This window comes from Aeromonas sp. DNRA1, from assembly GCF_963888745.1.
Classification (GTDB): domain Bacteria; phylum Pseudomonadota; class Gammaproteobacteria; order Enterobacterales; family Aeromonadaceae; genus Aeromonas; species Aeromonas hydrophila.
Genome location: NZ_CAWPKQ010000001.1, coordinates 797,409 through 855,079 on the forward strand (window position 1 = coordinate 797,409; position 57,671 = coordinate 855,079).

39 protein-coding genes and 1 tRNA gene (1 of these 40 only partly in view) are annotated in these 57,671 nt (G+C 61.9%); 28 read left to right on the forward strand and 12 right to left on the reverse strand.

Translation table 11 applies throughout. The annotated features are described in order from the left end of the window. On the reverse strand, positions 1-97 hold the 5' portion of the coding sequence (locus AACQ43_RS03635; protein WP_168965987.1) for an HD domain-containing phosphohydrolase. It extends 995 nt beyond the left edge of the window; only the first 97 of its 1,092 coding nucleotides appear in the window; it begins with the start codon at positions 95-97; its stop codon lies off the left edge, out of view. A 270-nt stretch (positions 98-367) separates the two neighbouring features. Here AACQ43_RS03635 and rimO point away from each other — a divergent pair, with 270 nt between their 5' ends. Then, a complete protein-coding gene (rimO, locus tag AACQ43_RS03640) occupies positions 368-1,696 on the forward strand; it encodes a 30S ribosomal protein S12 methylthiotransferase RimO (RefSeq protein WP_011705268.1) in 1,329 nt (442 codons plus the stop codon). A 100-nt stretch (positions 1,697-1,796) separates the two neighbouring features. Here the strand turns inward: rimO and AACQ43_RS03645 are convergent, their stop codons facing one another. The 4 genes from AACQ43_RS03645 to rtxH form a co-directional block, all read right to left on the reverse strand. Further along, positions 1,797-2,291, reverse strand: a complete 495-nt coding sequence (locus AACQ43_RS03645; RefSeq protein ID WP_076361217.1) for a GNAT family N-acetyltransferase — start codon at positions 2,289-2,291, stop codon at positions 1,797-1,799. Between the two features lie 339 nt (positions 2,292-2,630). Next, the gene (gene rtxA, locus AACQ43_RS03650; RefSeq protein ID WP_168965991.1) at positions 2,631-16,703 is read right to left on the reverse strand and encodes an MARTX multifunctional-autoprocessing repeats-in-toxin holotoxin RtxA; all 14,073 of its coding nucleotides are present in this window, start codon (positions 16,701-16,703) and stop codon (positions 2,631-2,633) included. A 17-nt stretch (positions 16,704-16,720) separates the two neighbouring features. Further along, a complete protein-coding gene (gene rtxC / locus AACQ43_RS03655; protein WP_168965993.1) occupies positions 16,721-17,182 on the reverse strand; it encodes an RTX toxin-activating lysine-acyltransferase RtxC in 462 nt (153 codons plus the stop codon). Between the two features lie 20 nt (positions 17,183-17,202). Next, on the reverse strand, positions 17,203-17,601 hold the full coding sequence (gene rtxH / locus AACQ43_RS03660) for a protein RtxH (protein WP_076361215.1): 399 nt from the start codon (positions 17,599-17,601) through the stop codon (positions 17,203-17,205). Positions 17,602-17,963: 362 nt separating this feature from the next. Here rtxH and AACQ43_RS03665 point away from each other — a divergent pair, with 362 nt between their 5' ends. The 5 genes from AACQ43_RS03665 to AACQ43_RS03685 all read left to right on the forward strand — a co-directional run bounded on the left by AACQ43_RS03665 (position 17,964) and on the right by AACQ43_RS03685 (position 25,731). Continuing rightward, positions 17,964-19,997 (forward strand): peptidase domain-containing ABC transporter, encoded by a 2,034-nt coding sequence (locus tag AACQ43_RS03665; RefSeq protein WP_339354002.1) that lies wholly within the window; start codon positions 17,964-17,966, stop codon positions 19,995-19,997. Continuing rightward, the gene (locus AACQ43_RS03670) at positions 19,994-21,358 is read left to right on the forward strand and encodes an HlyD family type I secretion periplasmic adaptor subunit (RefSeq protein WP_077096041.1); all 1,365 of its coding nucleotides are present in this window, start codon (positions 19,994-19,996) and stop codon (positions 21,356-21,358) included. Before AACQ43_RS03665 ends, AACQ43_RS03670 begins: the two co-directional genes overlap by 4 nt. 2 nt (positions 21,359-21,360) lie before the next feature. Next, complete coding sequence (locus AACQ43_RS03675) at positions 21,361-23,538, forward strand: type I secretion system permease/ATPase (protein ID WP_168965997.1); 2,178 nt, start codon at positions 21,361-21,363, stop codon at positions 23,536-23,538. A 136-nt stretch (positions 23,539-23,674) separates the two neighbouring features. Beyond that, positions 23,675-24,349 carry a response regulator gene (locus AACQ43_RS03680; protein WP_168965999.1) on the forward strand — a complete coding sequence of 225 codons (675 nt, stop codon included), beginning with the start codon at positions 23,675-23,677 and terminating at the stop codon, positions 24,347-24,349. Beyond that, the gene (locus AACQ43_RS03685) at positions 24,349-25,731 is read left to right on the forward strand and encodes an ATP-binding protein (RefSeq protein WP_168966001.1); all 1,383 of its coding nucleotides are present in this window, start codon (positions 24,349-24,351) and stop codon (positions 25,729-25,731) included. The genes AACQ43_RS03680 and AACQ43_RS03685 overlap by 1 nt, the downstream gene beginning before the upstream one ends. A 298-nt stretch (positions 25,732-26,029) precedes the next feature. Here AACQ43_RS03685 and glk read toward each other — a convergent pair whose 3' ends face one another. After that, positions 26,030-26,998, reverse strand: a complete 969-nt coding sequence (gene glk / locus AACQ43_RS03690; protein WP_168966003.1) for a glucokinase — start codon at positions 26,996-26,998, stop codon at positions 26,030-26,032. Positions 26,999-27,347: 349 nt separating this feature from the next. On the opposite strand from glk, the gene AACQ43_RS03695 reads away from it, so the two are divergent. Together AACQ43_RS03695 and pyk are read left to right on the forward strand one after the other, a co-directional pair. Further along, positions 27,348-28,202: a MurR/RpiR family transcriptional regulator gene (locus tag AACQ43_RS03695; protein ID WP_005298732.1), complete on the forward strand. Its 855-nt coding sequence runs from the start codon at positions 27,348-27,350 to the stop codon at positions 28,200-28,202. Between the two features lie 163 nt (positions 28,203-28,365). Beyond that, the gene (gene pyk / locus AACQ43_RS03700; RefSeq protein ID WP_168966005.1) at positions 28,366-29,805 is read left to right on the forward strand and encodes a pyruvate kinase; all 1,440 of its coding nucleotides are present in this window, start codon (positions 28,366-28,368) and stop codon (positions 29,803-29,805) included. 65 nt (positions 29,806-29,870) lie between these two features. Here the strand turns inward: pyk and AACQ43_RS03705 are convergent, their stop codons facing one another. The 4 genes from AACQ43_RS03705 to AACQ43_RS03720 form a co-directional block, all read right to left on the reverse strand. Beyond that, positions 29,871-30,917: an efflux RND transporter periplasmic adaptor subunit gene (locus AACQ43_RS03705; protein WP_168966007.1), complete on the reverse strand. Its 1,047-nt coding sequence runs from the start codon at positions 30,915-30,917 to the stop codon at positions 29,871-29,873. A 15-nt stretch (positions 30,918-30,932) separates the two neighbouring features. Continuing rightward, positions 30,933-33,995 (reverse strand): efflux RND transporter permease subunit, encoded by a 3,063-nt coding sequence (locus AACQ43_RS03710; protein ID WP_168966009.1) that lies wholly within the window; start codon positions 33,993-33,995, stop codon positions 30,933-30,935. Positions 33,996-34,165: 170 nt separating this feature from the next. After that, on the reverse strand, positions 34,166-36,490 hold the full coding sequence (locus AACQ43_RS03715) for an acyl-CoA dehydrogenase (protein WP_168966011.1): 2,325 nt from the start codon (positions 36,488-36,490) through the stop codon (positions 34,166-34,168). Positions 36,491-36,538: 48 nt separating this feature from the next. Then, the gene (locus AACQ43_RS03720; RefSeq protein ID WP_168966013.1) at positions 36,539-37,192 is read right to left on the reverse strand and encodes a TetR/AcrR family transcriptional regulator; all 654 of its coding nucleotides are present in this window, start codon (positions 37,190-37,192) and stop codon (positions 36,539-36,541) included. Positions 37,193-37,672: 480 nt separating this feature from the next. Here AACQ43_RS03720 and AACQ43_RS03725 point away from each other — a divergent pair, with 480 nt between their 5' ends. Then, positions 37,673-38,413, forward strand: coding sequence for a phosphatase (locus AACQ43_RS03725; protein WP_168966015.1), 741 nt, complete (start codon positions 37,673-37,675; stop codon positions 38,411-38,413). Positions 38,414-38,498: 85 nt separating this feature from the next. Continuing rightward, positions 38,499-38,574 (forward strand) — tRNA-Thr (locus AACQ43_RS03730). A gap of 116 nt (positions 38,575-38,690) precedes the next feature. On the opposite strand, the gene AACQ43_RS03735 is transcribed toward AACQ43_RS03730, so the two are convergent. Next, entirely contained in the window at positions 38,691-40,979 is a 2,289-nt protein-coding gene (locus AACQ43_RS03735; RefSeq protein WP_168966017.1) for an FdhF/YdeP family oxidoreductase, read from the reverse strand. Next, entirely contained in the window at positions 40,966-41,772 is an 807-nt protein-coding gene (fdhD, locus tag AACQ43_RS03740) for a formate dehydrogenase accessory sulfurtransferase FdhD (protein ID WP_168966019.1), read from the reverse strand. Before fdhD ends, AACQ43_RS03735 begins: the two co-directional genes overlap by 14 nt. Positions 41,773-41,920: 148 nt before the next feature. On the opposite strand from fdhD, the gene AACQ43_RS03745 reads away from it, so the two are divergent. The 18 genes from AACQ43_RS03745 (at position 41,921) to AACQ43_RS22180 (ending at position 57,353) form a co-directional block, all read left to right on the forward strand. Then, a complete protein-coding gene (locus AACQ43_RS03745) occupies positions 41,921-42,835 on the forward strand; it encodes a LysR family transcriptional regulator (protein ID WP_211162448.1) in 915 nt (304 codons plus the stop codon). Between the two features lie 414 nt (positions 42,836-43,249). Beyond that, on the forward strand, positions 43,250-43,822 hold the full coding sequence (locus tag AACQ43_RS03750; RefSeq protein WP_024946438.1) for a TetR/AcrR family transcriptional regulator: 573 nt from the start codon (positions 43,250-43,252) through the stop codon (positions 43,820-43,822). Positions 43,823-43,843: 21 nt separating this feature from the next. Then, positions 43,844-44,653 (forward strand): winged helix-turn-helix domain-containing protein, encoded by an 810-nt coding sequence (locus tag AACQ43_RS03755; RefSeq protein ID WP_076361202.1) that lies wholly within the window; start codon positions 43,844-43,846, stop codon positions 44,651-44,653. Further along, complete coding sequence (locus tag AACQ43_RS03760; protein WP_168966023.1) at positions 44,653-45,168, forward strand: FidL-like protein; 516 nt, start codon at positions 44,653-44,655, stop codon at positions 45,166-45,168. Before AACQ43_RS03755 ends, AACQ43_RS03760 begins: the two co-directional genes overlap by 1 nt. A gap of 722 nt (positions 45,169-45,890) precedes the next feature. After that, the gene (locus AACQ43_RS03765) at positions 45,891-46,169 is read left to right on the forward strand and encodes a BMC domain-containing protein (RefSeq protein ID WP_010634659.1); all 279 of its coding nucleotides are present in this window, start codon (positions 45,891-45,893) and stop codon (positions 46,167-46,169) included. A 16-nt stretch (positions 46,170-46,185) separates the two neighbouring features. Next, entirely contained in the window at positions 46,186-46,470 is a 285-nt protein-coding gene (locus AACQ43_RS03770; protein WP_011705244.1) for a BMC domain-containing protein, read from the forward strand. 11 nt (positions 46,471-46,481) lie between these two features. Then, a complete protein-coding gene (locus AACQ43_RS03775; RefSeq protein WP_017408466.1) occupies positions 46,482-46,763 on the forward strand; it encodes a BMC domain-containing protein in 282 nt (93 codons plus the stop codon). Between the two features lie 53 nt (positions 46,764-46,816). Beyond that, positions 46,817-48,403, forward strand: a complete 1,587-nt coding sequence (locus tag AACQ43_RS03780; RefSeq protein WP_168966025.1) for an acetaldehyde dehydrogenase (acetylating) — start codon at positions 46,817-46,819, stop codon at positions 48,401-48,403. 26 nt (positions 48,404-48,429) lie between these two features. Next, the gene (locus AACQ43_RS03785; RefSeq protein ID WP_010634663.1) at positions 48,430-48,687 is read left to right on the forward strand and encodes a EutN/CcmL family microcompartment protein; all 258 of its coding nucleotides are present in this window, start codon (positions 48,430-48,432) and stop codon (positions 48,685-48,687) included. A 15-nt stretch (positions 48,688-48,702) separates the two neighbouring features. Then, a complete protein-coding gene (locus tag AACQ43_RS03790; protein ID WP_168966027.1) occupies positions 48,703-49,857 on the forward strand; it encodes a 1-propanol dehydrogenase PduQ in 1,155 nt (384 codons plus the stop codon). 25 nt (positions 49,858-49,882) lie between these two features. Next, a complete protein-coding gene (gene cutC, locus AACQ43_RS03795) occupies positions 49,883-53,269 on the forward strand; it encodes a choline trimethylamine-lyase (protein ID WP_168966029.1) in 3,387 nt (1,128 codons plus the stop codon). Between the two features lie 113 nt (positions 53,270-53,382). Further along, on the forward strand, positions 53,383-54,330 hold the full coding sequence (gene cutD, locus AACQ43_RS03800; protein WP_049048312.1) for a choline TMA-lyase-activating enzyme: 948 nt from the start codon (positions 53,383-53,385) through the stop codon (positions 54,328-54,330). 12 nt (positions 54,331-54,342) lie between these two features. Further along, positions 54,343-54,786, forward strand: coding sequence for a BMC domain-containing protein (locus tag AACQ43_RS22175; protein WP_076361197.1), 444 nt, complete (start codon positions 54,343-54,345; stop codon positions 54,784-54,786). Then, positions 54,783-55,403 (forward strand): phosphate propanoyltransferase, encoded by a 621-nt coding sequence (locus tag AACQ43_RS03810; RefSeq protein WP_017408473.1) that lies wholly within the window; start codon positions 54,783-54,785, stop codon positions 55,401-55,403. Before AACQ43_RS22175 ends, AACQ43_RS03810 begins: the two co-directional genes overlap by 4 nt. Positions 55,404-55,414: 11 nt before the next feature. Continuing rightward, positions 55,415-56,107: a hypothetical protein gene (locus AACQ43_RS03815; protein WP_168966031.1), complete on the forward strand. Its 693-nt coding sequence runs from the start codon at positions 55,415-55,417 to the stop codon at positions 56,105-56,107. A 19-nt stretch (positions 56,108-56,126) separates the two neighbouring features. Beyond that, positions 56,127-56,540: a DMT family transporter gene (locus AACQ43_RS03820; RefSeq protein WP_076361195.1), complete on the forward strand. Its 414-nt coding sequence runs from the start codon at positions 56,127-56,129 to the stop codon at positions 56,538-56,540. Positions 56,541-56,556: 16 nt separating this feature from the next. Further along, positions 56,557-56,886, forward strand: a complete 330-nt coding sequence (locus tag AACQ43_RS03825) for a DMT family transporter (RefSeq protein ID WP_010634671.1) — start codon at positions 56,557-56,559, stop codon at positions 56,884-56,886. Between the two features lie 227 nt (positions 56,887-57,113). Further along, positions 57,114-57,353: a phage integrase central domain-containing protein gene (locus tag AACQ43_RS22180; RefSeq protein ID WP_374700832.1), complete on the forward strand. Its 240-nt coding sequence runs from the start codon at positions 57,114-57,116 to the stop codon at positions 57,351-57,353. The last annotated feature ends 318 nt before the right edge of the window (positions 57,354-57,671 follow it).

Consider the following 57,671-nt stretch of genomic DNA (forward strand, 5'->3'; position numbering starts at 1 on the left):
GGTCATAAATTGCGATGGCCACCCGGCTCAACTTGTCAAACCGCTGCCTGAGCGTAGCGTGCACGTTCTGCATTCTCTCGCCAAATGAGCTGTCCATCCCGTCTTTCCTTCCAGTCTGCCTGCAGGGAGTATAGTGACCCCCGTCTTCCCGCTCTCGCAAAATTGAGTTGAAACTCAACAGCCAGCGAACTGACGGAGCAAGGGTGCCGTCATCGGCCCGTATCGGCTCAAAACGGGCCTGCCTTGGCACAATCCTGCCTCGCCGGAGATATTGTTCGATTCCGCCGTGCCGGCTGTATAGTTTTTGGTTAGCCATTCCGGTAAAATCCGCGCCCTAAAACTAGAGCCACCTAAGAGTGATTGAGCGATGTCCAACACAAAACAGGCCCCCAAAGTAGGATTCGTCTCCTTGGGTTGCCCCAAAAATCTGGTCGATTCCGAGCGCATCCTGACCCAGCTGCGTACCGAAGGGTACGACGTGGTGCCCAGCTATGACGATGCGGAAGTGGTGGTGGTCAACACCTGCGGCTTCATCGACAGCGCGGTACAGGAGTCCCTGGAAGCCATTGGCGAGGCCCTGGCCGAGAACGGCAAGGTGATCGTCACCGGCTGCCTCGGTGCCAAAGAGAACCAGATCCGCGAGATCCACCCCAAGGTGCTCGAGATCACCGGTCCCCACGCCTATGAAGAGGTGCTGGGCCACGTCCACAAATACGTCGAGAAGCCGACCCACAACCCCTTCACCAGCCTGGTGCCGGCTCAGGGCGTCAAGCTGACCCCCCGTCACTACGCCTATCTGAAGATTTCCGAAGGCTGCAATCACCGCTGCACCTTCTGCATCATCCCCTCCATGCGCGGGGATCTGGTGAGCCGTCCCATCGGCGAAGTGCTGGCCGAGGCCAAGCGCCTGAAAGAGGCCGGTGTAAAAGAGATCCTGGTGATCTCCCAGGACACCTCCGCCTACGGTGTCGACGTCAAGCACCGCACCGGTTTCTACGACGGCATGCCGGTCAAAACCAGCATGGTGGCCCTGTGCGAAGAGCTGGCCAAGCTCGGCATGTGGGTGCGCCTGCACTACGTCTACCCGTACCCGCACGTGGATGACGTCATCCCGCTGATGCGCGACGGCAAGGTACTGCCCTACCTCGACATCCCGCTGCAACACGCCAGCCCGCGCATCCTCAAGCTGATGAAGCGCCCGGGCACGGTCGAGCGCACCCTGGAGCGGATCCAGAAGTGGCGCGAGATCTGCCCCGAGATCACCCTGCGCTCCACCTTCATCGTCGGCTTCCCCGGCGAAACCGAAGAAGAGTTCCAGATGCTGCTGGACTTCATCGACAAGGCGGAGCTGGATCGGGTCGGCTGCTTCAAATACAGCCCGGTCGAAGGTGCCAAGGCCAACGAGCTGCCGGATCCGGTACCGGAAGAGGTGCAGGAAGAGCGCTTCCAGCGCTTCATGGAGCTGCAACAGCAGGTTTCCATCCGCAAGCTCGCCCGCAAGGTCGGCAAGGAGATGCTGGTGCTGATCGACGAGGTGGACGAAGAGGGTGCCACCGGCCGCTCCGCCGCCGATGCCCCCGAAATCGACGGTCTGGTCTACCTGAACGGTGAAACCGGCCTCAAGCCCGGCGACATGGTCAAGGTCCGCATCGATGAAGCGGACGAGTACGACCTGTGGGCCAGTCTCATCGACTGACCCGCGACAAGCGCCAACAAAAAAGCCAGTCAGTGACCCTGACTGGCTTTTTTATTGATTGCGCGAACTGACTATACAGGCAGAACAGCAGTATCAAGCATCACTGGACCACCTTTTCTGACGAGGACGGGACGCCGGTATCAGCCACCATCACCAGCACATGAAGGCCTTTATAATGGACCTCCTCAAGGGCCTTGAAACCATGACGGCAATAAACGCCACCGGTCAGGTTCTCGGTTTGCAAGTACAGCTTGCTGATCCCCGCCCTGCGAGCACGGCTTAGGATCTCTGTTACCAGCAAGGAGGCGACCCCCTGCCCGCGCGCTTGTTCAACCACATAGACCCCACCCAACCAATGCTCGTACTCGGGAAACATCGCCATTTCGCGGATCTTCAGCTCGGCAGCCCCTACCCACTCACCGGCCTGGCGGGCCAGTACCATCAGCGGAGCTCGATCAACCTGGGTAGCCGCCATGACCTTGGCCAGCACCTGGTCTTGAGTACAACGACCACTGTCGCGGCACCACTCGTCAAAATACCATGCGGCAACCACGCCTGCGGCAGAGGGCGCATCCGCCAGTAACAACAACTCCATAAAATCCTCTTTTGCGTATGACCCCTGACTGGCTGGGGAAGGATGAACAGGGCGAGATAACGCCTCGAGTCAGGCTTGCGAGCGACGGCCTTGCGGTTCATCGCCTGGGCCCGCTCACCAAAACCAGGTTACCGAATGGATATCATAACCAGCCGGGGAGTGGAAGCTGGCCATGCCGGGAAAGACAAGTGCTGGCAGAATGCTGGCGCTGGTTGTGCGAGGGAGCCAGGAGGCGCGTTCCCGTCATCAGGCAGGGGATGCGACTCCCCCCCCCTCTTGCCATAAAAAAACCTGCTCCGAAGAGCAGGTTTTTACCTTATGGGAGGGAAGTCAGGTTGCTCAGGCAACCCGGCCCTTGCCCTGGATCACATCACCCCAGGCCGACTGCACCAGGCTGTTGGCCTGGCTGTCGAGCCGGTTGAGCAGGCCCATGTCGCCCGCTTCGGGGGCGAAGCTGCTCATGGCCTGGATCAGGTTGTCCACCGCCTGATGGGAGAGCGCGCTGTAACTGCGCTCGCCGTCAGCCTGCTGCTCGCCAAGCCCGATCACCAGCTGGGCCCGGTTGTCGGCGAAGTAGTTGCTGAAGGTGGCACTGCCCAGCTGCTCGAACTTGCCCTGCTCGCTGGTGCCGTCGGTGTGACGGTTGACCAGCAGTTGCAGATCGTAGCCGCTGCGCTTGAACCAGAGATCCCGCCAGCTGACATCGTTGAAGACGATGAAGTCCTCCTTGCCGATGTCCTGCACCAGGTTCTCTATCACGGCGCCACTGAACACGAAGCTGTCGACGCCGGTGCCACCGCTGAACTGGTTCTGATAACCCCCCAGCACCAGCAGGTCATCGCCGGCGCCGCCATTGAGCTGGCTGAACTTGGCGACCTGATCGGCGATCAACCGATCCCGGCCGTCACCACCCCGAATGGTGGCGTGATAGCCCATCAGCTTGACCTGGTTGTTGCCATGTTCGGCCAGCAGGCGGTTGTGATTACCAAACACCATGGCAAAGTCGTCGCCCTCGCCGAGCCGGATCTGGTTGTGATGACCTATGGTCACCGTGAAGTCCTGATCCGCGCCGGCATCGATCTGGTTGTAGTTGCCGGAGGTCACCAGATAATCCTGGCCGGCCCCCCCTTCCACTATGCCCTCTTCCCCGAAGATGAAGGCCTGATCGTTGCCCTCCCCCATGAAGGCGCGGTTGACACGACCGGCCAGCACGGCGACATCGTCACCCTGCCCGCCGAACATCATGTTCTCCCGGCCCATCATGATCCCGGTGTCCTGACCGGCACCGCCGGTGAAGATGTTGGAGGTGCCGGTGGCGTAGAAGACATCGTCCCCGCGGCCACCCCAGAAGTTGTTGTTGTCGCCGAGATAGGCCCCCAGATCCTTGCCATCTCCCCCCCAGTTGAAGTTGTAGTTGCCAAGGGAGACATGCATGTCGCCATCCCCCTGCAGGTGACCACTGTTGCGCAGGAAGTCGAAGGTCTGCTCCTTCATGTTGAGCAGGTCCGCCGTCAGGTTCTGCTTGAGGTTGCTGGCCAGCGCCACCACCTCCGCCTGCTTGTCCCGGTTGAACAGGGTGGCAAACAGGTTGGGCAGACTCAGCGCATTGAAGCCGAAGGCCCTCTCCTCGGTGGCGGCCGGCAGCACCGCCGGCTTGGCGTCGTTCTCCTGCTGCACCGTCACGGTACCGGACTTGGCCTCCTCGGGAGCCTCATCCTGCAGACCGTGGCTGCGGGCAAAGCTGCTGAGAGCATCCTCCCCCAGATCCAGCCCGGCCTTGAGCTGATCGAGCCACTTGGCCGGATCGGTCAGGCTCTTGAGCTGATCGCCACCAAACTCGGCGATGACGCCCAGCATCTCCTGCAACAGGGCCGGCGCATCGATGGCCGCCCCATCGCGGGCCACCAGCTGGCCACGGGCGTTGTAATCCACGCCGAAGATGTCCGCCAGCGTGGTATCGGCCCCCACCCCAGCCAGGCGCCCCAGCAACCGGTTCTGCAGCTGGCGCGGCAGATCGGTCGGGGTGAAGGTAAAGGTGGTTTTCGCCTGCCCGCTTGCGGTGAACTCCTGGGTCATCAGCCCGAACAGGGAGCCCAGGTTGGTGTCCAGGATGGCCTGGATGTTGTCACCGAACACGAAGTTCCAGTTGCCCGTGGTGACCTGGATGTCCGCCCCCTGACCGGCCACGGCAAAGTTGAAGACCAGCTTCTCGTTGGCCTGGCGCAGCTTGTCCGCCCGGCTCAACGGTCCCTGTTCGCCCTGACCGCCGCCCGAGATCCGCTTGTTGAACTCCTTGTTGAGGGTTGCCTCCAGATCGCTCTTGAGCCCGCGGCTGCTGCGCTCATGGTCGCTGTCCAGACGCGTGAGCGAACCGTATTCGACGCTGCTGGTCTGATCCAGACCGGCCATGTCGGCCACGAACTTGTTGGCACCGGCCAGGGTCCACTGCTCCCACTGGCTGGCCACCCAATCCGGCTTGGCACCGTCACCGGCGATCTGCTGCAGGGCACCGGCAATACGGGCCGCCCCGCCAAACGGGTTGACCAGCGGCGGAGTGGGGATGGATTTTTCCAGCATCACGATGAGATCGTTGCTGCGCCCCAGGTTGAAGCTGACGTTGCGTTGTCCCACAAACAGCTGGGCCCCTTCCAGCGCCCGGTAGCCGGCGATGTCGACGCTGTGTTTGCTGTCGCCATCCCCGATGTGCACCATGACGTTGTTGTCGCCGAAGGCCAGCGACTTCATGCCGCCCGTGCCCACTTTGACCCCCAGGTTGGTGGTCCCCCAGTTGAGGGCGGTGAACTCGCCATCCCCCACGTTGACCTGGATGTTGCCGGAGTAGCTGACCGCATTGTCGGCCTGGCTCGAGGCCGTTTCCGGCTGGCGCTGTTTTTCGGGGGCGACGAAGGTCTCGTCGTTGTCGGCAATGGCGCCCCGGGCACGGCTTTCACCCTCGCCCTGGCCCACTTTCGCCAGATCGATATCCCCTTCTGCCACGCCGCCGCGTACCCGCTCGGTGTGCACCACAGGTTCGCCGGCGTCATCCAGGGTCAGCACCACCTTGTTGGCTGCTACCTTGCGGGCCCAGACATCCGCCTCATCGCGGGTATGCTTGCGCCCGCCCTGATCGACCGCCACCTCGCTGCTGCGGGCCGATACCTGGGTACGGATCCCCTCGCCATCCAGCGCCTGAATAAAGCGGCGGGCAAAACCGGTCTGCAGGTCGTCACTCACCAGAGAGCAACCTACCAGACTGATGTGGCTCGGCTTGGTGGTTACGCCAGCCTCTTGCTGCAGGCGATCGCCCAGGCGGCGCAGATGCCCGGCCAGTTCGTCGGCGCTGTAGCCGCTGAGACGACTGTTGTTCTGCCCGTCCGCATCGCGGCCATGGCCGACCACCTGCCAGCGGATATTGCCGGCCAGTTGCGCAGGGTCGCCATACACCACCCGATAGTTGCCATCCGCATCCAGCTGTACCACCAGACTGCGGTCGGGGTGCTTGCCGGCCAGGCTGGCCGCGGCCTTGGCGGCCACCGGATCATCTTCGGTCTGGATGATGATCTGGCTGGTGAAGCGGGTCTCGCCCCCTTCGCTGCCTAGCGCCACCTCAGGTCGCAGCCACTGTTCGACCCGCTGATTGCGAACCGGCTGATCCGCACCATCCAGCGCCGCCGCCGGCGTCCACTTCCTGGCGACATCTGCGTACTCGACCCGCTGACTGACATCGTCCGCCTGCAGGTGGAAGCGATTGTCCGCATCCACTTTCAGGGCCGGCAGCCCCAGGCGATGGGTGATGCCGGGTACGAAACCTTCGATCCCCTTGTGGGACGCCAGGTGCGCACTGCCGTAGATGGCGACGAATTTCTCACCAGCTGGCAGCTTGCCCAGTACGTCAACGGCGACATTGTTGGCAGCCCCGGCCCGGTACATCAGGCCATGCTCGGTCCCGCCGATGACGGGTCTGGCGGTACTGCCATCATCCAGCGCCACGATCCGCAGCCCCCGCTCCCGGGCCCGCTCGAACAGGGAGGGCTCCAGATGCTTGCTCTTGAGCATGGTCGCCAGCTCGGGAGACATTTCCCCCCCCGCCAGATAACGGTCGATCAGCGGCTGCGCCAGCTCACCACGCAGATGCTCCAGGCCGATGACGGTCACGCCCTGGGCCTTGAGTGCATCCATCTGCTCATTGACGAACCGCAGGCCGTTGACGTCGCTGCCATGGGTTTCACCAATGAGCAGGCCATTACGGTTATCCAGCAGGCGTGCCAGTTGTCCGGCCAGCGTGCTATCCCCATCCAGCTGCGCGTTCAGCGTCCGCAGGGCGTCGCCACCATAGCGGGCATCCCAGGCAGCCACATCGGTCTGTTTGCTGCTGTGATAGATGTTCTCGATCTGCTCGATACGGCGAGACTCCAGCTCACCGAGATAACGGCGGTCACCGAACTTGTCCAGCATGATGTGCTCGGCAGAGAGCTCCGAACCGGGTGCAGCCTGCTTGGCAGTCTCCTTGATGAAGTAGACCGCCATCTGGGCGGACTGCTCCCCCGTCAGGTCCTGCAGCTCCTGATAGGAGTAACCCAGATGAAGCACCTTGCGGGTGTCGTCCAGCACGGCCCGGCTCAGCAACCCTTTCCCCTGGGCCTCGGTCAACCACTTCTTCAGGTCACCATGGTGTTCGCCCAGCGCGATGTGGAAGCGGGCATCAAACGGCAAATCCGCCGGCACGGCCCCCTCATATCCAGCTTTGGCCGCTAGATAGGGGTCTTGCGTTGCCCAGCGCAACACCATCTGGGTGAGACCCGGATGTTGGCCCTGCACCTCTTCGGCGGCCTTGCCGATGACAATGGCAGCCAGGTCCGGGCGGGTCTTGGCCAGCGCCGTTACCTCGGCTTGCAGCGAGGCCAGCTCACCGCGATAGAGATTGCCGTTAAGCTGACTCTGCAGCTTGCTCAGCGCCGGGTTTCTGCCAGAACCTTCGTGCTTGACCAGGTAGTCGTCGATCAGATTGTTCAACCGCAATGCGGCATCTACCTTGGCCTGCCCACTGGCACCGTGCAGCGTGGCGAGCTGATCCAGGATCTGCTGATAAGATTCGCCAATGGGTTTGGCAAAAACCTGGGCGGCTTTTTTCAGCTCATCCGGGCTGTAGACATCGGCAAACAGCTTGGCTGTGTGCTCCGTCACCACCGTTTTGCCCGGCAGCTCCGCCATCGGACTCTCGTCAAATACCGGCAACTGCAGGATCTCCTGCAAGGTGACCTTGTTGGCCAGATCCTTGGACGGCTTGAAGCGGGCGAGCTCGGCGCCGTTCATCTCGCTGACCCTAAAGAACAGCGGCTTGCCGTCCGGCCCCGACTCGAGGTGGTAGCCGTTGGCCATGTCCAGCCCCTCTTTGCCGAAGAAGCGGGTCATGTAACGACTGAACTTCTCGGCAGAGGAGAATTCGACGATACCGGCATTGGGATCGTAGAAGCCGTAGATCCGGCCAGACTCCCCCTGCTTGGCCCAGGCCGCCATGGCGTGGCCCGGTGCATCCAGCTCCAGCAACACGGGAGCATCACTGCCCTTGGCGGTCAGCTTGGTGAGCACGGTGTCGAGGGAGATGGCATTCTTGCCCTCCCACTTCTCCTTGACGATGTCGTACTTGATGCTGCGCAGGCTGTCGTAGTTGTAGGCGGCCGGCGTGTTGGTATGGATCTCAGCCAGGCTGCCCACCAGCTTGCGGGCATTCTCCAGCTCGGTTGCCGAGTAGCGATCCGGGTTGTTGATGACCGCCGCCGCGGAGTAGAGCTTCTCCATCATGCGCCGCGCCAGATCGGGCTGCCCCTCGCTCTCCAGCTGCTTGGCGACCAGCACCAGCTTGGAGAGGGGATCGCAACGACCACCGAAGCCGTCATCCGCCAGATTGAGCAGCAACAGCTGGGGAGCCAGATGTTCTCTGGCATGCGGATCCGTGCCACCTTGTGAGGCCACGTCGCGGAACAGACGGTTGGACTGCTCAATCCTGGGCTTGATGGTGCTCTTGAGCGCCCGGTTTTCGATCTCCCAGGCCAGCGCCCCCTGCTGCTGTGGCGTCAGGCTCGGCTGGACGAACAGGTCCACTAGCTGGGTCATACTCATGTCGGGCTGGAAGCCCTCGACCACCTTGCCGGCCAACCCTTGCTGATACCCGGCCAAGAAGGCCTTGGTGGTACGGATGTCTCTGGTCGCCCCGTTGCTGCCCACCTGTGGAGCGAGCGCCTCCTGATAGCGCTTGAGATCGCGCCTGATGGCCTCGATGCCCTTGAGTGGCGCCTCAATGTCTGCAGCCGGCGGCGTGCGGTTGAACAAGTCACCCACGATCTGCTCGGCGTACTGGCTCATCAGGCGGTTGCTGGCCAGATGGCCATAGAAGGTCTGCTCGCCACTGACCTGATAACCGGCCACCGCCAGCTTGGCCCGCAGTTTTTCCCCTTCGCTGCCGAGCCCTTCGTTGTCGGTCAACAGCATGATGGGCGTGCTCTTGGGCAGGCCGTCGAGGTTTTTCTCCACCGAGAAACGACCGTTGATCGCCTTGGCGATCGCCCCCACCAGACCACCCGGGTTGGGCAGCTCGTGGGCCGTGATAGCCTTGCTCATGCTGGGCATGGGGCGATCGAGCAGCAGCCCGCCCACCGGCTTGCCCTGCTCGGCGGCATAACGGGCCAGATCGGCGGCAATGGGGCCGCCCATGGAGTAGCCGTGGATCAGGATCTTGCCAGGCGCCACCCCACGCTCTTCCACCAGATAGCGGAACATGGTGCGGGCATCCTGGTAGACCCCCTGCTCACTGGGTCCGCCATCGCTGGCCCCATAACCACGCAAGTTGACCGCCAGCATGTCGACACCCTGCTTCTGATAGTGGCTGCGAACCGTATCGGCCTGCTCCTCGGCGGAAGAACCCGACCCGTGCAGGAACAGCACCACCTCGGGCTTGCCATCCTGCGGCGTCCCTGGCCGCTCGACCCCCTTGTGCAGGTAACCGGACAGACGGCCGGCATCCCCTTGCAGGGTCACCTGCTCGGCCTCGCCCTTGCTCACCGCATGGTCGAGCAGTTGGCGGGTGATGTCGCCCACCTGGCGCCGCTCATCGCGGGTACCGTAGAGGTTGTCATTGAGGAAGCGGGTCAGCGGATTGAGTGGCTGCTTGTCCAACGGGGCCGTATCGGCATTCGCCACGCCCGGGCTCTGGTCTCCCGGTTTGTGGCCGCCCAGGGCCTGCAGTCCGCTCGCCTCCTCCGCTTGATGCTCGGCGGTGAGCTGGCTCCATGCCTCGGCATGGTTGGCCATTACCCACTCGGCCTTGTGATTGGCAGAGGCCACCTTCTTGGCATTCTTGACCGGCGGCAACCCCTGGCGCTCCCGATATGCCTGATACCAGCTGTCGAAGTCCGCGCTCTGCTCGACCAGATTGTTGACCGCCGCCACTATGGTACGGCGGCTGACCGGGTCGAACTGGTCGAGGGTCTTCACCTCCACCCTGGCGGTCGATTCCGACTTCGGCACAAACTGGCTCAGCTCGTTCGGCACCTGGCGGAACTCGAACAGGATGGCCGGCTCGGGGTGCTTGCTGTCCCCCGTGGTCGCATTGTTGATGCCATGCCCGGCTACCTCGCCACCAAATTTGAAGTAGTCATAGATGTTCTGTGCCAGCGCCGGTGAATAGGCCGACTTGAGGGTCGCCAGGATCTGCTCGGACACCAGCTTGCGGTCATGGGCACTGAGCAGGGCCAACATGGCCACCGGCTTGGTTCTTGGCAAGATTTCCCAGGCATTCTTGACCTTGGGATCGGTCAACCCCTGGGCGTTGGGCGTGATCCCCTCGGCCAGCGGATCCCAGTCATTGATGTGAATGCCGTATTCCCGGGCCAGATCGGCCGTCTTGCCGTAGATGGAGGTGAGGTAGGCAAACACATTCTGTGCGGTGGCCGCATCCTCCCACTGCACATTGGCCGTGTTGGACAGCAACAGCTCCTTCAGCTCGGGGTGATACCAGGGAGCGGACTCCAGCAGCCGGATCTCTTGGGAAGAGCCGCTACCAAATTCCTTGGCGCTGACAGCCACGGTCGCCTGCTGGCCGCTCGGCGTCATGCCGATGGTCTGCCCCTGACCGTCACGGGCGGCGCCATTGCCGGCCGCAATCACGTGGTTGGCATTGGAGATGACCAGGGTGAAACGGCCATCCTCGCTCACGAGATCGGACAGTCTGGTGTGATTGGTCTGGCTGATGTGCTGGGTGAACTCTCTGGCAAGCCAGAGCATGGCCTCCTTGCGTGCTTCCACCGCCTGCTGGTCCTGCATCTCGCTTGGATAGGTCACCAGCTCGATGGTATGGGTCTGCCACTGGTTGATCCCTTTGACATCGCTGATCCCGGCGGGATTGGTGTAGCCCCCCTGGTTCATGTCCTTGGTCAGCATGAACAGCGGGTTGCCTGCCGCATCGTGCACATAGCCAAACTTCTGTGCTGAGTTCTTCGGCAGCGCCACCACCAACCCAGTCAGCTCGTTCTCAATGCCGATGGAAGAGCCGTCGAAGTGACTGCTGAACTCCGGCACGGCCTTGCTGCCCGTGCGGGGGCCATGCAGACCGGTGAGATCCACGGCCGCCGTGGCCAGTACCTCATGCTGCTGCACCGGTTTGGTCGCCGTGGCTGTCGCCTGCACCTCCTCCTGTACCGTTGGGGTCGGCGTTGGAGTCGGGGCCACCGGTGGTGTCGCCGGCTGACGGATCCCGGCATTGATCTGCAGCCGGTTGACCGCCGCCAGCGCCCCGTCGAGGGCGGACTGCTCCTGCTCGCTCAGCCCGGTGGCGGTGTCGATGGCCGAGGGTTGGACCTCATCAGGAGCCAACACGGTGCCGACGGCGGGCACATCCAGCTCGCCGGCCTGCGGCAGGGGCTGTGCGGTGGCCGAGGGCTGGCCGGGCTGGGCACCCTGGCGGTTCGGCTTGTCGCCGCTTTGCTTGAGGCTTGCCGCATTCTGTTTGGCCTGGTTGGCCTGCAAACCGGCCTGGCTGGCCGCCTGCTCGCCAGCGAGCTGCGCCTGGCTGGCACTCGCTTCGCCCTGCTGCTGTCGCGATGCTGCCTCCCCCTGGCGAGCCAGCGCGTCGAGACGGCGCTGTTCTGCCTGCTCAGCCCTGTGCTGACCCGCAGTCTCGGCGTCACCCTGCAGCTGTTCACTGCGCTGCTGACCCGTCTTGGACTTGGCCAGCGCGCTATCGACCTGCTGATACTGCGCCTCATGGCGAGATCTGGCCTCTTCGATCGCCGTGCCAGCCGTGTTGCCGGCATCGTCCAGATCTTCCTGGACCGTGCTCAGCAGACGATCGGCAAAGCCGGTGCGCCAGTGCTGGCCGGACGGCTCGCTCGCCGCGTCGGACGCTCTGACCTGCTCGAAGCGGCGCGCCAGCGTATCGAGCTGCGCCGTCATGTCGCGGGCTTCCGCCTCGATGGCGGCACGCTGCTGCTGGCCATTCTCCGCCAGCTTCTGCTGGTCGGTAGCCTCCAGCTGGGACTGGCTCCCGGCGATGGCGGCCAGCTGCTGCGCCTTCTCCTGCTCGAGCCGCTGTTTGTCGGCATCGGCACTCGCCTGATCGGCTCTCGCCCGGGCAGCGTTGTCGTCTTGCGCCAGCTGGGCGCTGACCTGGCCTATCTCGGCCTTGCCAGAGGCGGTGGCCTCCACGTTGTCGAGCAGGTAGCCAAGGCCGTTGCTCTCACCGGTACCGCGGAACGCCAGGGTATTGGTACCCTCTCTGGCCGTCAGCGTCAGCGCCTTGCTCTGCCAGCTGCTGGCATCCCCTTCGCTGGCAAACACCCTCTCGCCATTCCACAACACCTCGATGCCGTGTTGCAGGGAAATATTGGCCCGGCGGGCAAAATCAAATGTCAGGTTGACGGTCTCGCCCGCCTTGAGGCCGGCAAGATCCTGGGAAATCTGGGTATTGCGGTCAGTCGACAGTTCGCTGACCCGGGCACCGTGCCCGTCGGCAGCCAGCCCGTAGGTGGCGGCGGAAAAATCGGCCTCGATGCCGGCGCCGGCATGCTGCCAGCCGTGAGCACCCTGTTCGAAATCGCCGTTGACGATGAGGTTCTCACCCCCTCGGGCCAGCCCTTGCTCATCGAGCTGCAGCGCCTTGTCCATGGCCTGCTCGTCGCGCTCGCCGGCCTGGCTCACCTTGCCGGTCAGACTGCCGGCCAGGGAGGATTTCACCTCGTCAATCTCGTCCAGCCCAAAGCCGCTCAGTCCCTGCACCTCGCCCAGGCTGGCCGCGTGCGGGGTCTTGATCGGGCCCTCTTCATCCCCCTGCACCAGATAGTTGATGGCCTGGTTGCCTGCGCTGCCGAGCAGGGTCTGCTTGATATTGTCAAACAGGGTGCCGAGCTTGTTGCTGCTGGTATTGCTGCTGGCGATGGCCAGGCTGTAGAAATCGCCATTGCCGATCTTGATGGCCACGTTGTGGCGGGCATAGGCCGCCGTGATGTCCAGTCCGTCACCGATCTGGACGTTGGCATTGCCCTTGCCCTTCATGACCGCAACGTTGAGGCCGTTCCCCACCTTGGTGTTGAGGTTGTAGTCACCCCACGCCAGGTTGACGGTGGTGCCATCACCCACCTTGACGTTGTTGTTGAACTTGCCGTAGGCGGCCGTCACGCTCAGACCGTCCCCTACCGTGGTGGTCTGGTTGACCTCCCCCTTGGCGAGGGTGACCTGGATGCCGTCCCCCACCCGGGTGACGATGTTGGCCTTGCCAAGCAGCGCCTGATAGCCATCGCCGTCACCGACCTGGGTCACTATGTTCTCATCACCCTTGGCCAGCACGACCTGACGGCCATCTCCCACCTTGGTGATGACGTTGGCCCTGCCCCAGGCGCCGGTGTAGCCGTCGCCGTTGCCGACCTGGGTGACCAGGTTGGCCTCCCCTTGCAGCACGGCCACTTCACGGCCATCCCCCACCTTGGTCAGCACGTTGGCACGGCCCTTGGCAAAACTGTAACGATCGCCGTTGCCGACCTGGGTCAGCAGGTTGACGTCGCCCCAGGCGCCCTGTACTACCAGCCCGTCACCCACCTTGGTGATGAGGTTGGCGCGCCCTTTGGCCAGGCCGATGGTGCTGCCGGCCCCGACGTGGGTCATCACGTTGCCCACCTCGGAGATGAGCAGGCCCACCGTGGTACCGTCACCGATCTTGGTCAGCAGGTTGCCCTTGCCCCACAGCACGCCGGCAGTGGTGCCATTACCCACGTGGGTCAGCACGTTGGCATCGGCCTTGGCGATGGCGCCGAGGAAATCATCCCCCACCTTGGTGATGATGTTTGCCTTGCCCAGCGCCAGCACACCGGTCAGACCGCTGCCGACATGGGTCACTATGTTGGCCTTTCCGAACAGGGCTGCCAGCGTGGTGCCGTTGCCCACCTTGGTCATCACGTTCAGCTCGCCGGCAAACAACCCCAGGCTGGTGCCGTTGCCGATGTGGCTGTAGACGTTGGCCTTGCCGATCATCAGCGCGGCTGTCAGGCCATCCCCCACCTTGGTGAACAGGTTGGCCTGCCCCAGCATGGCGGCGAAGGTCTCGCCAGCACCGACGTGGGTGAAGACGTTGGCATTGCCCACCATGGCGGCCAGCGTCATGCCATTGCCCACCTTGGTCGCCAGGTTGCCCTGGGCCAGCATCAGCGCCACGGTCAGGCCGTCACCGATATGGGTGAAGACGTTGGCCTTGGCCACCATCAGCGCCAGTGCATTGCCATCGCCGACCTTGGTGAAGACGTTGGCGACCCCGCCCATCAGGGCCCAGGCATCGCCTTGGCCTATCTGGGTAAACAGGTTGCCGGCACCGATCATGGCGGCAATCGCCGTGCCGTCGCCCACCTTGGTAAACAGGTTGCCGGCGGCCCCCATCACGCCCAGGGTGTCGCCGTTGCCGACATGGGTCAGCACGTTGGCGCCCCCCAGCATCACCGCAGAGAGATCGCCATCGCCGACCCGGGTCAGCACGTTGGCAGCCCCCAGCAGCAGCGCCTGGGTATCCCCCTGACCAATCTGGGTCAACACGTTGGCGCCGCCCCCCAGAATGGCCTGCACCTTGCCGTTGCCCTTCTTGGTCAGCACGTTGGCACCGCCCAGCAACACGGCGCGGGTATCGGCAGCCTCATCACCCTGGGTGACGTGAGTCAGCACGTTGGCGCCGCCCAGCAGACCGGCCGTCAGTTGGCCCGCACCCAGCTTGGTCAGCACGTTGGCGCCGCCCACCGACAGGGCATCGAGCCGGCCGTTGCCGACCTGGGTCAGCAGGTTGAAACCGCCCCCCGCCAGCCACAGGCCCTGGCCATCGCCCAACTGGGTATGGGTGTTGTAACCGCCCAGCATGACCACCTGGCTGTCGCCACGGCCCTGCTGCACCGAGATGTTGCCATAAGCCAGCAGACGGGCCAGGTACTCGCCGTCACCGCTGCGCACCAGCACGTTGGCCGCACCGGCCGCATAGACATCCATTCGCCCCTGGGCACCCTGATGAACCAGCACGTTGGCCAGGCCCGCCCCACGGAACACCAGATCGCCGCGCTGGCCGCGCTTGATCAGCACGTTGGCCGCACCGGCACCGTTGAAGTGGATGTTGCCCTCGGTCACGTCGGATTCGATGACGTTGCCGCCACCGGCGCCGTCAAAGAAGATGTCACCCTTGCTCTTGCCGCCACTTTGCTGGCGGGGCAGCAACAGCTGGCTGGAGAACTCGCGGGTAGCCGGCAGTCGATCCGACACGGCCGTGACGGTATCGAGCTGGTAGCGCACCTCGCTCAGGGAGTACGCCCCTGTCCCCATTGAGGTGAAGCCGGTACGCTCCGAAATGACCTGATTGGCCAGCCCCGCTAGGTGGTTGCCCTCCTTGTACCAGGCCTTGGCCAGGTACTTGAGCGCCCCGGTCTCCCGATCATTGGCCAGCTCCACCACCACTATCTTGGTGTAGGGACCAAGCTGCTTGGCAAACACATAGGTGTTGGCCTGTACCCGGGATTTCACCGCGTTCACGTCAACCTTGGTGCCATCCCGATAAACGGCGTAGCCGCTCATCTTGGCGCTGGAGAGCGTCACGTCGGCAGCCGACACGTTCACCCCGCCACCGTAGTTGATCCAGCTGTTCTCGGTCAGATCCGCTTCCACCGCCTCCAGCTTGATGCGCTGACGTCGTTCGAACACCAGATCGCTCAGCCGATAGGCGCCGTCGGTTTGCGTCGAGACGAAGCCGTTGCCCGCATCAATTTGACGACCGGCCAAGCCATCGAGGTGGTTCCCCTCCTTGTACCAGGAGGTGGCGTGATAGCGCAGGGCACCATTCGCGCCATCGTTGGAGAGCTCTACCCGGTTGATCTTGGTGTACATGCCGTCAAAGAAGGCAAACAGGTAGGTATTGGGCTGCAGGCTGGACTTGATGGCCGTGACGGCCTGGGACTGGTTGATCCAGCTGCCGCCCATGGTGGCGGTGGTCAATGCGATCTCGTCGGCACGGGCGCCGGCGAAGGGGGAGCTGTCGCTGTCCGAGCCCTTGCGGGAGAGATGGTTGTAACCCCCCGCCCCCTTGAAGTGGATGTTGCCCTCGGCCACGTCCGACAGCAGCCGGTTGTAGCCGCCAGCCCCGTTGAAGCTGATGTCGCCACGGGTCTGCAGGTACTCATCCTGCTCGTTGCGCAAACGGGAGAGCTCGTTCCAGCCGCCGGCCCCGTTGAAGTTGATGTCCCCCTCGCGCCCCTTGCGGAACACCTTGTTGTAGGCACCGGCGCCGTTCAGGGTGACGTTGCCGGACTCCACCTGGGAGCTGATGATGTTGGCCGCACCGGCCCCCGAGAAGTGGATGTTGCCCTGCGAGCCCTGATACTGGCTGTGCCAGGTGCGGTCCAGCTTGTTGGCCGCCCCGGCGCCGCTGTAGCTCAGATCGCCGTGGTCGGTCTGGTGCCAAAGCTTGTTGTAGCCACCGGCCCCTTCGAAACTGACGTTGCCGCTGATCCCCTTGCGGGTCAGGAAGTTGGCCAGCGCCGCTCCCTGATAGCGGATGTCACCGTCACGCCCCTGATGATCGATGTTGGTCGCACCGCTGGCGCCGGCAAAGTGGACGTTGCCGGACTGGGACTTGCTGATGTCGGCATAGCCCGCCGCCCCCTTGACGGTCAGGTTGCCAGAGTCGTCAACCACCTTGAGGTAGGCGGCACCGCCATAGACGCTGTCGTTGCCCGTACCGGTATAGACGGTGGCACCGATGGAACCGACCCTGATGGTATCGTCACCACCATAGGCGCGGATGACACCGCCAAAGCCATAGGCATCGATCTCATTGTTTCCGTCATCTGCCGTGTAATTACCGGTAAAGAAGTACTCAATACTTCTCCATACACTCTTTCCCATGTATTAACTCATTATGATTAAATGGAAAACCACTGCACCCTGCGCACACAATGGCCAAGTTCGGCATGAACATGGCCGCGTACTGTGCAGACCCGCTGCCCTTTCCATGGCAAGAATATCCGGCGACGCAGATCGCTCACCACGGCGCGGGCGTGTCCGTATGGCGCTATCATCTCCGGAATAAAAATGTGGTCGCCGGATTGCCAATCCTCACGGATCAGCTCCCGCTCGGCGGCCAGCAAGGTGTCACGAATGGATAAAGAGACAAACGCCCAGTTGCAAAATGCAACCGGGCGTCCGCGTGAGTCTTCGTAATAGCAGAACTGGTTCAATTCAAATGCTGGCAATATACGTTGCTGCCACTCGGCGACGGAATAACGCCGGTGCAGGGAGGAGTGCTGACTGAGCAGCATGACACCTCCCAACATATGTTTTTTTTGTTGCCAGTTAGGTTCCGTTGGTTGCAATACCAAGTGCATTGACTCCCCACACCGGAAACTTATTTCTTCTTGCGCGGCGCAGCCTGTGCAGTGGCGGCAGGAGCAGTTTCCTGTGCGTCGGCAGGGGCGGCCGGGATCAGGCCAGCGGCAATCAGCTTGTCGAATTCGGCCGCCATGCGCGGATCTTCAAGCATGTTTTTTATCATTGAAACCATATACATAAAGCCAGCTGCCGGCATGTGGACCGTCTGTTTCAGCGCCAACTCATTGTCGCTTTCAGCCATGACGCCCTGCGCCATCTTGAGCGGATCCTGGCCGACGAAATAGAGGGAGAAAATCCCCTTGTTGTAGTTGACGCTGGATACTGTCTGTACAAACTGCTCTGTCATATAAATTCCATTATCAATAAATATAAGGTAAAACAAAAAACAAAAATCCCACCAAAGATAAATCAACATGGTGCTAACATTTCATTTTTCGCTATATTTACCATATTTGAAAATATTATCTGATTCAATTAAACGATGATTCAAAAATAGAGCAATTACGTCAAAATAAATATCAACAAACTCATTAAGGTTAATAATGAGGCCACACTTGAGATCGCTTTTAGATATATGGACTCAGTGAATTTATTATTGACTTTGTCAGCGTACATAATATTTGACAGATAATTGTTGGCTCGTTAGTATGCGCGCCCTGCCTGTAACAGGTCACCTTGCCCCATATAAACAGGAGGGGTTTAAACGCGGCAACGGGGTATATTATGACTGCGCATGACGAGTCTGTTTTGGCATGCTTGAAGATTATTACCGGATTATTGGGATGCCCCCCTAAAGATATAGATATCACGCCAGACGAACCCTTTGATATTATTGTCGATAGGCTGCAGCAGCAGACCGACAGCCGGATCCGCCAACGTCACATTGCTCCCCGCAAACTCGCCAAACAGACGCTCCCCCTGGTCCTGCTCAGTGACAACGGCAACCCCTGCGTCCTGGCCCAGCGTCAGGGGGAGCAGGCCCTGATCCTGGACCCCGCCGTCGGCAATCCCCAGGTCATCGACCAGCAGGTACTGCTGGCTCGCTGGAACGGACGAGTCTATCAAGTACGCAGACAGCAGAGCCGCTTTGACATCCGCTGGTTCATTCCGGCCTTCCTGCAGCAGAAACGGCTACTGGGGGAGATATTGCTCTTTTCGCTGGTCTTGCAGCTCCTGGCTCTCATCTCCCCGCTCTTTTTTCAGGTCGTCATGGACAAGGTACTGGTGCATCAGGCCTGGTCGACGCTGGATGTGCTGGTGTTCGGGCTGCTGATCACCGCCCTGGTGGAAGTCTGTCTGCGCGGATTGCGGGAGTACCAGTACGCCCACACCGCCAACCGGATCGACATCCAACTCGGCCTGCGCATGGTGCAGCACCTGTTTGCCCTGCCCCTGCTCTATTTCAAGAGCCGCCAGGTGGGGGCCATCGTGACCCGGGTGCAGGAGCTCAATACCATCCGCGAGTTCCTGACCGGCACCATGTTCACCCTGACGGTGGACGTGCTGTTCATGTTCGTCTTCCTGGCGGTCATGGCCAGCCTCTCCGGCATGCTGACCCTGGTGATCCTGCTCTCCATCCCCGCCTATGTACTGATCGCCTGGTGGATCACGCCGCGCATGCAGCAGGCTGTCGAGCAGCAGTTCGGCCACGCCGCCGCCAACACCGCCTTCTTGAACGAGACGGTCGCCGGCGCCGAGACCCTCAAGAGCCTGGCGCTGGAGCCGCGCTTCGTGCGGCGCTGGGATGAGCAGACCAGCCAGATGGTAACCGCCGGTTACCGGGTTCAGCAGCTCAACAATGCCTCCCAGCACGGCGTCATGTGGCTGCAAAAACTGGTGAGCGCCGGCGTACTCTGGCTCAGTGCGAGCGAGGTGATCAGCCTGCAGCTCACCATCGGCCAGCTCATCGCCTTCAATATGATGGCCGGCCACGTGGCCCTGCCCCTGTCACGGCTGGTCGAGCTGTGGGGCCAGTTCATCCAGACCCGGATCGCGGTGGACAAATTGGGTGACATGCTCAACCTGCCCCCCGAACACCAGCGTGACGGCGCGGGTCAGGTGAGTGCTGGCGCCATTCGGCTGGAGCGGGTGCGCTTTCGCTATCAGCCGGACGCCCCCCTCATCATCAATGATCTCTCCCTGACCATAGCGGCCGGCGAAACGCTCGGGGTGGTCGGCGGCTCAGGCTCGGGCAAGAGCACCCTGGCCAGACTGCTGCTGCGCCTCTACCAACCCGAGCAGGGCGAGATCTTCATCGACGGCCAATCCATCCGCCAGCTCCCCCTCCACCACCTGCGTCAACAGATGGGCGTAGTGCTGCAGGAGAACCACCTGTTCAACAAATCGGTACGGGACAACATCGCCCAGTCGATGCCCCATGCCAGCCTGGACCAGATCATCCGGGCCGCCACCCTGGCCGGGGCCCACGACTTCATTCTGCGGCTGCCCCTTGGTTACGACACCGTGCTGGCGGAGGGGGGCAGCTCGCTCTCCGGCGGTCAGCGCCAGCGCATCGCCATCGCCCGCACCCTGCTGGCCGACCCCAGGATCCTCATCTTCGACGAGGCCACCAGTGCCCTCGACGATGAGTCCCAGGCGCTGATCCAGCGCAACATGCGACAGATCGCCTGTGGCCGTACCGTCATCATCATCGCTCACCGACTCTCCACCGTGCGCCAGTGCGACCGCATCATCGTCCTGCAGCGCGGCAAGATTGTCGAGCAGGGCGACCACGCCAGCCTGCTGGCGCGAGGAGAGCACTACGCCCGGCTGTGGCGACTGCAGCAGGACTTGCACGAGGAGACCCCATGAATCTGCGTACCTGGCTGGCCCGCTTTCGCCAACCCCGTCCACCCCGGCAGGCGGATACCCACTACGGCTTTCTGCCAGCCCACCTGGCGCTGGCCGAGACGCCCCCCTCTCCCTTTGCCCGCATCACGGCACTGACCCTCAGTGCCGGCGTACTGCTGACCCTGCTGTGGGCCTGCTGGGGAGAGCTCGACATCCAGGCCACCGCCAGCGGCCGCCTGCTGGTGCTTGGCCGCAGCCAGATGATCCAGTCCTACGAGCAGGCCAGAGTGGTGAGCATCCACGTGGAAGATGGTCAGGCGGTTGCCGCCGATGCGCCGCTGCTGACCCTCAATACGCTAGGGGTCAGTCAGGATCTGAGCCGCTTGCGCCAGCAGCAGGCATTCCAGTACCAGACGTTGATCCGCTACCAGTCGCTCTATCGTGACCAGGCCCCCGACCAGCATCCGGACTATGTCAGGCTCACGCCGGAGCAGCAGCAGGCGCTGGTGGAAAACTACCAGAGCGAACTGCACGAATTTCACAGCACCCTCGGCAACCTGCAGGCCGAGCTCGGGGTCAACCAGGCCAACCAGGCCGCCAGACGGGGCGACATGGCATCTCTCACCACCCTGCTGGCCAACATCCGCCCTCGCCTGCAGGCCCGTCAGACCCTGAGCCAATCCCAGGCCATCTCCCGGGTGGAGTATCTAGAGCAGGAAAAAGAGCTGCTGGAAACCCAGCGCCAGCTCGCCCAGCAGCGGGCCGAGCTCGAGGTGCTGCAATCCCAGCAGCAGAGCCTGCAGGAGCGGCTGGCCGGCTTCAAGGCACAGAAGCAGCGGGAGTGGATCGAGAAACGCCAGCAGGCCAGGCTGCAGCTGACCGCCATCGAGCAGGAGCTCGCCAAGCTGCGCGAGCGAGAGCACCTGGAGGTGATCCGCGCCCCCGTGGCCGGCACGGTGCAGCAGCTGGCCATTCACACTCAGGGCGCCGTGGTGCAGCCGGCCCAGCAGTTGCTGGTGATCGTGCCCAACGAAGGGGTGCAGCTCGCCGAGGTGAAGATCCTCAACAAGGACATCGGCTTCGTGCACGAGGGGCAGGCGGTGAGCATCAAGGTGGATGCCTTCCCCTATACCCGCTACGGCACCATAGATGGCGAGCTGGTGAGCGTGTCGCGCGACGCCACCGCCGATGAGCAGCTGGGGCTGGTCTTTGCCGCCAGGGTCAAGCTGAGCCAGGGCGAGATGCTGATCGACCAGCAGCCCGTCAAGCTCACCCCCGGCATGTCGGTGGTGGCGGAGATCAAGACCGACCGCCGCCGGGTCATCGACTATCTGCTGAGCCCCATTCGCGAATATCAGGCCGAGGCGCTGCGGGAGCGATGACGATGACACACGCTTTGCCGGCCCGTGAAGCCCCCGTGAACGAGTCCGCCCCCATCGCCAATGGCGCCCTCGCCGCCCTCACCCACGCAGCGCACCAGCTGATGCTGACGGCCGATGCCGAACAGCTGGCCCACGCCCTGGGGTGCGATCTGGCACCACCCGATCTGACGGTGCGGGAAGCCGCCGCCCGTCTTGGCCTGCGCAGCGCCCTGTCGCAGGGGCCGGGCTGCCCGCTCGCGGCGCTGCCGCTGCCGGCCTTGCTCAAGCGGGATGGTCGCTGGTACACCATCACCGCCATCACGCCAGAGGGCTGGCAGCTGTTTGATCCCGCCAGCGGCAGCAGCGGGCTGCAACCGCTGCCGAACCAGGCCGAGGCGGCGCAGTGGCACTTTCTGTTGCTGGCCCAGCAGGATCTCACCCCGGCCGAGGTCAAATTCGGGCTGAGCTGGTTCAGCCCAGCGGTGCTGCGCCAGCAGAAACAACTGCGGGACGTCTTCTGTTTCGCCATCTTGCTGCAGCTCATCGCCCTCGCCAGCCCGCTGCTGTTCGAGAACATCATTGACAAGGTGCTGGTGGGGCGCAGTCTCGGCAGCCTGCACGTGCTGGCCCTGGCCATGGTGGCGCTGGCCTGCGCCGAGCCGCTCTACGGCTTTCTGCGCAGCCAGGTGTTCGGTCACCTGGCCAACCAGGTCAATGCCGAGCTCTCCGGCAAGCTCTATCGCCATCTGGTCGGCCTGCCCATCGCTTATTTCAAAGCCCGCCAGACCGGCCAGATCATCGCCCGGGTCAAGGAGATGGCCCAGATCCGCCAGTTCCTCACCGGCTCGACCCTGATGCTGGTGCTGGATCTGCTGTTCATCCTGCTGTTCGTCGGGGTCATGTTTCACTACGCTCCGCGCCTGACCGCCTGCGTGCTCGGCTCGCTGCTGATCTACTTCCTGCTCTGGCTGCTGATAGGGCCGCTGGTGCGCAGGAAGGTCGAGGCGGAGTATCAGGCGGATGCCGATGCCACCAGCTTTCTGACCGAGGCGGTCACCGGCATCGAAACCATCAAGACCACGGCCACCGAGCGCCGCTTCTACCAGGAGTGGCAACGCCTGCTGGCACGCCAGCTCAGGCGCGGTTTTCAGGCCAAGAAGGTGGGGCTGGCGGCCGGCCAGGGCATCGACCTGGTGCAAAAGCTCACCGCTGCCCTGCTGCTCTGGCTCGGGGTCGGCGAGGTACTGAACGGCCGCATGAGCCCGGGGGAGCTGGTTGCCTTCAACATGCTGTCAGGTCACGTCACCCAGCCGGTGCTGCGCCTGGCCCAGGTGTGGCAGGATTTTCAGCACACCCTGATCGCCCTGCGCCGGGTCGGCGACATCCTCGATGAGGCCCCGGAGCATGGCAACAACGGGCTCGCCTCCGTGCCCGCCCTTCAGGGCGCCATCGAGTTTCGCCACATCCGCTTTCGTTACCAGCCGGATGCCCCCGAGGTGCTGGCCAACCTCTCCCTCACCATCGAGCCGGGGCAGTTTATCGGCATCACGGGGCCGTCCGGCTGCGGCAAGAGCACCCTGACCCGTTTGCTGCAGCGGCTCTATGTGCCCCAGCACGGTCAGGTTCTGGTGGACAACATGGATCTCGCCATCGCCGATCCCGTCTCCCTGCGCCGCAACATGAGCGTGGTGCTGCAGGAGAGCGTGCTGTTCTCCGGCACCATCGCCGACAACATCCGCATCTGCCGCCCCGATGCCAACCAGGCCGAGCTGGAGCAGGCGGCGCAGCTGGCCGGAGCCCTCGCCTTCATTCGCGAGCTGCCCCAGGGCTTCGAGCAACAGGTGGGAGAGAAAGGCGCCCGCTTGTCGGGCGGGCAGCGCCAGCGCATCGCACTGGCCCGCGCCCTGCTGGTCAACCCCAGGATCCTGCTGCTCGACGAGGCTACCTCGGCCCTCGACTATGAGTCGGAAGCAGCCATCATGGCCAACATGCCGGCCATCCGCCGCGGCCGCACCCTCATCAGCATCGCCCATCGCCTCAATACCCTGCGCGAGGCGGACCGCATCCTGGTGATGGAAGCAGGTCAGATAGTGGAGTCAGGCAGCCATGATGAACTGCTGGCACGCGAGGGGCTCTATGCCAGGCTGTGGCGTCAGCAGACCGGTGATGAGACGAGTCAACCCCTGGTTCACACAGACTAGGAAGTGGCTAATGATGGGGGTAAATAATGGCGGGCTGATTCAGTCCCGATACAGCCAGGGCTGTTAGGATCCGGATTGACTCTCCCCGTCATAAGCCCTCTAATTGACAGCCTGGATCCCCATGATCGCGCACCTTATGAAAATATTGTTGGTCGAAGACGACAAGCTGCTCAATCACCACCTCAGCACCCTGCTGACCGAAGCCCAGAATCAGGTACACAGCACCGACAGCGCCCAGGTGGCCCTGCATTACGCCGCCGACTATCCCATCGACGTGGCCATCATCGATCTGGGTCTGCCGGACATGGACGGTTTGCAGCTCATCCGCCAGCTGCGCGAGCAGCAGATCCCCTTCCCCATCATCGTATTGACCGCGCGCGGCAACTGGCAGGACAAGGTGGAAGGGCTGGAAGCCGGGGCGGACGACTACCTGGTCAAGCCGTTCCAGAAGGACGAGCTGCTGGCCCGCCTCAACGCCCTGGTGCGTCGCAGTGCCGGCTTCATCTCCCCCAGGGTCAAGGCCGGCGACTACGAGCTGGATCTCTCCCGCAAGGAGCTGACCATCGCCGGCACCCCGGTGGTGCTCACCAGCTTTGAATACCTGATCCTCGAATACCTGATGCGCAACGCCCGCCAGGTGGTCTCCAAGCAACAGCTGCTGGACCAGCTCTATGGCGATGGCGAGGGGGACCCCAACACCATCGAGGTGATGGTGAGCCGGCTGCGCAAGAAGCTGGATCCGGAGGGGACCATCCAGCCCATCTCCACCATCCGCCGCCAGGGTTACATCTTCAACCTGTCGTGCAGCTGATGGACGTTCGTCTGCTGCGCCCCATGCGCTTCATCCGCCGCTCGCTGCACATCAAGCTGATGCTGAGCGCCATGCTGGTCATCGCGCTCATCATGGCCTTCTCGGTTTACATCCTCTATCTGGGTCACACCGAGGAGCAGGCCCAGAAAGCCAGCACCCGCATGCAGGAGAACCTCTCCAAGCTGTTCTCCTCCAAGCTGCCGGAAGCCCGGGCAACCACGGATCTCGGCCGGATCACCCCGGATGCCGTCGACCCCAATCTGGATACCCTGATCTGCCGGGCCGACGGCCAGCTGAGCTGGTCCAGCATGCATATGCCAGAGGTGATCCAGGCCAAGGACACCATCTGCCAGGATCTGATGAAGTATCTGGGTGGGCTGGATCAGGACTACTTCTTCAAGCTCCACACCATCAAGAATGGCGAGAGCTACTTCATCTACAGCCTGCGTTTTCTGCGCAATCACGGCGACGGACCCACCACCTATTACGTGGTGATGGTCGATTCGGCCAAGCGCTATCTGGCCCAGACCCGTGATTATCTCCACCAGCGTATTCGTCAAGCCCTGCTGGCCTATATGATGCTCGGTGCCCTGCTGCTGCTCACCAGCTTCTGGAGCCTGGGATCCTTGCGCACCATGGCGCGCCAGATGGACGAGATCCGAGCCGGCAAGCGGGATGCACTCTCCAACGACTATGAACGGGAACTGACGCCGCTGACCGAGTCGGTCAACCAGCTGCTGGAGAACGAACGGCAGCAGACCCAGCGCTACCAGCACGCCCTAAACGACCTGGCCCACAGCCTGAAAACACGGCTGGCGCTGATCCAGATGACGGCGCAGGAGGTCAAACTGGGACGCGACATCCACGACAACATCAATGAGCAGATCCTGACCATGGATCAGATCATCCAGTACCAGCTGCGCCGCGCCGTTACCGGCCGCCAGCGCCTCGCCAGCAAAGGCACCGAGCCGGTGCCCCTCATCGAGAAGCTGCTGGCCAGCCTCGCCAAGGTCTATCGCCACAAGAAGCTGCAGACCCGCTTCAAGTTCGATGACGACGTCTTCTTCGCCGGCGAACAGGGGGATCTGATGGAGCTGATGGGCAACCTGCTCGACAACGCCTTCAAGTTCGCCATCAGCGAGATCAGGGTGACGGTGAGCCGCCGGCTCGACCGGCTGCGGATCGAAATCGAGGACGACGGCCCCGGCATCGACCCCGGCAAGTCGCAGCAGATCTTCCAGCGCGGGGTGCGCGCCGACAGCTCCCCCGGCCAGGGCATCGGGCTGGCGGTGGTCACCGAAATCGTGCACAGCTACGGCGGCCAGATCATGGTGGATGAGTCCCCGCTCGGGGGCGCCCGCTTCACTCTCGACCTGCCCTGAGCCCATCCCTGCCCACTGCGCCTGCCACCCGGCAGGCGCAGTGCATTGCGGCGTAGGCCCATCCTTTCGCAAAGGACGACATCCCCATCCAGCCGGCAAACCGCAGGCATAAAAAAACCGGCCGCGAGGGCCGGTGAAACAGTTCAGGCTTGTCAGGTGACAAACGCACCCAGCGGATGAAGACAAGTCCCAACTCCTTATGGAGCCCTGCCTTCTTGAGTACGTGTTGACACTCTACGCCATGGTCACTGAATCAAGGCTGAACCATGGCCGATCCGTCCCCCGCCAAGCCGCCGGCTTATAACTTGATGCCGAGCGACTGGCGCAGATAGGCGCCGGCGCCGAGCAGACCCGGTCCCTCGTGGGTGATGAGGAAGACGGGGATATCCTTGAGGTAGGATTTGAAACGACCCTTGTCTTCAAAGGCCACCCGAAAGCCCGAGCCGATAAAGAACTCCTGAAAGCGCGGCACTATGCCGCCAGCGATGTAGACGCCACCGAAGGTGCCCATGTTGAGCGCCAGGTTGCCGGCAAAGCGGCCCATCAGCACGCAGAACAGGCTCAAGGTACGGCGGCAGTCCAGGCACTCGCCCGCCAGCGCGCGCTCTGTGATGTCCTTGGGTTCGAACGCCTGCGGCTCGCGGCCGTCTGATTTCACCAAACCACGGTAGATGTTGACGAGGCCGGGGCCGGAAAGCAGCCGCTCGGCCGAGACGTGGCCCAGCTCGGCGCGCATCACCTGCAGCACCGCATCCTCTTCTTCGCTGTTGGCGGCAAAGTCCACGTGGCCGCCCTCGCCCGGCAGGCTCAGCCACTGCTCGCGAGTGTGCACCAGATGGGCGACGCCAAGGCCGGTGCCAGCCCCGTAGATGGCGATGGGCTTGCCGGCCACGGGCGCCGAGCCCCCCAGCTGGATGCAGTCAGCCGCATCCAGCACCGGCACCGCCATGGAGACGGCGGTAAAATCGTTGATCACCTGCAACCGGGTCAGGCCCAGATTGGCCTGCATCTCGCTGATGGAAAACTCCCAGCTATGGTTGGTCATGGCGACCCAGTCGCCGTTGATGGGGCAGGCGATGGCGATACAGGCTTCGCCCACCTGCACCTTGTGCTCATCCAAATAGAGGCGAACCACGGCTTCCAGACTGGGGTGGGCCAGCCCAGAATAGGTCTTGGCCTGGGAAATGGTGCCGGTTGCCAGCTCGCACAGGGCCAACCGGGCATTGGTGCCGCCTACGTCGCCGACCAGCGCATGGGTATGCTGCATAAAACAACTCCTTCGTTACTGGGGTCGGGGCGGCCGTTACCGTCCCGCAATTATTATTTGGTGCCAATTCTACCCGAGCCCCTCCCCTTGCGGCGCGTTTGATGGGTGCAACTGTGCGCCCGCTCACAGTGTTGTTGCTTTGCAACATTTGTAAGCGCTTTCACGGAATGACTGGAAGTTTGTAACCAAAACAACGAAATAATTAGACATGAGTCATACTTTGCAGGGCCGAGATTAGTTTCGATAAGAGCTTGTCTTGTATAGTCATCAAGTTGATTGGAAACCTGCTTAGCCATGAATTTAGTGCAAAGACACTGAAGCTAAATTACAAAAACGCCTGGTGGTGATGATGAATACCCTTGATAAAATTACTAATAATTTGGAAAGTTTCAGTAAATCAGAGCGTAAAGTCGCCGAGGTCATCCTGGCCTCTCCGCAGACGGCCATCCACTCCAGTATCGCCACCCTCGCCAAGATGGCTGACGTCAGCGAGCCGACCGTCAACCGTTTCTGCCGCCGTCTCGATACCAAAGGCTTTCCCGATTTCAAACTGCATCTGGCCCAGAGCCTGGCCAACGGCACGCCCTATGTGAACCGCCACGTGGAGGCGGAAGACGGGCCCGATACCTATACCGCCAAGATCTTCGAATCCACCATGGCCTGCCTCGATGCTGCCAAGAACAGCCTGGACATCTCCGCCATCAATCGCTGCGTCGATATCCTGACCCAGTCCAAGAAGATCAGCTTCTTTGGCCTTGGCGCCTCCTCCGCCGTCGCCCGCGATGCCCAGAACAAGTTCTTCCGCTTCAACATCCCGGTGGTGAGCTTTGATGACATCGTCATGATGCGCATGAGCTGCATCAACAGCAGCGAAGGGGACGTGGTGGTGCTCATCTCCCACACCGGCCGAACCAAGGCGCTGGTGGAGATTGCCGCATTGGCCCGCGAGAACGACGCCACCGTCATCGGCATGACCGCCAAGGACTCCCCGCTGGCGCGCGAGTGCAACCTGGTGCTCTCCATGGACGTGCCGGAAGACACCGACGTCTACATGCCGATGGCCTCGCGCATCGCCCAGCTCGCCCTGGTGGATGTGCTGGCAACCGGTTTCACCCTGCGCCGCGGCATGAAATTTCGCGAAAACCTGAAGAAAGTCAAAGAAGGTTTGCGCGAATCCCGCTTTGATACACCCCACTCTTCGTAAGCAACGGGGGCCTCGGCCCCCGGCTGTCTCTGCCACCTTCCTTGGTGTAGTATTGTAATTTAGTAACAAAAGCCACCCAGATGGCTTGCAAGCGGGTGCAATGGGTCATGCGCTTGACGGGGCAGTATCTCAAGTCATATCAACTTCAAAACTGGAGTCTTTCATGCCAAGACGTACAAAGATTGTAACCACACTCGGTCCGGCCACCGATCGCGAAGGGATCCTCGAGGGGATCATCCGTGCCGGCGCCGACATGGTGCGGATGAACTTCTCCCACGGCACTGCTGAAGACCACATCCTGCGCGCCAACCAGGTGCGTGACATCGCCGCCAAGCTGGGTCGTCACGTCGCCATCATGGGCGACCTGCAGGGCCCCAAAATCCGCGTTTCCACCTTCAAGGACGGCAAGATCTATCTGGCCGTCGGCGACAAGTTCATCCTCAATGCAGCCCTCGGCAAGGGTGAAGGCTGTCAGGAGCAGGTCGGCATCGACTACAAGAGCCTGCCGGGCGATGTTATCGCCGGCGACATCCTGCTGCTGGACGACGGTCGCGTGCAGCTGAAGGTGGAGCAGGTCGAAGGCACCCGCATCCACACCACGGTCACCGTGGCCGGTCCGCTTTCCAACAACAAGGGTATCAACAAGAAGGGTGGTGGCCTCTCCGCCCCGGCCCTGACCGAAAAGGACAAGGAAGACATCAAGACCGCCGCCCGCATGAACGTGGACTACCTGGCCGTCTCCTTCCCCCGTTGCGGTGATGACCTGCGCTACGCCCGCGAGCTGGCCCGCGAAGCCGGCTCCAACGCCAAGATCGTGGCCAAGGTCGAGCGCGCCGAAACCGTCGCCACCGACGAGGCGATGGAAGACATCATCCTCGGCTCCGATGCCGTCATGGTGGCGCGTGGTGATCTGGGCGTCGAAATCGGCGATCCCGAGCTGGTCGGCGTGCAGAAAAAACTCATTCGCCACTCCCGTCGCCTGAACCGCGTCGTCATCACCGCTACCCAGATGATGGAGTCGATGATCAACGCGCCGCTGCCGACCCGTGCCGAGGTGATGGACGTGGCCAACGCCGTGCTGGACGGTACCGATGCGGTGATGCTTTCCGCCGAGACCGCCGCCGGTCAATTCCCCATCGAGACCGTCACCTCCATGGCCAGCGTCTGCGTCGGTGCCGAGAAGCACCCGAGCCTGAACGTCTCCAACCACCGCATGAGCTACACCTTCACTTCGGTGGAAGAGGCCGTCGCCATGTCCACCATGTATGCAGCCAACCATCTGGAAGGGGTCAAGGCGATCGTGGCGCTGACCGAATCGGGCACCACCCCGCTGCTGATGTCCCGCATCAGCTCCGGCCTGCCGATCTTCGCCATGTCACCGCACAACAAGACCCTGGCCTGGACCAACCTCTACCGCGGCGTCACCCCTGTGCTGTTCGACGGCGACGAGACCAAGCCGGTCTACGAGGTGTGCCGCGACGCGCTGGACGTGCTCAAGGCCAAGGGGCTGCTGCAAAGCGGCGACATGGTGTTGCTGACCCACGGCGACAAGATGGAAACCGTCGGCAGTACCAACACCTGCAAGGTGATGATGGTCGAGTAATCGCCCTTCACCGGCACCAAAAACGGCTCCCGCGGGAGCCGTTTTTTTATGGCGAAACCGCCGCCTCAGCCGCGAAACAGTTCGACCTTGTCGCCGTCCTGCAGGCTGCCGGCGCCGCGCACCACCACCCTGTCGCCCTGCTTGAGCGCCCCGCTCACCGCCACCTGCCGGCTGTCGCCGAACAGCACGGTCACCGGCACCCGGTTCACCGTCAGCTCCTCACCGCGCTGCTCCACCTGATAGACCACGCTCCCCTCGGTGTTGAGCACCAGGGCATCGCGCGGCAGCAGCATGGTCTGCTGCTCCGCCAGCGGCAACGCCACCCGCACCGGCGAGCCGATGATGAAGCGCCCCGCCTCGGGCTTGAGGCGCAGCTCGATGAGGCGCGACTTGGGGTCGGCGCTCGCCGCCCGCTGGTAATAGACACCGTGGCCGCTGAGCTGCTCCCCTTCCACCCGCAGCCGGGTCTGGGGCGCCAGCTGACCGGCCCAGACGATGGGGGCCTGCAGGCGGATGTCGGGCTGATCGGGATTGACCAGCTCCAGCGCCTGCTCACCGGCATCCACGTGCTCCCCCGGCTGAATGAAGTGGTTGTTCACCACCCCGTCGAACGGCGCGAAGATGTGGCTTCTGCGCAGCTGCTCCTCAATCTGGCGCACCTGCACCCGCGCCAGCCGCTCGGCCAGTTCAGCCTGCTCCACGTCATAACGCGCCTTGTCATACTGGCTCTGGGAGGTGCTCTTCTGGCGGTGCAGCGTCGCCAGCCGGCCAAACTCGGCGCGGGCGAAGCGCACGTTGCTCTCCCACTTGGCCTGCTCGGCCTGAGCCTGCTCCAGCGAGAGCCGCAGCGCCGCACTGTCGAGGCGCAGCAGCTCATCCCCCTTGCTGACCCGGCTGCCGAACTCGGCAATCCACTCCACCCGGCCGCTTACCTCCGCGCTGAGCGCCGCCTGCTGGCGGCTCGCCACCGTGCCGCTGACCCAGATGCTGGCCGCAGCCTCCCCCCGGGTCACATCCGCCAGGGTCACCATCTTGCCCTGCGCCAGCGTGGGGAATACGCCCCCCGCCAGCAGCGCCGCGCCCACTACCATCCTTGTAAAACCGTGTGTCATCGATGAGCTCCTTGTTCAGGCCCGCTGGCGCAGGGCGAGCGGTGATTCGACCCGCTCTCCCAGTCGCAGGAAGGCGGGCAACAGGATCAGAGTAAACAGGGTGCTGCAGCTCATGCCGCCAACGATCACGGTGGCCAGCCCCCGGTAGATTTCACTGCCCTCGCTCGGGCTCAGCATCAGCGGCAGCATGCCGAAGATGCTGGTGAGGCTGGTCATGGCGATGGGCCGCATCCGGCTTTGCAGGGCATCGGCCACCGCCAGCTGGCGGCTCATTCCCTCCCGCTCCGCGGTGCGGGTCTGATGCACCAGCAGGATGGCGTTGTTGACCACCAGCCCCAGCAAAATGACGAAACCGATGATGGTCAGCAGATCCATCGGCAGCGGCACCAGCAGGCCGCTCAGGTGCAGCGCCAGCACGCCGCCGACGGTGGCAAGCGGCAGGGTCAGCAGCACCAGCACGGCATCCTTGAGGGAGGCAAACACCCCCCACAACAGGATCAGCAGGATCATCACGGCAAACAGGAAGATAGCCCCCAGGTTGCCCAGCGCCTGCTGCAGACTGTCGGCATTGCCGGAGACCCGCAGCTCGCCGCCGGCAGGCAGCAGTGGCCGGATGGCGGCAAAGCTTTTGCTCTGCAGGGTATCGAGTACCTGCTCCATGCTCATCCCCGCCGGGGGCGAGATCTGCAGGCTGATGCTACGCCGGCCATCGGCCCGAAAGATGCTGGCCGGCCCCATGTCGTGCTCCACCCGCAGCAGCTCGCCGAGCGGCACGATGCGCCCGGACGGGGTCGCCAGCGGCACCGCCTTGAGCTCGTCCGGGTTGGCCGAGGTCTGCCCCATCAGCATGATGTCGAGCCGCTCCTCCCCGTCGAAATACTCGCCGACCCGCAGCCCGTCGCCGAAGGTCTGGATGATGGCGGGCATGGGCATGCGATCCCAGCCCACCTCGGCGAGACGCCTGTCCTGCGGTACCAGCCGCAGCTCGGGGGCGGTGAAATCGAGATCCGGCTGCGGCCTCACCTGAGCGCCAGGCAGATCCTGCTTGACAATAGCCATGGCGGCCCGCGCCGCCTGGTAGAGCTCGGCCAGATCGCCTCCCTGCAGCAGCAGGGAGATGCCGTTCTCGCTGTCAAAGCCGCCGAACAGCGACCCCTGGCCGCCAAACACCTGGGTGTCGGGGATCCCCACCAGCAGCTGCTTCATCAACAGCTGCTCCAGCACCTTGATCTGATCCTCCTCTTTCGGCCGCACCCCGATCTGGGCGCCACCCGGGTAGCGCAGGATGTAGTAGTTCTTGAGGGCCGGTTCCCGCTCCCCCTTCATGTAAGGGGCGAGACGGGCGATCAGGGTGTCGATCACCTCCTCGCGCTGGGCCTGCAGGTTGAAACCCGGGGTGAAATTCATCCAGACATCCACCGCATCGCGCTTCACGTCGGGCAGATAGTCCATCTTCGGCAACAGAGCCCAGGTGGCCAGCGCCGGCAGGCTCATCATCAGGGTGATGACGGTCCAGCGCTGGCGGGAGGTGCCGGTCCAACGGATCACCCGTCGGGTGGCGCCCTGCCACAGCCCCTCATAGGGATCGATCAGCCGCTCACGCCCCATCCAGCGCGCCGCCACCGCCGGCAGCACGGTCACCGCAACCAGCATGGAGACGGTCACCGCGCAGGCGATGGTGAGCGCCAGATCGGCAAACAGCTGTCCCTCCACGTCGTTGAGCAGCAGCACCGGCAGGAAGATGGCGACCGTGGTCAGGGTGGAAGCCACCAGGGCGGTCCACACCCGGCTGGTGCCTTCCAGCGCCGCCTCCGCCTTGCTGAGATCGCCCCGCTCGTGGCGCCGGTAGATGCTCTCCAGCACCACGATGGCAGCATCGAGCACCATGCCCACCGCAAAGGCGATCCCCGCCAGCGAGATGACGTTGAGGGTCCGCCCCAGCACCTTGAGTAGGCAGAAGGTGAGCATGATGCTGATGGGAATGGCGATCGCGATCATCAGGGTCGCCTTGAGCTGGCGCAGAAAGACCCAGAGGATGGCACAGGAGAGCAGCACGCCGAGCCCCAGGTTGGCGGTCACCATGCTCACCGCCCGGTTGATGTAGAGGGAGGCGTCAAATGACTGCTCCATGTGCAGGCCGACCGGCTCCAGCACCTCGCGGTTGAGCTCGCCCACCTTGAGCTTGATGGCCTCCAGCGCCGCCAGGGCGTTGGCACCGCTCTCCTTGAAGATCTGGGCCGCGATGGCGGTGTTGCCGTTCTGGATGCGCAGCACCGGGTTCTCCTCCCGGGCCAGCTGGATCTCCGCCACGTCCCGCAGATAGATGGGCAGGCCGTCGCGCCAGTCCACTACCTTGTCTCCCAGAGTCGCCACGTCGTAGCGGCCGGCAAAGCGCAGCTTGTACTCCCAGCGGCCGATGTCGAGGGTACCGGCGGAGACGTCCCAGCCGGTGCTGGCCCGGCTGGCCAGTACCGGGATCTCCACCCCCAGCTCGGCGGCGCGGTAAGGGTCGAAACGGATCTGGATCTGGCGCTCGTTAATCCCTTGGATATCGACGGTCGACACCCCGGGAATGCGCTCCAGCTCAGGTTTTATCCGCGCCTCGATCAGCGCCTGGTGATCGTCGATCTGCCCCTTGGCACCGGGTAGCTGCTGGATGAAAAAGAAGGTGAGGGTGTCGTTGCTGCTGTAGTTGTTGACGTAGGGGCCGCCAATCTTGTCCGGCAGGCCGGAAACCCGGTTAAGACGGGAGATGACGTCGAGCTGGGCCCGCTGCATGTCGGTGCCGAGGGCAAACTCCAGGTCGATTTCGGTAAAGCCGGGGAAGCTGTTGCTGGTGAGGTTCTTGAGCCCCTGCACCCCCTGCATCTCCTGCTCGATGGGGTCGGTTATCTCCGATTCCATCTCCTGGGGCGAGGCCGAGCGCCAGTCCACCGAGATGTTGAGGTGCGGGCGATCGATGTCGGGAAACAGCTGGATCGGCAGCCCCCGGATGCTGAGCAGGCCCAGCAGAAAAATCAGCACGATCGAAACCGCCACCCAGATGGGGCGTTCGATCGCCGTTTTGGCGAGATTCATTCACTCTTCCTGAGTTTGTTGTTGTCGGCCATTCCGCTGGCCTTGCTTCCTGCCCCAAGGGTGGGGGGCCATTGCATTAAACTGGAATTAATCGAGGTTGTAAATGCAGGGTTAACAAACAAAAAAACCGGCCAGATTGGCCGGTTTCAGGTTCAGGAGGGAGCGCTCTCTCAGGCGGCGTGCACCACCGGGTTTTGCTGGGATAACCCCTCCAGCTCGCCCGGGGCAAAGTTGTCCACCTGGATCGCCTCGTAGCGCAGGGCATCGGCGGCCAGCAGCTTGTCCGCCTCGTCCTTGCTCAGGATGGACTGAGACAGAGCAGCGGCCACCAGCTCCGGCAGCGCCAGTTTGCGGGGCAGTTTGCCCTCTTTCTGGGCCTGCACCAGTTTCTTCTCGTAGGGCTGCACCGAGACCATGGCCTGGAAGGCACGCTCCATCAGACCAACCGGGTCCGCCTCGTCTTTGCCGACGTAGCACAGCGCCGTCAGACGGTCGCGGAACTCGCCCGGCTTCATCATGGCCAGACAGATGGCGTGGCAACGATCGTCGGCCGGCATCTTGTAACCGACGCCGAACGGGAACACCACGCGCTTGAGCACGGCACCCACCACCTTGTTCGGGAAGTTCTGGAAGAAGCCCTCGAACGCCTTGCCAATCAGGTAGAGGTTGCGCTCCACCGCGTACTGCACGAACGGCAGATCGGAGACCATGCGGCCCTGATCCTCGTAGTGCTTGAGGGTGGCGGAGGCCAGGTAGAGGTGGCTCAGCACGTCACCCAGACGGGCGGAGATCATCTCCTTGCGCTTGAGATCGCCACCCAGCATCAGCATGGAGACGTCGGCGCACAGGGCCAGCCCTTTACTCATGCGAGACAACTGCTTGTAGTAACGGGCGGTTTCACCGGCCACCGGCGCGCTGTTGAACTGACCCAGGGTCAGTCCCTGGAACAGGGAACCGAAGAAATTGCCGGCGCCGAAGGCGATGTGCTTCATCAGCAGGGCGTCAAACTTCTCGAGACCGCGCTCCACGTCGGTATCGGCCGCCGCTTCCAGCTCGGCAAACACGTACGGGTGACAGCGGGTGGCGCCTTGCCCGAAGATCATCAGGTTGCGGGTCAGGATGTTGGCCCCTTCCACCGTGATGGCGACCGGAATACCCATGTAGGCGTAGCCGGTGTAGTTTTTCGGGCCCAGCTGGATGGCGCGACCGGCGTGGATGTCCATGGAGTCATCCATGATCTGGCGCGCCATCTCGGTCATGTGGTACTTGGAAATCGCAGTGACGATGGCTGGAGCCTGACCCAAGTCCAGGGAACCTGCGGTCATGCGACGAGCCCCTTCCAGCTGATAGGTGAGGCCGCCGATACGGGCCAGCGCTTCCTGCACCCCTTCAAACTTGCCGATGGACATGCCGAACTGCTTGCGCACATAGGAGTAGGCGCCCACGGTGCGGCTCGCCATGTGACCACAGGCGGTCCCGAGCGCAGGCAGCGAGATGCCGCGACCGGCGGAGAGGCACTCCACCAGCATGCGCCAGCCGCGACCGGCGTAATCCGGGCCACCGATGATCCAGTCGAGCGGGATGAACACATCCTTGCCGAAGGTCGGGCCGTTCAGGAACGCCAGACCCATGGGGTAGTGACGATCGCCAACGCGCACGCCCGGGTGGCTGGTCGGGATGAGCGCGCAGGTGATGCCGAGCTCTTCCTTGTCACCCAGTAGTTTTTCCGGGTCATACAGTTTGAACGCCAACCCCAGCACGGTGGCGCGCGGCGCCAGGGTGATGTAGCGCTTGTTCCAGTTGAGGCGAATACCCAGCACCTCTTCCCCCTTGTGCATCCCTTTGCAGACGATTCCCTTGTCAGGAATGGCACCAGCATCGGAACCCGCTTCCGGCCCGGTCAGGGCGAAGCAGGGCACCTCTTTGCCATTGGCCAGCCCCGGCAGCCAGAAATCTTTCTGGGCCTGGGTGCCGTAGTGCATCAGCAGCTCGCCCGGGCCTAGGGAGTTCGGCACCATGACGGTAACCGCCACGCTCAGGCTCTTGGTGGCAATACGAGTAACGATGGTGGAGTTGGCAATCGCCGAAAATTCGCGGCCGCCGTAGGATTTCGGGATGATCAGGGAGAAGAAGCCTTCCTTCTTCAGATAGTCCCACACCGGCTCCGGCAGGTCTTTGGTTTCGTTGACGATCTTGAAGTCGTCAACCATGGCGAGCAGGGTTTCGACCTGGTTGTCGATAAAGGCCTGCTCCTCTGCGGTCAGCGTCGCCTTGCCGTAGCCGTGCAGTTTTTTCCAGTCGGGGTTGCCGCGAAACAGCTCCCCATCCCACCAGACGGAGCCGGCTTCCATGGCCTCCCGCTCGGTGGCCGACAAGGGCGGCAGTATCTTCTTGAAGATGCCGAACACCGGGCGGGTGACCACCTTTTTACGGATGGAGGGCACGCCGAGCACGACGGCTATCGCCAGCACCAGCAGGATAAGCAATGTGATCATACTCAAGTTCCTTCTATTTCACTGTTTCCGTTGATTTATTGTTGGTTGTTACACGGCCAGGGAGAGCCTGGTCGACTCCACTGGTGCCCCGACTCCGGACGCCAGATAAGGAATAACGTTGCGTACCAACCCCTCGACATCGAGCTGCTGGCCAAAATCGGCCAGGGCGATGTCGCGCAGCGCATCGGCAGAGGCCATGGTGAAGACGACGGTGCCTAGGGTGAAGTGCAGGCGCCAGAAGAGATCCGCTGGCGAGAGGGCCGGGTTGGCTTTGGAGATAGCCTGGGTGATCCGCTGCAAAATGGGGCCATAGTGGGCAGTGATGAAGCGGCGCAGGTGACCCTGGCTGTCGATGTAGCCGCGTCCCAGCAGCTGCATGAAGATGGCCGGACCGTTGGTGCGCACCGCTACCAGCTTCATCAGCGGGTCGACGAAGCTCTCGAACACCTGCAGCAGGGTCAGCTGCTCCTGTGTCATCAGGGTATGGAGGCGTGCATCCAGCTCGGGCATAAACAGGCTCAGATAGCGATCGAGCACCGCCTGGATCAGCTCCTTCTTGGAGCCGAAGTGGTAGTTCACCGACGCCAGGTTGACATCGGCCTCGCTGGTGATCAGACGCAAAGAGGTATCGGCGAACCCCCGTTCGGCAAACAACACCTCAGCGGCATCGAGAATGCGGTTTTTGGTATCGATTTTACTCACAGGACACCTCACTTAAACGAATGTTTAAAAAGTACGTTTCACAACCTTTTGTGTCAAGAGAATGTGAACGGGTGTTAGTGAAATGTTTTTGTTGAAAATGGGGAACAAGGCGGGAACTTCACGGACGAATCGGACTCTATATCTATGCCACTGCAATTAAACATTAAGTCTCGCCCAACCTGCTCCATGCTAGTTGGGCATTTTTTTGCCCGTTATTTGCCCGTTACCCGCGCAGCGCGCTGGCAAACAGGCAAAAAAAAACCGTCGCAGGGCGCGACGGCGGGGAAATGAGGTTGCACCATCCTGATCCAACCCATCGATGCGAGTTCAGGCTTTCATCGATGACGCCATCATGACCGCCAAGCGTGTTCAAACTTTGTCAGACAGACACCAATTTGTGACAAAGTATGACAAGCCACGACATGGTCTCGACCCGCCGCCTTTGCTATGCTGGCGCCTCACGCCAGAGGGGAAGATAAGATGAAGTACACGGTCGATACCCACACCCACACCATCGCCAGCACCCACGCCTACAGCACCATTCACGACTACCTGCCCATCGCCAAGGCAAAGGGGATCAAGCTGTTCGCCACCACGGATCATGGCCCCGACATGGCCGATGCCCCCCACTTCTGGCACTTCGTCAATCTGCACGTGCTGCCACGGGTGGTCGACGGGGTTGGCATCCTGCGCGGCATCGAAGCCAACATCAAGAACATAGATGGCGAGATCGACTTCCCCGAACGCTACGAATCGCGGCTTGACATGATCATGGCGGGCTTTCACGAGCCGGTGTTCCCCCCCTGCGACAAGGCCACCCACACCCAGGCCATGATCAACGCCATCAGGAGCGGCCGGGTCGACATGATAAGCCACCCCGGCAATCCCGCCTTCCTCATCGATATCCAGGCCGTGGTCAAGGCAGCGGCAGAGTATCGGGTGGCGCTGGAGCTCAACAACTCCTCCTTCAGCCACTCCCGCCCGGGCAGTGAAGGCAACTGCCGTGCTATCGTCGAGGCAGCGCGGGACCTGGGTGCCTACCTCACCTTCGGCTCCGACTCCCACGTGGCATTCAGCCTCGGGGATTTCGAGCACTGCCACCGACTGGTCACCGAAGCCGGCTTCCCGGCAGAGCGGATCCTGGCGCGCTCCCCCCGTGCGCTGCTCGATTTTCTCGAAAGCCGCGGCCGGGCCCATATTCCGGAGTTCGCCGACCTCTGACATTGACCGTAACTCCATGAGCCCACTCATAAAACTGAGCACAGCTCATTGACTTGCCCCGCTGTTTTCGGGAATCTAGTGGCACGCCGGTATAGCTCAGTTGGTAGAGCAGCGCATTCGTAATGCGAAGGTCGGGGGTTCGACTCCTCTTACCGGCACCAATCACGCAAACAACAACGCCGCATGTCTTATGCGGCGTTGTTGTTTATAGGATGTGCGGGCTCTGCTGCATTGGGTTGGCAGGCTTGAACCGGCCCACGCCTGCAAACCTCTCAGCTCATAGCAGCAACAGATTGTCCTGTTGACGGGAGGCAGTCACCAGCACCGGGATGGACTTGGAGGTGGGGGTAAACGAGCCGGCACCGATACTGTCGATAGGCACCAGCGGGTTGGTTTCCGGATAGTAGGCCGCGATGTTGCCACGCGGGATCTGGTAGATCACCACCACAAAACCAGTCACGCAGCGCTCGCGCCCGTCGTTGCAGATGGCCGCCATGTCGACCCGATCCCCTTCGGCAAAGCCAAGCTGGCGAGCATCCGCCTCGTTCATGAACACCACGTTGCGCTGGCCCTTGATGCCGCGATAGCGGTCATCCATGCCGTAGATGGTGGTGTTGTACTGATCGTGAGAACGCAGGCTCTGCAGCAGCAGTACCGGCTGATCCGCCATCTGCTCGGCATGGCGGGTACACTCCGGCAGCACTGATTGCGGCAGGGTGCTGGCACGAAACTCAGCGCTGCCGCTGGCGGTATTCCAGGTCAGCAGCGCCGCAGAGTTATCGAGATGAAAACCGCACGGCTGCTGGATGCGGGCATTGAAATCGGCAAAGCCGACGATGGTCTGCTCGATAAGATCACGAATACGAGCATAGTCATCGCGCAGAGCCAGCCAGTCGACCCGCTCGCTGCCCACGGTGGCGTGAGCCATCCGCGCAACTATGTCGGTCTCGGAGAGGCAGAGCGGCGATACCGGCTCGGCTGCGCCGGTCGAGGCGTGCACCATGCTGAAGGTGTCCTCCACCGTGATCTTCTGGTTGCCGCTGCGCTGGATATCGAGCTCGGTACGGCCGAGGCAGGGCAGGATCAGCGCTGCATTGCCCACCTGCAGATGGCTGCGGTTGAGCTTGGTGCTGATCTGCACGTTGAGCTCGGCCTTTTTCATCGCCCAGTAGGTGAAGTCGGTATCGGGCGCCGCTGCAGCCAGGTTACCACCGAGGCAAATAAGCACCTTGCTCTTGCCCTCGTCCAACGCCTTGAGCGCTTCGTACACGTTGTGGCCACGGGCCCGCGGCAGGCTCACCTGCAGGTGACGCTCGAACCGGTCGATAAAGGCGGCTGTCGGCTTTTCGTTGATACCCATGGTGCGGTTGCCCTGCACGTTGCTGTGGCCCCGTACCGGGCAGAGCCCCGCCCCCGGCTTGCCAATCTGGCCGCGCATCAGGTGCAGGTTGACGATTTCGCGAATGGTATCGACCGAGTGCAGATGCTGGGTAACCCCCATGGCCCAGCAGCTGATGATGCGCTGGCTGGCGGCAAAGACCCTGGCAGCCTGCACGATGTCGGCGCGAGTCAGGCCGGATTGCTGCTCGATCGCCGCCCAGTCGGTGGCACGCACCTGCGCCTCGTACTCGGCAAACTGGCGGGTGTGGCGAGCGATGAAGTCGCGATCCACCGCCTCCGGCGCCTCTTCCAGCATGTACTTGGCCATGCCGCGGATGGCGGCCATATCGCCCCCCAGTTTCGGCGTCAGGTATTGGTGGCTGATGGTGGTGGCCGCCGGGGTCAGCAGCTCGAGCGGGCTCTGCGGGCTGGCAAAGCGCTCGAGGGCCACCTCTTTCAAGTTGTTGAAGCTGACGATCTTGCAGCCGCCGCGCGCCGCCTGACGCAAGGCATTCATCATGCGCGGGTGGTTGGTACCCGGATTCTGGCCATAGACGAACACCGCATCGGCCTGATCGAAGTCATCCAGCACCACAGTCCCCTTGCCGATGCCGACCGACTGGATCAGCGCTACCCCACTCGCCTCGTGGCACATGTTGGAGCAGTCGGGGAAGTTGTTGGTGCCAAACAGGCGACCAAACAGCTGATAGAGGTAGGAAGCTTCGTTGCTGGCACGTCCCGAGGTGTAGAACTCCACCTCGTCCGGGCTATTCAGCCCCTTGAGGGTGTCGGCAATCAGGGCAAAGGCATCGTCCCAGCTTGTTGGCTCGTAGTGATCGGTCGCCGGGTTGTAGCGCATCGGCTCGGTCAGCCGCCCCTGATACTCGAGCCAGTAGTCGCTCTGGGTCGCCAGCTGGCGCACCGAGTGGGCGGCGAAAAACTCGGCCCCCACCGTCTTGCCGGTGGATTCCCAGGCCACCGCCTTGGCGCCGTTTTCACAGAACTGGAAGGTGCCGTGGTCGTTGTCACCCCAGGCACAACCCGGGCAGTCGAAGCCGTCGGTCTGGTTGACCCGCAGCAGGTTCTTGATGTTCTGACGGGTCTTCTGGCTGCGCAGCACCTGTTTCATGGTGGATTGCAGGGACGAAAAACCGCCGGCTTTGGCGGGCTTTTCAATATGACTCATGGCACTCTCCGATGGGATCCGCCGGGCGATAGCTCGAATAGCTGACCGGGGCATCAAACTTGGGAATATGAACGACGTTGAGGTTGTATTTGAGGGCTAGCCTGACCGCCAGCTGACTGGGCGATGCCAGACAGATGAGGTGACGGGCACCAAAGCGGGCGGCTTTTTGCACCAGCTCGCTGCCGCAGCGGCTGGTCACCACCAGGGTGTCGCACGCACTGTGTTGACGCAGCAGCAGGCCGATCAGCTTGTCGAGGGCATTGTGGCGCCCGATATCTTCCCGGCAATGCAGGATCCGGCCCTCGGCATCCAGCGCCAGCGCCGCATGCAGGGCGCCATGCTGCTGACCCTTGAGCTGCCACTGGGCGATCTGCGCACGCAGCCCCGCCAGCAAGGCCCCATCCAGCGGCGGCGTCAGCGGCAACACCGGCAGTGCGGGCAGCGCCAGCTCCACCGCCGCCACGCCGCAGATGCCGCAACCGGTCGCCCCGGTCAGCCGGCGTTTGTGCTGGGCCAGAGCAGCCAGGGAACGGTTGGCGATGGTCACATCCAGCACAATACCCTGTTCGGCTGGCGCAACCTGGATGTCGTGGACCTCGTGGTTGTGCCGGATGATCCCCTCGCCAAACAGAAAGCCGACGGCAAAGTCGTCGAGATCGTCCGGGGTCGCCATCATCACCGCATGGTTGATGCCATTGATGTTGATGGCGACGGCCACCTCCTCCACCAGATGATCCAGTGAAGGCGAGGCAGGCAAATTGACGGGGATGTCGACAGGCGTGTAGGCAGGCATGCAGGTTGGCCTAAAAATGCAAACTGCATTCAAGTTTAGAGAGGCGGCAGACGCAAAACCAATGAAATAAATCTATATGGCAATAGATTTGTTCTATTGACGGCGTTTTTTCAATTGATTAATTTTTAGGTTCATCCTCACCTCCCCAATGATCATGAACATCAAGCAGCTGCACTATTTCCACGAACTGGCCAAACACCAGCATTTTGCCAGAGCGGCCAAGGCCTGCCACATCACCCAGCCGACCCTCTCAGCCAGCATCACGGCACTGGAGAAGAACCTCGGCACCGATCTGGTGGTGCGTACCAGCCAGTTCGTCGCCCTCACCGAAGCGGGCGAGCTGGTGCGCCAGTATGCCGAGCGAATGCTGCTGGAACAGGAGGCGCTCAAGCAGGAGCTGGCGCTGTTTCATGGCGAGCTCTCCGGCACCCTGCGCATCGGCATAGTGCCCCAGTCCAATGTCGACATCATGCCGCTCATCGCCCGCTGCAAGCAGCGCTACCCCGATATCGTCATTCGTCTCTCGGTGCTCAGCAACGAAGCCCTGCTGTCACAGCTGGAGCTGCACCAGTGCGATATCGGGCTGGGGTTTGACGAGCCGCTCACCGGCGCCGCCAAACAGACTTTTCACCTCTATCCCCAGGGCAACAACCAGATGGCGGTGCTGATGAACCTCGACGAGGCGGATCAGCGCCTCCCCGGCGACGAGCTGACCCTGACCGCACTGCAGCAGCAGCCGCTGGTACTGCCCAGCCGCACCATGCAGTTTCGCAAGTACCTGGACCGCGCCGCCGAGCGGGCCGGCATCCGGCTTGACGTGGTACTGGAAACCGACTCCCTGTTTCACCTGGTGAGTGCCGTGCGCCACCGGCTGGGTTGGGCCATCGTCAGTGCCGGCCTCGCCCGATCCGCCAGCAACCTCTCAGATCTGGCCTGCCTGCCGCTGGCGCCGCAACGCGACATCGGCCACACCGCCTTCATCACCCGCCAGCACAGCATCACCCCCGCCATGCGCGCCTTCCTCGAGCTGGTGCAAGAGGCAGACGCCCCCCTTGAAAAATAAGGTAACGCCCACAAACACACTGCTTTTTTATATTTCCGCCATGACCAAAGGTGGCAGAAATATATACCTTTCCGCTAAAAAACAACCTCTCATTGGTTAACAAGAAGAGATAAACACTCAGGAAAATGATTGCTGCAACGAGGTAAATAAATGACAACTTAATCCCTATCCCGACTCCTTAAAATAGTTATTTTTCATTGAGAATGACTTTACCCAGGAGATAAAAAAGCCGTGATTAATTGACAAGTCAAGTTCTCAAACAAATCCAGACAAAATATTTAAAGCGACTCTTTCACCTTTATTTCAAGGTTATTTGTGAAGCACCACACAATAACGACTTTTCCTCCCGCCCCCATTTCCTCATATTGATGGCGATCAAGAATGATCATACCGTCTGGTCGGTATGATTGGGCCATGAACATTGAAACCCAACATAGAAAAAAAGACCCTGTACGTCTTTATCGACAACTGCTGGAGTCGGCCGCCACCATCGCCGGCCGGGATGGTATCGCCGCCCTGTCGTTGAACGCCGTTGCCTTTGAGGCCGGGGTAAGCAAGGGGGGCTTGCTGCACCACTTCCCCAACAAGCAGGCGCTGATCTTTGCCCTGTTTGCGCGTCTGCTGGCCATCATGGAAGAGGCCATCTCAGCACTGATGGCGGCAGACAAGACCGCCTACGGCCGCTTTACCCGTGCTTACCTGCACTATCTTTCTGCCCCAGAATTGACGGACACCCAGGAGAGCCGCCAGCTGATGGTGCTCTCGCTGGCCATGCCGGATGAGCCGGTACTGCGACAATGCTGGCGTGACTGGATGCTGGCGCATCTGGCGCAAGGGGATGAGCTGGATAATGGCCATACCGGCACCCTGGTGCGTTATGCCGCAGACGGCATCTGGCTATCGGAATTGACCGAAGGGCGCACCATGAGCACCGAGCACCGTCAGGCGCTGGTCAAGACCCTGCATAATATGACGCTCCCCACGTGAAGCGGATGGATTGAGGCCGAGATGCGCTACCACATCAATGCCCGCTTCATTTATGACGCGACCGATGGTTCCCTGACTCAGCGGGAAAGCGTTGAGCCGGACAGCCAATTATCCATCACCGCCAATGCGCTGTTTTATTTTTTCTTGAGAAATACCGGGATAGTCAGCCGCGAGGAAGTGCTTAAAAAAGTCTGGGACGATAACGGATTAACCTCATCGAACAGCAACCTCAACCAATACCTGAGCATATTGCGCAAGGCTTTTCGCCACTACGATATCGACAATATCATCGTCACGGTGTCACGCGGTTATTTGCAGCTCAATCCCGAGGTCATCATCGAGCCTATTGAGCATGCGCCTGCACCGGCCATTGAAATAGTACCTTCGCCCTCCACGCTGGCCGCCGCCGAGCCGGCATTCGAGCCTGCCGAATGGCCACTTCCCCTCACCTCCCGTTCACGCGGCATCTGCTGGTACATCGCGGGGGGCTGCATGCTCGCGTTTGCCCTCATGCTGCTGGCATTTGGTCTCTTGAATGGCCGTGAGCCGCGCCCCGTCACCCTGACCGGGATCCCCAACAGTCAGTGCGAATTGCTGGCCAGCGACGAGATGCTGCGCTCGGTCAGCGCCACGACCTACGGTGAGCATTTCGAACAGGTGCGCCAGCGTTTGAACATCAGCTGCAAACCGGGCGAGCGTTTTTTGTTTTTCTACGGGGACAGACTGGAAACCAATGGCCTGGGCCGGGTATTTCTGGCCCACTGCGCCATGCATGAAGACAACCCGTTCAGCTACTGCGACAACTATTTCTACTACTCCTGGAAGCCGTGATGAGACTTGCGCCGCGTCCCTTCTTTCTCTTCTCCTGCACCCTGTTTCTCGCCGCAGCACTCTATGCCTGTTATCAGCTGCCCAGCGAAAATGATGGCGTCATGAGCTGCGCCACCAAAGGCATCATGCGCTTTGAGGACATGCACAAAGAGAACGTCAACGGCAACATCCACTTCAATTTCGGCCGCCAGGGAAAAGGCTCCATGGTGGTTGAAGGCTATACCGATTCGGCCGCAGGCTGGCTCTACCTCCAGCGCTACGTCACGTTTACCTACAGCAGCAACCGAGTCTCCGCCACCGAGCGTCAATACCGCATCAACAAATGGGAAGCGAGCGCCTCCTCCATCGATCAATCGCCGGACGTGATCTTCGACTACTTCATGCGCGAGATGTCCGACAGTCACGATGGGCTGTTTCTGAGTGCCCAGCGGCTCAATCAGCAGGCCATACTGCTGAGCTCCATCAACTCGCCGCTCTGGATCTGCACCCTCAAATCCGGCAGCAAACTGCACTAGTCCCGACAATACGGCGGCAGTCCCGACCCAAGCGTCGACGACGCGCACATATCGCCCTGCCCCACAAGCTGACCCGCGCAAGCCCCTATGACGCCACCCCAATGCGACCTATCCACCTGTTTGCCCTGAAGGCAGTGCCGTGGTAACTGCCGGCCACCCCTTCCCCCGACTACACATCCGTGCCGACAAGACGCCCCTTGCGCATCACCAGGCAGGACCGGTTCCCGCTACTTTTCCAGCCCGTCCCATCCCCCTCACGCTGGCATCCACATGACTCGCGCCCCGCTCTCAATGCAACCTCCCCCGTCTGGCCCGCCGTCACTACCTTTATCTCTCCTTCCCGTCACACCCGGCTCACTTTTTACATTTAGCGTCGCCGGCAAAACATGAGCTCCGCCACAGTTAGCTGCCGGCCAAATTACCTCTCGGCCCCCATCACACAACAACCCATTAACATCAGCCAACGATCTTTTCCCGGGCCTGAATTCGGCCTTATGCAAGGCATAAAACAGCCTCGTGGCCGCAGCATAAATAGATAAATGCGGCTTATAAAAACAATAAATACAGAACAACAAACTAAATATCTCAATTTTACAGATTCAAATTCCACAAACACTGCCAATACCTATAGTGGCGATTGAACGCCGCAACCGTGGCTCAACGCCGTGACACGGACGGAGTTCCTTAACCACACCACACATATCTGTTCTGAGGAGATCACCATGGGTGACGCATTGGGGCTTATCGAAACCAAAGGTCTGGTGGCCTGCATTGAAGCCGCGGATGCCATGTGCAAATCCGCCAACGTGGAGCTGATCAGCTATGAAAACATCGGCTCCGGCCTGGTCACCGTCATGGTGAAGGGGGATGTCGGCGCGGTGAAGGCGGCGGTGGATTCCGGCGTGGAGTCGGCACAGCGCATCGGTGAAGTGGTGACCTCGCTGGTCATCGCCCGTCCGCACAACGACATCAACAAAATCGTCATTAAACACAAGGCTTGAGGCCGGGAGATCGCAAATGGGTGATGCATTGGGTTTGATTGAAACCAAGGGCCTGGTGGCCTGCATTGAAGCGGCGGATGCCATGTGCAAAGCCGCCAACGTCGAGCTGATCGGCTATGAGAACGTCGGCTCTGGCCTGGTCACCGCCATGGTGAAAGGCGACGTAGGGGCCGTGAAAGCCGCGGTGGACTCCGGCGTGGAATCCGCACAGCGCATCGGTGAAGTGGTGACCTCGCTGGTCATCGCCCGCCCGCACAACGACATCAGCAAGATTGTCGCCCACTACAAAATTGCCGAATAACGGGAGAGAACATGATGAAAGAAGCGCTTGGTCTGATTGAGACCAAAGGCCTGGTGGCCTGTATCGAAGCGGCAGATGCCATGTGCAAGGCCGCCAACGTCGAGCTGATCGGCTATGAGAACGTCGGCTCTGGCCTGGTCACCGCCATGGTGAAAGGCGACGTCGGCGCGGTCAATGCGGCGGTGGATTCCGGTGTGGAAGCGGCGAAACGCATTGGCGAAGTGGTTACCTCTCGCGTCATCGCCCGCCCGCACAACGACATCGAAAAAATCGCGGCGCAGCACAAGGCATGACCTGAGAGGGCACGCCCCGCCCGCACTTTTTTAGTCTGATGAAGGATAGATTCATGATTGAACTCGATACCGATTTGCTCTCCCGCCAGAACGCGAGAGAACTGGTGCGCAACGCCAAACAGGCGCAGGTGATTATGGCCACCTTTTCGCAGCAGAAAATCGACGCCATCGTGAAGAACGTGGCCGAAGAAGCCGCGCGCCATGCCGAAACGCTGGCGAAAATGGCCGCAGAAGAGACCGGTTTTGGCAACTGGCAGGACAAGGTGCTGAAAAACCGGTTCGCTTCGCTGCACGTTTACGATGCCATCAAAGAGATGAAGACCGTCGGGATCATTCATGACGATCAGGCGAAAAAAGTGATGGACGTGGGCGTGCCGCTGGGCGTGATCTGCGCGCTGGTACCCTCCACCAACCCGACCTCCACCATCTTTTACAAAACCCTGATCGCCCTCAAGGCGGGCAATGCCATCATCTTCTCGCCGCACCCGGGCGCACGCCAGTGCAGCTGGAAAGCCATCGAAATCGTCAAGCGCGCCGCCGAAGCCGCCGGTGCCCCGGCGGGCATCGTGGACGGTGTCACCCAGCTGACCCTGGAAGCCACCTCCGAGCTGATGCACAGCAAGGACGTGTCGCTGATCCTGGCAACCGGTGGCGAAGGCATGGTGCGCGCGGCCTATGCCTCCGGCACCCCGACCATCAGTGGCGGCCCTGGCAACGGCCCGGCCTTTATCGAGCGCAGCGCCGACATTCACCAGGCGGTGAAGGACATCATCACCAGCAAGACCTTCGACAACGGCGTGATCTGCGCCTCCGAACAGTCGATCATCGTCGAACGCTGCATCTACGACGAGGTTCATCGCGAGCTGGCTGCCCAGGGCGCCTACTTCATGAACGAAGACGAAGCCGCCAAGATGGCAGCCCTGCTGCTGCGCCCGAACGGCACCATCAACCCGAAAGTGGTGGGCAAGACGGCGCTCCATCTCAGCCAGCTGGCCGGTTTCAGCGTCCCCCCCATCACCCGCGTGCTGGTGGCCGAGCAGACCACCGTCTCCCACAGCAACCCCTACTCCCGTGAAAAGCTCTGCCCGGTGCTCGGCCTTTACGTGGAAGAGGAGTGGCGCGCCGCCTGTCATCGGGTGGTCGAGCTGCTGACCAACGAAGGGCTGGGCCACACCCTGGTGATCCATACCCGCAATCAGGACGTGATCCGCCAGTTCAGCCTCGAAAAACCGGTCAACCGGATCCTGATCAACACCCCCGCCGCCCTCGGCGGCATCGGTGCCACCACCAACCTCACGCCGGCACTGACCCTCGGCTGCGGCGCCGTCGGCGGCGGCTCCAGCTCCGACAACGTCGGCCCGATGAACCTGCTCAACATCCGCAAGGTGGGTTATGGCGTGCGCACCATTGAAGAGCTGCGCGCCCCCATCCAGCCGGTTGCAGTGCAGCCCGCCAGCGCCGCCCCCACCGCGCCCCAGCCCTGCAGCATCCTCGACGATGCCCGCTTCAGTGCCCCGGGGCCGGCCTGCCACAGCGCCGACGACCGTTTTGCCGGCGCCAGCGCCGAAGCCGGCGGCGAGATCAGCGAGCAGAACGTGGAGCGGGTCATCCGTCAGGTGCTTGAGCGCCTTGGCAAGTAACCCATTGAGATAAGGCGATAAGAACCATGATTCTCGCAAAGGTAACCGGACATGTGGTCGCCACCCAGAAGTGCGATGAGCTGCGTGGCAGCAACCTGCTGTTGATCACCCAGCTGGACGATCAGCAGCAACCGATGAAAGACCGCTCCTGGGTCGCCGTCGACAGCGTCGGCGCAGGCATGCACGACGTCGTACTGGCCGAGGAGTACCTCGCGCTCAACAGAGACCGCTACAAGGCCATGTCGGTGGTCGCCATTGTCGAGAAGGTGTTTCGGGACGCTTGAGGAGTAAATGACCCAATGAGTGAATTTTTGCTGAAACCCCGGATCCGCTTCGGTCAGGACGCCCTGTCCGCCCTGGCTGAAGAGCCTGCCCGCCAGGCGCTGCTGGTCACCGATCAGATGATGGTGAAAGTTGGCCTGGCCGACCGGGTGACGCAGATCCTGCGCCAGCGCGGCATCCCGTTCCAGTGCTGGGACGATGTAGTGGCCGATCCGGACATCACCACGGTCGTGCGCGGCATGAAGCTCATGGACAGCCGCTATCCAGATCTGGTGATCGCGCTGGGCGGCGGTTCGGTGATTGATGCAGCCAAAGCGGTCATGTTCGCCCTGGCGCAAACCCGCCCGAATCTGGGGCGCGAGCGCCCCTGTTTCGTGGCCATCCCGACCACCAGCGGCACCGGTTCGGAAGTGACCAGCTTCTCGGTGGTCAAGGCCCGCAGCGAGAAGCTGGTGCTGGTCGACCCGTCATTGCTGCCGGATATCGCCATTCTCGATCCATCGCTGGTGGCATCGGTACCCCCCGCCATCACCGCCGACACCGGGATGGACGTGCTGTGCCACGCGCTGGAGGCCTATGTCTCCCGGGCGGCCAGCGACTTTTCCGACGCATTGGCGGAGAAGGTGGTGCAGCAGGTCTTTCGCTACCTGCCCGCCTGCTGGCGCGACGGCCACGATCTGCTGGCGCGGGAGAAGATGCACAACGCCTCCTGCATGGCGGGCATGGCCTTCACCAACGCCTCGCTCGGCATCACCCACAGCCTGGCCCATGCCCTCGGCGGCGTGTTCCGCGTCCCGCACGGGCGTGCCAACGCGCTCCTGATGGCGCAGGTGGTGGCATGGAACGCCGACCACGACGGGCAGTGCGATACCCAGGCCGCCCACAAGTATGCCCGCCTGGCCCACCTGCTGGACCTGCCCGCCAATACGCCGCGCGAGGGGGTCAACAGCCTGCTGGTGGCCATCCAGGCGCTCAAAGACGAGATGAAGATGCCGGCCGGCATTGGCGATACCGGCCTCCTCGCTGCCGATTTCGACCAGCGGCTGGCGGAGATGGTCAGCCAGGCGCTGCGCGACAACTGCACCCCGACCAACCCGCGCATACCGGATGCCCGGGCATTGACCGAACTCTATCGCAAGGCATGGGGCGGCACTCTTGCCGCCGGCCATTAAGAACAAGAACTGGAGAACCTACCTCATGGCACACTACAGCTTAACGCCGCGCGTCAACGTGCTGGCTGAACGTTTACTGGCGCACACCAGCACCCTGTGCAGCGAACACGCCACGATTTTGAGCGGGCTGGATGGCGACATCGCGGGCATTCCCGCCGCCGTAAAACCGGCACGCCGTTTTTACGAGCTGATGCGTCAGCTGCCGCTGACCATCAGTGCCGACGAATTGATTGTCGGCAACCAGACCCGCACCCCGCACGGCGCCATTTTTCACGATGACAGTGCCGGGCAGCGCCCGTCCACCTTCCAGTTCCTGAATCTGAACAGCGCCATCGACTCCCCCGACTACAAGCTGGTGGTGGAGAAGGGCGTGCTGGCCATCAGGCAGCAGCTGGAAGAGAAAACCCGCGCGCTGGGCAGCGCCGTCAGCCGCAGCGGCATGGACGAAGTCAACGGCTGTCGCGCCGCCATCCACGCCTGCGATGCCCTGATGGCGCTGGCGCAAAACCTGGCCAACAGCGCCGAAACCCTGGCCGCCGCCGAAACCAACCCGTTCCGCCAGGCCGAGCTGCGCGACAGCGCCGCCATCTTGCACCATGTACCGGCCCATCCGGCGCGCAACTTCAAAGAGGCCTGCCAGTCGTTCTACCTGTTCCAGCTGGCGCTTCAACTCGACAACGGCAGCTATGCGGTCAACCCGGAAGGGGCCGACAAGGCGCTGCTGCCCTACTTCCAGCGTGACATCGCCAACGGCGCGCTGACCGAGCCGCAGGCGTACGAGATCGTCGAGTGCCTGTGGTTCAAGCTGGCAGAGCTGAGCGAAGTGCGCGCCACCTGCGCCATCGATGGCTACCCCATGTTTGATGCCCTGCTGCACGGCGCCAGCCTGGAGCAGGCGAGCATCAACCCGCTCTCCGAGATGTTCCTCTGCGCCCAGCAAAACCTGAGCGCCCTCAAGCTGCCGGTTCGCCTCTTTCGCGGAGTGCAGCACGTCTCCGCCGTCCCGTTTGCCGCCTGTGCCGATACGCCGGTGATGGAGGGGCTGACGCCGCGCCTGCAGCGCCTGCGCAACCACTATCTGACCGTGCGCCCCAGCGTCTCCATCTACCGGGCACTGGCCTTTACCGAGGTCGTCAAGGCCAACCCAGGCATGCCGACCATCTTGCTGCGGGCCAAAGCGTTCCGCCACGCCTGCGAAACCGCCCCCATCCTTATCCAGAACGACGAGCTGATCGTCGGCCACCCGTGCGGCAAGCCGCGTGCCGGCGCCTTCTCGCCGGACATTGCCTGGCGCTGGGTACGCGACGAGCTCGATACCATGAGCACCCGCCCACAAGATCCCTTTGAAATCAGCGAAGCGGACAAGAAAACCATCCGCGAAGAGATAGTGCCGTTCTGGGAAGGTCGCTCGCTGGACGAGATTTGCGAAGCGCAGTACCGGGAAGCCGGCGTCTGGGCTTTCAGTGGCGAGACCTTCGTCAGCGACCTCTCCTACCACCAGATCAACGGGGGCGGCGACACCTGCCCGGGCTACGACGTGCTGCTGTTCACCAAGGGGATGAACGGCATCAAGGCCGACGCCCAGGCCCATCTCGATCAGCTGAGCATGGAGAACCCGGACGACATCGATCGCATCTACTACTACAAGGCAGCGGTCGAAACCTGTGAAGGGGTGGTCAACTACGCCCGCCGCATCGCGGCCCATGCCCGCGAACTGGCGGCCAAAGAGCAGGATGCCCAGCGCCGCACCGAGCTGCTGACCATCGCCGAGGTGAACGAGAACGTGCCGGCCAACCCGCCCAAGACCCTGCAAGAAGCGCTGCAGAGCATCTGGACGGTGGAGTCGCTGTTCGAGATCGAAGAGAACCAGACCGGCCTGTCACTCGGTCGGGTCGACCAGTACTGCTACCCCATGTTCGAAGCGGATATCCGCGAGGGTCGTCTGACCCACGAAAGCGCGCTCGAGCTGATGCAGGCCTTCATCATCAAGTGTGCCGAGCTGATGTGGATGTCGAGCGAGCTGGGGGCGAAATACTTCGCCGGCTATCAGCCCTTCATCAACCTGACCGTGGGCGGCCAGAAGCGCAGCGGCGGCGATGCCTGCAACGATCTGACCTACCTCATCATGGATGCCGTGCGGTTCGTGAAGGTCTACCAGCCGTCGCTGGCCTGCCGCATTCACAACCAGTCACCGCAGAAATACATGGAGAAGATCGTCGACGTCGTGAAGGCGGGGATGGGTTTCCCGGCCTGCCACTTCGATGACTCCCACATCAAGATGATGCTGCGCAAGGGCTTCGACTTTGAAGACGCCCGCGACTACTGCCTGATGGGCTGCGTCGAGCCGCAAAAATCGGGACGCATCTATCAGTGGACCTCCACCGGTTACACCCAGTGGCCGATCGCCATCGAGTTCGTGCTCAACCGTGGTCGCATGGTGCTGTTCGACAGCCATCAAGGGCTGGATACCGGCGATCTGCGCGATCTGCGCACCTTCGAGCAGTTCGATGCGGCGGTGAAACAGCAGATTGCCCACATCGTTCGCATGTCAGCAGTCGGCACCGTGATCAGTCAGCGCGTGCACCGCGACGTGGCGCCGAAACCGCTGATGTCACTCATGGTGGAAGGGTGCATGGAGAGCGGAAAAGATGTCTCTGCTGGCGGTGCAATGATCAACTATGGGCCCGGACTCATCTTTTCTGGCCTTGCAACCTATGTCGACTCCATGGCGGCAATCTGCAAGCTGGTGTTCGAGGAGCAAAGATACACTCTCGAACAAATTCGCGATGCCCTGCTGGCCAACTTCGAAGGATTCGAAGCGCTGCGCCGCGACTGCCTCAATGCGCCCAAGTACGGCAACGACGACAACTACGTCGACCAGTACGCGCTGGATATCACCGAGTGGACGGAGAAGGAGTGTCGCAAGTACAAGATGCTCTACTCCAGAATGAGTCACGGCACCCTCTCCATCTCCAACAACACCCCCATCGGCGAGCTGACCAACGCCACGCCGAACGGGCGCCTGGCCTGGATGCCGCTCTCCGATGGCATCAGCCCGACCCAGGGGGCAGACAAGCAGGGGCCGACGGCCATCATCAAGTCCGTCAGCAAGATGAACGTGGAGACCATGAACATCGGCATGGTGCATAACTTCAAGTTCCTCAAGGGGCTGCTGGATACCCAGGAGGGCCGCCATGGCCTCATCACCCTGCTGCGCACCGCCTCCATCCTCGGCAATGGCCAGATGCAGTTCAGCTATGTCGACAACGAAGTGCTGAAAAAGGCGCAGCAGGAGCCGGAGAAGTACCGCGACCTCATCGTGCGCGTCGCCGGCTACAGCGCCTATTTCGTCGAGCTGTGCAAAGAGGTGCAGGACGAGATCATCAGCCGCACCGTGATTGAGAAGTTCTGATCGAAGCGTTGATAACCCGTCTTTCTTAATCGCCAAAATAACCGGAAGTACTCCGCAATGGCAGGTCGCAAATAATGCGACTGCGGCCTGCCACATCCGGAGAGGAGGCAAGCGTGATCGCAAATAATGAATTAACCGGCCGCATATTCAATATCCAGAAATATTCGATATATGACGGCGATGGCATTCGCACGCTGGTTTTTTTCAAGGGCTGCAACCTTCGCTGTCCCTGGTGCGCCAACCCTGAAGGGCTCAGCAGCCAATTTCAGGTGATGTTTTCCCACGACAAATGCATCAACTGCGGTGACTGCGTGAATGTCTGTCCGGCCGGAGTCCATTACCGGGCCGAAGAGAACGGCAGCATGAAACACTTCGTCGATCGCAATAAGGATTGCATCGGCTGCCGCAAATGCGAAGAGGTCTGCACCCAGCATGCGCTGGACATCATGGGCAAGGATGTCACCGTCAGCGAGCTGATGGAGATCATCATGCAGGACTATGACTTTTACATCTCCTCCGGCGGTGGCGTCACCATCGGCGGCGGCGAGATGAGCCTGCAGACCGACTTTGCCGTCGCGCTGTTTAGCGAATGCAAGAAGATGATGATCAATACCGCCATCGAGACCCAGGGCACCACCTCGCTGGCCAATTACCAGCAGCTGGCTCCCGTCACCGATACCTTTTTGTTCGACATCAAGCAAATCAACAGCGAACAGCATAAGGCGATGCTGGGTATCGGCAATGAAGGTATTCGCCGCAATCTGGAATGGCTGGTTGATTACGGCGCCAAGGTGATTGTGCGCATGCCGCTCATCCGTGGATATAACGATTCATGGGATGCCATTACCGGTGCCATCGAATACGTACAGAAATTGGCAAAGCGGGGAAATATCTTGCGGATCGACATGCTGCCGTACCACCAGCTGGGCCGCAAGAAATATGAGCGGCTGGACATGCCCTACCCGATTGCGCAAGACCCCTCTTACACGCCGGACGAATTGGATCGGCTGGAAGCCTTCTTTGCACAATTTGATTTCGATATTCGCTTGGTCCGCCATTAACAGGAGTCGACGATGAAAAGTTTGGGCGTAATTGAAACGCGAGGATTGGTCGCCGCCATTCAGGCGGTGGACGCCGCCTGCAAAGCGGCAGGTGTCAGCTGCATCGGCTATCGCAAGGTGGGTTCCGGGCTGGTGAGTGTCTGCTTCGAAGGGGAGATCAGCGCCATCCACACCGCCATCGAGCGTGGCGTCGCGGTGGCCGCCACCATTGACCAGCAGGTCCATTCCCTGGTGATTGCTCGTCCTGAGCCAAGCGCGGTAGCGGCGCTCGGCAACCTCAAGGGCTACCCGCCGCGTGCACCGGCCAGCACCGGGGCCGAGCTGACGGGCGCAGCCCCGGCCCTGCCACCACCAAGCGGTGCCGTTACCGAACCTGCCACGCCACCTGCCAGCCAGCCAGCCGCCGAACAGGCGGAAGACAAACAGGGCGCGGCAAGAAAAGGGAAGAAAGCATGATCGATCCCCAGCTGCATCAAAAGATCGCCGCCCGTCTGAGCCTGGTCAGCCCGGCGATCCCGGTCGGCATCTCGAATCGCCACGTTCACCTGGCACAACAGGATGTGGAGGCCTTGTTCGGCAAGGGCTACACCCTGACACCGCTCAAACCGCTGCGCCAGCCGGGTCAGTTTGCCGCCGAAGAGTGCGTCACCGTGGTCGGCCCCAAGGGCTCGCTGACCCGGGTGCGGGTACTCGGCCCGACCCGGCCGGTTTCACAGCTGGAGATCTCCCGCGCCGACTGCTTCACCCTCGGCATAAAGGCGCCGGTCCGTGAGTCAGGCCAGCTGGAAAATACCGGCAGCGCCCTGCTCATCGGCCCCGCCGGCCACGTGGAGTTGCGCTCCCAGGTGATTTGCGCCTGGCGCCATATCCACCTCTCGCCACAAGACGCCCGCCAGCTGAACGTGACCCACGGCCAGAAGGTGAGGGTGCGCAGCGACGGCGAGCGCCAGTTGACCTTCGATGAGGTGGTGGTGCGGGTGCGCGACGATTTCGCCCTGGAATTTCACATCGATACCGAAGAGGCCAACGCCGCCGGCTTGAAAAACGGCGCGCAGGTCAGGCTGCTCGGCTAACGGAGATCCCCATGACCGACCAACAGATTGAACGCCTGGTCGAACAGATACTCAGGCGCCTGCAGCCGCCACTGCTGGTGATGGTGACCGCGGCCCAGGGCTATCGGCAGGCCATTCGAAACCGTCTGGCCGGCTGTGGGCAGCCCCTGCAGCTTGCGCTGGCAGCAGACATCGAGGATGGCGCCCTGTGGCAACCGCTGGGGGAGACAGTGCCGGCCAATGTCTGGCAAGAGGCCCTGCCGCCCGCCCCCTATCGCGCGCTGGTGCTGCCCTTTCTCGACTACCCGCTGGCGATGGATCTGCTGAGCGGCTCACTGCAAAGCCCTGTCGCCCAGCGGCTGCACGATGCCCTGCTGAGCGGCTTGCCGGTGCTGGCGCTGCGCTATCACTGCGATCCCGCCAGCGAGCTGAACCAGCTGCTGGGTGCGCAACCAGGCGCGCCATACGCCGGGCACATGCAGGCGGCGCTCAGCCGTCTGGGCGAGATCGGTGTGGTGCTGTGCACCATGAATGAGCTGCTGGAGAAGCTGGCACCGGCGAACGACGCGGCCCCGGTACCGGCGGGCGCGGCGCGCCGTTATCTCACGGTCAGCGATGTTGAGAAAGATCCGGCGCTGGCACAGACGGCCGAGGCCCAGCTGACCGATGCCGCCATCGATTTTTTGAAAAGCAGAAGAAAAGAAAAACAACCTTACCTTAAATAACAAACCCGGAGTTTAACTTATGTCTTCAAAAACAAAATGTTGGCTATGGATGCTGCTGGTGATCGTGTCCGAAACCTCGGCCACCTCCACTCTCAAGATGTTTGGCAGCAGTGAAGGAACCACCAAGATGCTACTGCTCGGTCTGCTCGTGCTGCTCTATTGCACCTGCTACTACTCCCTCTCCCGCGCGGTAAAAGACATCCCCGTTGGGCTTGCCTACGCCACCTGGTCCGGCACCGGCATTCTGGTGGTCTCCACGCTGGGGATGGCGTTTTACGGCCAGCACCCGGACACCGCCGCCATGATCGGCATGGCCGTCATCGCCAGCGGCATCGTCATCATGAATCTGTTCTCCAAGATGGGCAGCGAAGAGGGCGCCGATGCCTCCGCCGAGCCTCTCTCTCCCCCCATGAACAACAACATCGCCAACTGACAAAAAGGAATGACCCATGTTTAATTTCGGATTTTTATGGCTGGCGCTCTCTATCGGCTCTGAGATCACCGGCACCTCGATGATCAAGAAGACCAACGGTTTCAGCAGACTGGGGCCATCCATACTGGTCGTCTGCGCCTACAGCCTGTGCTACTTCGCCCTCACCCGCGCCATGAGCACCATTCCGGTCGGGGTGGCCTATTCGCTCTGGTGCGGCTTCGGCATCGTCGGGGTCACCATCTGCTCGATGCTCCTCTACAAGCAAAAACCGGATCTGCCCGCCATCCTGGCGATGGCGCTGATCATCTCGGGCGGGGTGATCATGAATGTCTTCTCCAGCATGTAACGCCGTGACAAGACCCTGGCAGTGGCGCTCTGCCCCTGCCACCGGCGCGCCGGCATGCCAGCCCTGCCTCGCAACAAGCCGGTAAGCGTTGCAAAAGAGAAAGGCCCAAGCTGCCTGGCAGCTTGGGCCTTGAAGATAGCGTAGAGACAGGAAGTCACGGTTGCAGATGCAGATAACCAGGCTCGCCTGATGCGTGAGCAATTATCCCAGGGGCTAGACCCTTAGATATGAAGAAAGCAGAAGCCACTAAGCCAGCGATACCCACTGTCGAAATTGCGGCTCGCCAGGTTCACCAACAGTTACTCCCTGGATGGCGCAATCCCAAACACGGTAAGCAGTGGCTCTCCACCCTAGAGCAATACGCTTTCCCAGTTATCGGGCAACAGCCTATTTATTCAATTACTCCAGCCCAGATTGCACGTGTACTGCAGCCTATCTGGTTAACGATCCCGGAAACCGCACCCTGAGTGAAACAGCGGCTGCATGCCGTCTTGGCTTGGGCTCATGGGTTTTGCCCTGCCAATCCAGTCGATGTGGTAGATAAACTCCTGCCGCAACAACCTGGCAAAGCAATTAGAACCCAGCATCAGCCAACCATGGACTGGCGTCTTCTTACTGCGTTCTACAAGGAACATTTGGCCAACTCGGCAAGATTTGATGTTAGCCATGCCTTGCTTCCATTTGTGATATTGACAGCTTGTCGCTCTGGAGAAGCGAGCAAGGCTATGCACGCGACCTCGCTGAATGAGCATTAGCTCACACGGTGCAAAACAAGGTAGAAGCTG

Coding starts and splice junctions, on each gene's coding strand:
- AACQ43_RS03815 (WP_168966031.1), top strand. CDS start 55,415: ATGACCGACCAACAGATTGAACGCCTGGTCGAACAGATACTCAGGCGC.
- rtxA (WP_168965991.1), bottom strand. CDS start 16,703: ATGGGAAAGAGTGTATGGAGAAGTATTGAGTACTTCTTTACCGGTAAT.
- AACQ43_RS03755 (WP_076361202.1), top strand. CDS start 43,844: ATGCGCTACCACATCAATGCCCGCTTCATTTATGACGCGACCGATGGT.
- AACQ43_RS03825 (WP_010634671.1), top strand. CDS start 56,557: ATGTTTAATTTCGGATTTTTATGGCTGGCGCTCTCTATCGGCTCTGAG.
- cutC (WP_168966029.1), top strand. CDS start 49,883: ATGGCACACTACAGCTTAACGCCGCGCGTCAACGTGCTGGCTGAACGT.
- AACQ43_RS03670 (WP_077096041.1), top strand. CDS start 19,994: ATGAATCTGCGTACCTGGCTGGCCCGCTTTCGCCAACCCCGTCCACCC.
- AACQ43_RS03765 (WP_010634659.1), top strand. CDS start 45,891: ATGGGTGACGCATTGGGGCTTATCGAAACCAAAGGTCTGGTGGCCTGC.
- AACQ43_RS03680 (WP_168965999.1), top strand. CDS start 23,675: ATGAAAATATTGTTGGTCGAAGACGACAAGCTGCTCAATCACCACCTC.
- AACQ43_RS03785 (WP_010634663.1), top strand. CDS start 48,430: ATGATTCTCGCAAAGGTAACCGGACATGTGGTCGCCACCCAGAAGTGC.
- AACQ43_RS03695 (WP_005298732.1), top strand. CDS start 27,348: ATGAATACCCTTGATAAAATTACTAATAATTTGGAAAGTTTCAGTAAA.
- AACQ43_RS03770 (WP_011705244.1), top strand. CDS start 46,186: ATGGGTGATGCATTGGGTTTGATTGAAACCAAGGGCCTGGTGGCCTGC.
- AACQ43_RS03820 (WP_076361195.1), top strand. CDS start 56,127: ATGTCTTCAAAAACAAAATGTTGGCTATGGATGCTGCTGGTGATCGTG.
- AACQ43_RS03705 (WP_168966007.1), bottom strand. CDS start 30,917: ATGACACACGGTTTTACAAGGATGGTAGTGGGCGCGGCGCTGCTGGCG.
- AACQ43_RS03725 (WP_168966015.1), top strand. CDS start 37,673: ATGAAGTACACGGTCGATACCCACACCCACACCATCGCCAGCACCCAC.
- rtxH (WP_076361215.1), bottom strand. CDS start 17,601: ATGTTGATTTATCTTTGGTGGGATTTTTGTTTTTTGTTTTACCTTATA.
- AACQ43_RS22180 (WP_374700832.1), top strand. CDS start 57,114: ATGAAGAAAGCAGAAGCCACTAAGCCAGCGATACCCACTGTCGAAATT.
- AACQ43_RS22175 (WP_076361197.1), top strand. CDS start 54,343: ATGAAAAGTTTGGGCGTAATTGAAACGCGAGGATTGGTCGCCGCCATT.
- AACQ43_RS03685 (WP_168966001.1), top strand. CDS start 24,349: ATGGACGTTCGTCTGCTGCGCCCCATGCGCTTCATCCGCCGCTCGCTG.
- rtxC (WP_168965993.1), bottom strand. CDS start 17,182: ATGCACTTGGTATTGCAACCAACGGAACCTAACTGGCAACAAAAAAAA.
- AACQ43_RS03810 (WP_017408473.1), top strand. CDS start 54,783: ATGATCGATCCCCAGCTGCATCAAAAGATCGCCGCCCGTCTGAGCCTG.
- rimO (WP_011705268.1), top strand. CDS start 368: ATGTCCAACACAAAACAGGCCCCCAAAGTAGGATTCGTCTCCTTGGGT.
- AACQ43_RS03715 (WP_168966011.1), bottom strand. CDS start 36,490: ATGATCACATTGCTTATCCTGCTGGTGCTGGCGATAGCCGTCGTGCTC.
- AACQ43_RS03790 (WP_168966027.1), top strand. CDS start 48,703: ATGAGTGAATTTTTGCTGAAACCCCGGATCCGCTTCGGTCAGGACGCC.
- AACQ43_RS03735 (WP_168966017.1), bottom strand. CDS start 40,979: ATGAGTCATATTGAAAAGCCCGCCAAAGCCGGCGGTTTTTCGTCCCTG.
- AACQ43_RS03775 (WP_017408466.1), top strand. CDS start 46,482: ATGATGAAAGAAGCGCTTGGTCTGATTGAGACCAAAGGCCTGGTGGCC.
- AACQ43_RS03710 (WP_168966009.1), bottom strand. CDS start 33,995: ATGAATCTCGCCAAAACGGCGATCGAACGCCCCATCTGGGTGGCGGTT.
- AACQ43_RS03675 (WP_168965997.1), top strand. CDS start 21,361: ATGACACACGCTTTGCCGGCCCGTGAAGCCCCCGTGAACGAGTCCGCC.
- fdhD (WP_168966019.1), bottom strand. CDS start 41,772: ATGCCTGCCTACACGCCTGTCGACATCCCCGTCAATTTGCCTGCCTCG.
- AACQ43_RS03780 (WP_168966025.1), top strand. CDS start 46,817: ATGATTGAACTCGATACCGATTTGCTCTCCCGCCAGAACGCGAGAGAA.
- AACQ43_RS03645 (WP_076361217.1), bottom strand. CDS start 2,291: ATGGAGTTGTTGTTACTGGCGGATGCGCCCTCTGCCGCAGGCGTGGTT.
- pyk (WP_168966005.1), top strand. CDS start 28,366: ATGCCAAGACGTACAAAGATTGTAACCACACTCGGTCCGGCCACCGAT.
- AACQ43_RS03745 (WP_211162448.1), top strand. CDS start 41,921: ATGATCATGAACATCAAGCAGCTGCACTATTTCCACGAACTGGCCAAA.
- AACQ43_RS03750 (WP_024946438.1), top strand. CDS start 43,250: ATGAACATTGAAACCCAACATAGAAAAAAAGACCCTGTACGTCTTTAT.
- AACQ43_RS03760 (WP_168966023.1), top strand. CDS start 44,653: ATGAGACTTGCGCCGCGTCCCTTCTTTCTCTTCTCCTGCACCCTGTTT.
- glk (WP_168966003.1), bottom strand. CDS start 26,998: ATGCAGCATACCCATGCGCTGGTCGGCGACGTAGGCGGCACCAATGCC.